The organism is Sphingomonas bacterium, from assembly GCF_903642285.1.
GTDB lineage: Bacteria > Pseudomonadota > Alphaproteobacteria > Sphingomonadales > Sphingomonadaceae > Sphingomonas.
Genome location: NZ_CAHJWJ010000006.1, coordinates 57,672 through 113,469, shown reverse-complemented (window position 1 = coordinate 113,469; position 55,798 = coordinate 57,672). Strand labels below are relative to the sequence as shown.

The window sequence follows — 55,798 nt, the reverse complement described above, 5'->3', positions numbered from 1 at the left end:
GCAACGAAGTAGACGCGACCATCGGTTCGCGGTCGACCTATATCCTGCTCGGCTATCTCCGGCTCAACCGCAATATCGATCCCGTCTACGAGGATCTGGCGGATCACGAGGAGGTCCGCGTCGGCGGTCGTGTCCAATTTTCCCGCTTCTGGTCCGCATTCGGGTCCGCGGTGGTCGATCTGACCAACCGCGTTGAGGATCCGCTGTCCACCGCCGACGGATTCCAGCCGATCCGCCACCGGCTGGGGGTGCAATATGAGGATGATTGCCTGCGGCTGGGCTTTACGTGGCGGCGCGATTACCAGACAACGGGCGATGCGCGCGCCGGCAACGGATATCTGTTGACGCTGGCCTTCACCAATCTCGGTCGCTAAGCCCCGGTTCAGCCGCCGCGCGGCAATGAAACGGGTCGCCGGTGCCGGCGCGTCGATGGGGTATGGAGCGATCGTGAAGCATTTCTACCGTTCGGACGCCGTCGGCCGCAAGGCGATGGGCGCCGTGATGCTGGCACTGATGGCCGGCGGTACGATGGCGCAGACCGTGCCCGACAACAGCGTACCGTCGACCGGGCTCGACATCCCCGCGAACCTCCAGATCTTCGGCAAGCTCGACCCCAATATCCGCAAGCCGACCGCGGTGGTGAACGAAACCGTCATTACCGGGACCGATGTCGATCAGCGCGTCGCGCTGTTGGCGGTGGCGAACGGCACGGCGCTGTCGCCCGAGGATCGCGACAAGCTGAAGCTCCAGATCCTGCGCCAGCTGATCGACGAGACGCTTCAGATCCAGGAAGCCAAGGTCAGCGACATCACCATCACGCCCGAAGAGATCGCGCAGAGTTTCGACCGGGTCGCGAAGAATTTCGGGCGTACGCCGGCGGCGATGCGTACCTTTCTGCGCGAAGCCGGATCGTCCGAACGCTCGCTCACGCGCCAGATCGAGGCCGAGCTGGCATGGCAGCGCTATCTGCGTCGCAAGATCGAGCCGACCACCAACGTGAGCGACGAGGAAGTGAAGGGTATCCTGGCGCGCCTGCAAGAGGCGAAGGGCACCGAAGAATATAACGTGAAGGAGATATTCCTCAGCGCGACCCCCGCGAACGGACAGCAGGTCTACGCCAATGCCCGTCAGTTGGTGCAGGAAGTCCAGAAGGGCCAGCAACCGTTCGAGTATTTCGCGCGCACCTATTCCGAGGCCACGACCAAGGCGGTCAACGGCGACCTGGGCTGGGTGCGGACAGCGCAATTGCCCGATCCGCTCGCCGACGCGCTTCGCACCATGCAGGTAGGCCAGGTGGCCGGACCGATCGAGCTGCCCGGCGGGTTCTCGTTGCTGTACCTGACCGACAAGCGCCAGGTGCTGACCGCGGATCCGCGCGATGCGCGCCTTAGCCTGAAACAGCTGACGATGCGTTTCCCCGCCGGTACGACGCAAGCGGAGGCGACCACGCGCGCCGCCGCATTCGGCAGGGCCACGCAAGCGCTGCAGGGTTGCGGATCGGTCGAGAAGGTCGCGGCGGCGATCGGCGCGGAGGTCGTGGACAACGACACCGTCCGTATCCGCGATCTGCCGGCGCAGTTGCAGGAAATCATGTTGAAGCTGCAGGTCGGCCAGTCGAGCCCGCCCTTCGGATCGCCGCAGGACGGCGTCCGGGCGCTGGTCCTGTGCGGTCGCGACGATCCGAAGTCCGGGACGCTGCCCCGTGCCGATCAGGTCCAGGACCAATTGGAGCAGCAGCGCGTCAACCTGCGTGCGCAACAGAAACTGCGCGATCTTCGCCGCGACGCGATCATCGATTATCGCTGAGGACCGCATCATGGATGTCGCACCGCTTGCCGTATCGATGGGCGACCCGGCCGGGATCGGGCCGGAGATCATCGCCAAGGCTTGGGTGGCGCGGCGCGAACGATCCCTGCCGCCCTTCGTGGCAGTCGGTGATATCCGCGCGGTCGCCGCGGTCTGGGACGGCCCGACCCGGTCGGTGACGGATATGGCGGAGGCGACCCGCGTTTTTTGCGACGCGTTGCCGATCCTGTCGATCGACGAAGGGAGCGACGGCATCCCGGGGTCGCCCGATGTCGAGGGCGCACGCTGCGCGCTGCATGCGCTGGAAATGGCGACGGGGCTTGTCCGGTCCGGCGCGGCGCGGGCGCTTGTGACCGGGCCGGTGGCGAAGGCGCAGCTCTATGCGATCGGATTCACGCATCCCGGCCAGACCGAATTCATCGCCGAACGCTGCGGGATCGCTGGCGAGAATGCGGTCATGATGCTCGCGGGGCCCGGCTTGCGCGTGGTACCGATCACGACTCACGTCGCACTTGCCGAGGTGGCGGGGCTGCTCGATGTCGATCTGATCCTCGCCAAAGCGCGCGCCACCGCCCGCGGGCTTCATCGCAATTTCGGGGTCGAACGCCCACGGCTCGCCTTTGCCGGGTTCAATCCGCACGCCGGCGAACAGGGCGCGATCGGGCGTGAGGAGATCGACCTGCTCGAACCGGCCATCGCGATCCTGCGCGACGAGGGTATCGACGCGATCGGCCCGTTCGCCGCGGACACCATGTTCCACCCGAGAGCACGCGCCAAATATGACGTAGCTCTGTGTTGCTACCATGACCAGGCGCTGATTCCGATCAAGACGCTGTATTTCGACGACGGGGTCAACATCACGCTCGGCCTGCCGATCGTCCGCACCTCGCCGGACCACGGCACGGCGTTCGGGATCGCGGGTCGCGACGTGGCCAATCCGGGCGCGATGATCGCCGCGATCGCGATGGCGGGCGAAGCGGCGGACCGCCGGAGTCGCGACGCCGCGGCGGCGTGAGCGACACGCCGCTATTGCCGCCGCTGCGTGACGTCATCGCGCGGCACGGGTTGGCCGCAAGCAAGGCGCTTGGCCAGAATTTCCTGTTCGACGGGCAATTGCTGGCGCGGATCGCGGCAGTGCCGGGCGATCTGCGCGATGTCCCGGTACTGGAGGTCGGTCCGGGTCCGGGTGGATTGACTCGCGCGCTGCTGGCGGCGGGAGCGCGGGTGACGGCGATCGAGCGCGACCGGCGTTGCATCCCCGCGCTCGCCGAGCTGGCGGCGGCGTATCCCGGCCGGCTGACCGTCATCGAGGGCGATGCGCTGTCGATCGATGCGCCCGGACTGTTCACGCGGGCACCGCATATCGTCTCGAACCTGCCGTATAACATCGGCACCGCGCTGCTGGTGAGCTGGCTGTCGGCGGCGTGGCTGCCATGGTGGCGGTCGCTGACGCTGATGTTCCAGAAGGAGGTCGCGGACCGGATCGTCGCGACGACCGATGGCGATGCCTATGGCCGGCTGGCGGTGCTGGCGCAGTGGCGATCGACCGCGCGGATCGCGATGCCGGTCCACCGATCCGCCTTCACCCCGCCGCCCAAGGTCATGTCCGCGGTCGTCCATATCGTTCCCGCCGATGCGCCGGACGGCGTGGCGCTGGCCGATCTCGAACGGTTGACCGGCGCGGCGTTCGGGCAGCGGCGCAAGATGCTGCGGCAAAGCCTGAAACCCGTGCCCGGCGCGCTCGCCGCCCTGGAGGCGATCGGCATCGACGCGACGCGGCGGGCGGAGACGCTGTCGGTCGCCGACTTCACCGCGCTCGCGCGCGCTATTCGGGCGTAGCGGCCGGCTTCTTGTCGGCCATCGCGGTCGAGACCGGCGGCCCCTTGGCGATCGTCGCCGCCAGCGTCGTGGCGGGGGTGCAGTTCGTCTTGCACAAGGTCCTGATCTTCGCGAGATTCGCCTGCGCCAGCGTCACCGCGCCCTTGGCGACCAGCGCCTCGCCCTGCCCCTCGAGCGCGGCGACGTCATTGGGTTCGAGCAGCAGCGCCTCGCGGTAGAGCCGGATCGCCTTGCCGGACAGCCCGAGCCCCTGCGATATCTGCGCGAGTTCGACAAAGGCCGCGCGGTTCCGCGGATCGACGGCCAGCGCGGTCTCCAGCGTATCGGTCGCGGCATCGACATTCCCGGCCGCCCGTTCCGCCCTGCCCTGTGCCAGCAGCGCCAGCGAACGCTGGTCGATCTGGTCGTCGGGACGCTGCCCGTGAAGCGAGGTCGATACGCAGACGATCGTCAGCGCGACGGCGAGGGCAACGGAGGAATAACGCATGATCGGCTCCGGACGAAACACGAGGGACCGGCTAGCACGGTGCCCGCAGGCGCGCGACAAAAAAGCCGTCGGTGCCGTCGCGCGCCGGATCGAGCCGCCGGCCCGCGCCATGCGATCGACCCGCGGGCAGCGCCGGCGGCTCGGCGATCCAGCGCGGATGCGCGGCGAGGAATGCGTCGACCTGTTCCGCCCCTTCCGCATCCAGCAGCGAACAGACGATATAGGCGAGCGTACCGCCCGGCCGCACCAGCGTGGCGGCGAGCGCCAGCAGCCGGGTCTGCGTCATCGCCAGCCGGTCGATCCGATCGGGCGTCAGCCGCCACCGCGCCTCCGGATTGCGCCGCCAGGTGCCGGTACCCGAACACGGCGCATCGACCAGCACGCCGTCCGCGGTCCCGACCCAGTCGCCCAGCGCCTCGGCTTCGCGGTTCGGATCGAGCAGCAGCGTTTCGACGATCGTCACCCCCGCGCGCACCGATCGTGGTTTGAGCCGCGAAAGCCGCGCCCGGTCGACATCCGCGGCGAGCAACACGCCCTCGTTCGCCATCGCCGCAGCCAGCGCCAGCGTCTTGCCGCCCGCGCCCGCGCACAGATCGACGATGCGGTCGCCCGGCTTCGCGCCCAGCGCCATGCCGACGATCTGGCTACCCTCGTCCTGCACCTCGACCAGCCCGTCGCGATAGACGGGCATGGCCTCGACATTGCCGCCGCGCCATAGCCGCAGGCCGTCCGGTGCGAAGGGGGTCGCCTCGACTTCGGGCAACATCGCCAGCACGTCCTCGCGGCTCGCTTTCAGCCGATTGACGCGCAGATCGAGCGGCGCGCGGCCGACCAGCGCCGCCATCGTCTCCGACGAGACGCCCGAGGCGACTAGGGTCTCCACCAGCCAGTCCGGTGCCGAGCCCGCCACCGCGCGCGGTTCGTCGGCCTCGATCGGTGCGGGGCCGTGCACGCTGCCGTCGAACGTCGCCGCCAGCGCGGGGTCGTCGTCCGCCAGCGCCACCATTGCCGCCCGCCCGCCCGTCGGCCGCTCGCCCGCGCGCCGGATCGCGGCATAGACCAGATCGCGCACCGCCCGGCGGTCCTTCGCGCCGGCATAGCGCCGGGTACCGAAATAGCGCGACACGAGCGTGTCCGCGGCGGCCCCGCCTTCGCTGGCGGCGGCGATCACTTGGTCGAGGATCTCGACCGCGGCTTCCGTTCGTGCGGCCGGGGTCATGCGGCTAAGTTTACAAAGGTTATGGTGGTGCGCGAAATTCCGCCGACCCCTTCACACCTCCCCGGCGCAGGCCGCGGACCAGTTGCCACGGTGGTCGATGAGCGACCATCCCGCCTTCGCAACTGCCTTGAAACTGGGCCCCGGCCTTCGCCGGGGTGGGGATAGATGCTTGGGATCGGCGCAAACATCGTTGCTCGCGTGGCCGTTCGTTCGGACACAGGTCCTCCACCCCGGCGAAGGCCGGGGCCCAGTTGCCATCGTCGTCGAAGAAAGGGCATCGCGCCACCGCAAGTGCCCTGCAACTGGGCCCCGGCGTTCGCCGGGGTGGCCAGGTAGTCAGATGGCAATGGTTCCACACATGGCCGTAGCGAAAACGTACAAGCTGCAGAAAATTGGGTCATTCCCCCGCCCTGACACGTCCTACCCGTGTAGGACATCCCCTCAGCGCGTCGGATAATTCGGGGCCTCGCGCGTGATCGTCACGTCGTGCACATGGCTCTCGGTCAGCCCCGCCCCGGTGATCTGCACGAACCGTGCGCGCTGCTGGAGGTCGGGGATCGTCGCGGCGCCGGTATAGCCCATCGCCGCGCGGACGCCGCCGACCAGCTGGTGGATGACGTCACGCGCCGGGCCCTTGAACGCCACCTGGCCTTCGATCCCTTCGGGCACCAGCTTCATCTGGTCCTTGATATCGCCCTGGAAATAGCGATCCGCCGAGCCGCGACCCATCGCGCCGACCGATCCCATGCCGCGATACGCCTTGTAGCTGCGGCCCTGATACAGGAAGGTTTCCCCCGGTGCTTCCTCGGTGCCCGCGAGCAGCGATCCGATCATGCAGGAGGATGCGCCGGCCGCGAGTGCCTTGGCGAGATCGCCCGAGGTGCGAAGGCCGCCATCCGCGATCACCGGGACGCCCGATTTCTGCGCTTCTTCCGCCGCGTCCATCACCGCGGTCAGTTGCGGCACGCCGACGCCAGCGACGACGCGGGTCGTGCAGATCGAGCCTGGCCCGATCCCGACCTTGATCGCATCGGCACCCGCGCCGATCAGCGCCTTCGTGGCCTCCGCCGTGGCCACGTTGCCGGCCATGACCTGCACCGAATTGCTCAGCCGCTTCACCCGTTCGACCGCGCGCGCGACATCGATATTGTGGCCATGCGCGGTGTCGATGACGATCAGATCGCATTCGGCATCGACCAGCGACTGGGTACGCTCGAACCCGCGGTCGCCGACCGTAGTCGCGGCGGCGACGCGCAGGCGGCCCGCGCCGTCCTTCGTCGCATTGGGATAGGTCACCGCCTTCTCGATGTCCTTGACCGTCACCAGCCCGACGCAGCGATAGGCTTCGTCGACGACCAGCAGTTTCTCGATCCGGTGCTGGTGAAGCAGCCGCCGCGCTTCCTCCTGACCGACGCCCACCGCGACGGTGATGAGGTTGTCATGAGTCATCAGCTCGCTGACCGGCTGACGCGGGTTCTCGGCGAAGCGGACGTCGCGGTTGGTCAGGATGCCTACCAGCCGTCCGCCCGCCTCGACCACCGGGATACCGCTGATCCGGTGCCGGGCCATCAGCCCCTGCGCATCCGCCAGCGTCGCGCTCGGCAGGATCGTGATCGGGTTGACGACCATGCCGCTTTCGAACCGCTTCACCGCGCGGACCGCGTCGCATTGCTCCAGCACTTCAAGGTTCCGGTGAAGGACGCCGATGCCGCCCAGCTGCGCCATGACGATCGCCATGTCCGCCTCGGTCACCGTATCCATCGCAGCGGAAATGACCGGGATGTCGAGCGCGATCCCGCGCGTCAGCATCGTGCGCGTGTCCGCCTGGCTGGGAAGAACGCTCGACTCGCCCGGCACCAGCAGCACGTCGTCGAAGGTGAGGCCGAGGCGGATGTCCATTGGGTGCCGGTTCCTGCGCGTGTGGAAGTGGCGGGCCATGTAACCAAAGCGGGGGGGGTGCGCTAGGGGGCGAAGAGGGCCGGCCCTACCGTGCGCCACCCCGGCGAAGGCCGGGGCCCAGTCGCGCAGGTTGCCGTTGGAAAGCGCTTCCCCCGCCAAGCGGCACCTTGGCAACTGGGCCCCGGCCTTCGCCGGGGTGGCGGTTTGATTGCCGAAGTGACGGTTGGAATACTCGTTCGACGGTGATTGCCGGCGCTGCTAGGATGAGCCGACCAACCAAAGGGATTCGCCAATGGGCCTGATCGCTGTCGCACTGCTGCTGGTGCTCGTGCTGTTCTACCTGATGAATTCGATCAAGATCGTCCGTCAGGGCTATCAATATACGATCGAGCATTTCGGCCGTTTCACCACCGTCGCGCGGCCGGGGTTCAATTTCTACCCGGCGTTCTTCTACCGTGTCGGCCGCAAGGTTAACATGATGGAGCAGGTGATCGACATCCCGGGTCAGGAGATCATCACCAAGGACAATGCGATGATCTCGACCGACGGGGTCGTGTTCTTCCAGGTGCTGGACTCAGCCAAGGCGGCATATGAGGTGTCGGACCTGTATCTCGCGCTCCTACAGCTGACGACGACGAACCTGCGCACCGTCATGGGGTCGATGGACCTGGACGAAACGCTGTCCAAGCGCGACGAGATCAACGCGCGGCTGCTGACCGTCGTCGATCACGCGACGGTGCCCTGGGGCGTCAAGATCACCCGCGTCGAGATCAAGGACATCCGCCCGCCCGCCGATATCGTCAACGCGATGGGCCGGCAGATGAAGGCGGAGCGAGAGAAGCGCGCGAACATCCTCGATGCCGAAGGCACGCGCGCATCGGAGATCCTGCGCGCCGAGGGGCAGAAGCAGGCGCGCATCCTCGAGGCCGAGGGTCGCAAGGAATCCGCGTTCCGCGACGCCGAGGCGCGCGAGCGCGCGGCGCAGGCCGAAGCGACGGCGACGAAGGCGGTGTCGGAGGCGATCGAGGGCGGCAGCACGCAGGCGATCAACTATTTCATCGCGCAGAAATATGTCGAGGCGATCGGCAAGTTCGCGACATCGCCCAACGCGAAGACGATCCTGTTCCCGGTCGAGGCGACCCAGCTTATGGGGACGCTGGGTGGCATCGGCGAACTGGCACGCGACGCGCTGTCGGTGGTGCCGCCAAAGGCGGGCGTGCCGGCCAAGCCCGCGCCTGCACCTGCCAAGCCGGGGCCGTTCGAGCTGCCGGGAGCTTAGGGTCCGCGTCATGGTGCAAGTTTTGCGCCCCACCCCGGCGAAGGCCGGGGCCCGGTTGCGGAACGATCGTGACGGCGCGATGCGCTCAGTTACGAAGACCATCGCAGCTGGGCCCCGGCCTTCGCCGGGGTGGGCTAGAATGTGCGCGTCATGACCCTCGACTCCATCGGCGGCCCGAGCGGTGCGTGGCTGATCGCGGCGGTCGCGCTCGGCGTCGCCGAACTCGCCGCGCCCGGGCTGTTCCTCGTCTTCCTCGCGATCGCCGCCGCGATGACCGGCGTCGCGCTGCTGGCACTCCCCGCGCTGCCGGTCGCGGCCCAGCTCGTGTCGTTCGCGGCGTGGAGCGGGGTCGCGGTGCTGGTCGGGCGGCGCTGGTACCGGGACTATCCGGTCGAGAGCAGCGACATGCTGCTCAACGACCGCTCGGCGCGGCTGGTCGGCACGATCGTGGTCGTCGATACGCCGATCGTCGACGGCGCGGGCCGGGTGAAGGTCGGCGACGGCGGCTGGCCGGCACGCGGCCCCGATGCGGCGGCGGGCGAACGATTGCGCGTCGTCGCGGTCGAGGACGGCGTGGTGCTGGTCGATCGGCCGGACGGCGAATGACGGCACGTCCCTGGTGGCTTGGCGCGGTGATCTACCAGATCTATCCGCGCAGCTTCGCCGACACGAACGGCGACGGGATCGGCGACCTGCCGGGCATCACCGCGCATCTGGATCATGTCGCGAGCCTCGGCGTCGATGCGATCTGGCTGTCGCCCTTCTTCACCTCGCCGATGAAGGATTTCGGCTATGACGTGTCCGATTACCGCGACGTCGATCCGATCTTCGGCACGCTTGCCGATTTCGACGCGCTGATCGGCCGTGCGCATGCGCTGGGCCTGAAGGTCGTGATCGACCAGGTCTATGGCCACACCTCGGACGCGCATCCGTGGTTCGAACGAAGCCGCGTCGATCGCACCAACCCCTTCGCCGACTGGTATGTCTGGGCGGATGCGAAGCCCGAGGGCAGCCCGCCGAACAACTGGCAATCGGTGTTCGGCGGCCCGGCCTGGACCTGGGACGCGCGGCGCGGGCAATATTATCTCCACAATTTCCTGCGCGAACAGCCGCAGCTGAACGGGCACAACCCGGCGGTGCAGGACGAACTGATCGCGACCGCGCGCTTCTGGCTCGATCGCGGCGTCGACGGGTTCCGGCTGGACGCGATCAACTTCGCGATGCACGACCCGGCGCTGACCGACAATCCGCCCGCCCCGGACGACGGCACGCCGCGGACGCGGCCGTTCGATTACCAGCTCCATCAATACAATCAGAGCCACGCCGATATTCCCGCCTTTCTGGAACGGATACGGCGGTTGCTCGATGGCTATCCGGGCGATCGCTTCACGGTGGCGGAGGTCGGCGGTGCGCAGAGCGACCGCGAGATGAAATTGTTCACCCGGGGGCATGATCGGCTGAACAGCGCCTATGGCTTCGATTTTCTCTACGCACCCGCGCTGGTACCTGCCCTGGTCGCGGAAGCGCTGGGTCGATGGCCGGCAACGCCTGGCGAGGGCTGGCCGAGCTGGGCGTTCGAGAACCACGATGCGCCGCGCGCGGTTTCGCGCTGGATCGATCCCGAACACCGCGCCGCCTTCGCACGGATGACGATGCTGCTGCTGCTGTGCCTGCGGGGCAATGTGTTCCTATATTATGGCGAGGAACTGGGCCTGACGCAGGTCGATGTCCCGTTCGCCGATCTGCAGGATCCGGAGGCGATCGCCAACTGGCCGCGGACATTGTCGCGCGACGGTGCGCGAACGCCGATGCCGTGGCGCGGCGATGCGCCCTTTGCCGGCTTCTCCACCACGAAGCCGTGGTTGCCGGTCGGGGCCGATCACCCGGCACTGGCGGTGGACGTGCAGGAAGCCGATGCCGGATCGCTGCTATGGCTGACCCGGCGCCTGGTGGCGTTTCGCCATGCCTCGCCGGCATTGTCGGTGGGAACGCTGTCGGTCGTCGAGGCGGGCGTGCAGCTGCTGGCGTTCGAACGGCAGGCGGCGGGGCAGAACCTGCTGTGCGTCTTCAACCTGGGAGCAGAGCCCGTCGATTGGGCACCGGACGAAGCGGATCGATGGCGGATCGCCGAGCGGGTGGATGACGGCGACGGCTGGCGGCTGACGGGATACGGCGCGCTGGTTGCCGAACGCGCGTCCTAATCCTCCAGGATCCGGCTGGTATCGCGCGTGTCGGGCATCCGCAGATACGTCACCAGCGACACCGCGATCATCGCTGCGACATACCAGTAGAAGCCGCGCTCCAGCCCGGCCTTCTTCAGCCCCAACGCAACATATTCGGCCGTGCCGCCGAACAGCGCGTTGGCCAGCGCATAGGGCAGCGCCACGCCAAGTGTCCGGATATGCGCCGGAAACAGTTCCGCCTTCACCACCGCGTTGATCGCGGTATAGCCGCTGACGATGACGAGCGCCGCCAGGACCAGCGCGAACGCCGCATAGGGCGAGCGGACCTGTTCCAGCGCCAGGAAGATCGGTACCGTCGCCAGCGTCCCCGCGACACCGAACCCGACCATCAGCGGCTTGCGCCCGATCCGGTCGGACAGCGCGCCGAACGCCGGCTGGAGCAGCATGTACAGCGTCAGCGCCGTGGTCATGATCCAGGCCGCGCCGGCGCGCGGGAAACCGGCGGAGTTCACGAGGAATTTCTGCATGTAGATGGTGTAGGCGTAGAAGGCGAGCGTACCCCCCGCGGTCAGGAACAGCACGGTGGCAGCCTCGCGCGGGTGATCGCGGAACAGCGCCAGACCGCTCGATCGCGGCGTGTCCTTCGCGGCCGCGTTCCGGAAGCTTTCGGTCTCGAGCAATCCGCGCCGGATGCGGTAGACCGCGATCGCGAGCAGGCCGCCGATCGCGAACGGGATGCGCCAACCCCATGCGTCCAGTTGCTGGGCACTTAGGATCGATTGCAGCACCAGCAGCACGCACAAGGCGACGAGCTGCCCCGCGATCAGCGTGACATATTGGAAACTCGAAAAGAAACCGCGCCGCTCCCGCCCCGCCATCTCGCTCAGATACACCGCGCTCGCGCCATATTCGCCGCCGACGCTAAGCCCCTGCAGCAGCCGCGCGAATACCAGCAGCGCCGGCGACGTCCAGCCGATCGCCGCATAGCCGGGCGCGACCGCGATCAGGAACGCCCCCGCGCACATCAGCGTGACCGAGATCGTCAAAGCCGCTTTGCGCCCATGGCGATCGGCATAGACCCCCATCGCCCAGGCACCGATCGGGCGCATGACGAAACCGACCGCGAACACCGCCGCGGTATCGAGCAATTGCTGGGTCCGGCCGCCCGCGGGGAAGAACACGCCGGCGAAATACAGTCCGAACGCGGAAGAGGTGTACCAGTCGAACCATTCGACCAGATTGCCCGCCGATCCGCCGACGATCGATCGCAGACGCTCGGTGCGGGTCGGCGATGGCGCGCTCACCTGCCGGTCAACTGTCCTGCCGATCCGTAGAGATAGCCCGGATCGAACTCCGCCACCAAGGCGAGCCCCTTGGCGTCCAGGATCTTGGCGACGCCGTCGCGGAAGTGCAGCAGCCCGGACTCGCGCAATACCCTGAGCGTCCGGTTGACGTGCACCGGCGTCATCCCGCACGCCTCGGCGAGATCGGCCTGGATCATCGGCAGCGCGAAGCTGCCGTCCTTCGCCAGCCCGACCATCGCGAGCCGTTCGTGTAGCTCGCAGAAGAAATGCGCCAGGCGACCCGTCGAATCGAGCCGCCCGAGCCGGAAGATCCATTCGCGGTGCATCGCCGCGTCGAGCAACGTCGAAAACCACAGCATCCGGGTCAGATGCGGTGCCTGTTCGATGATCTTTTCCAGTGTCGTATGTTCGAACGTCGCGATCGTCACCGGGCTGAGCGTCGCCACGTCGTGATCGAGCCAGCGCATCGGGAAGGCGTGAAGATCGACGAAATCCCCCGGCACATGGACCGCGACCAGTTGCCGGTGGCCTTCGCGGTCATCCATGTACCGGCAGATATAGCCGTCGAGCAGCAGCGTGCTGTGCGATACCGGCTTGCCGGCGCGGACCATCAGATAGCGGGCGGGCAATGTCTGAACGCCGTCGACCGCATCCTCCAGCATCGCACGCTCTTCCTCTGTCAGGTCGCTTCGTCCGCGTCCCATCAGAAACCGTTCGGTCAGCATTTATGCCCCTCTCCGCGCATTTATCGCGTCGCGCGCACACCTTGCCGGTGTTGTCGTGCTTGTCCAGCATAGTCGAGCGGTCGTCCCCCGGGGGTGGCCGGAGGAGGTCCTGCGCGCCCGGTATCAGTGTACGGTACCGATGGCACGGGATGCGGTCATCACGACGATCAGCCGTTCGGTCTGACGCCAATGACAGAAACGGATATGGTTGCCGATGTCGCGGCTGCGATCCGCGCGCTCCGCGGCCTCGACGCCGGCCTGCGCCCCGAACGATGCGATCAGATCGGTGGCGTCGCTCACGATCCGTATGTCGGCGATATAGGGCATGTCGGACATCGGCGCTCCTGCGGTCGCCCGAATCGCTACACGCCGCGTGCCAATGTCCGCGCACCGGCGGCAACCGCGACGGGCGAAGGTAAACGCGCCCCATGCCCGCGCACCGTCGCCGTCCCGCCGATCCCGCAACGGGACGCTGGTGTCCCGTCCGGGGACGTGGCAGGGCCCGCCGATGGCCACGTCCTCCCCCTCCGCCGGCGGCATGCCGATCGCGATCGGTGCGATCGTCGGTGCGGCGATCGGCTTCGTGTTCGGCGAGGCGACGCCGGGGTTCCTGATCGGCATCGCGCTCGGGATCGCGGTCGCGCTGCTGATCTGGTGGCGCGGGCGGTAGGCGGTTCGTCGGCCCAATGTAATGATTGGTTGCCCGTTTCTTCATTTACCCCCCCCGGCCTCCGCAGGGGGGAAGTCGTTACCGCGTCGCGCGCATCTGCCACACCACCCGCCCAAGGATTGCGACTTTCCCCATCGGAACGGGCGGTGCTGCCGGATTGTCGCTGGTCAGCACGAAGCCGCCGGGTCCGGGCGTCAGGCGCTTGACCATCACCGCGTCGTCGATCCGGACGACATGCACCCCTGCCCGCGCCGCGGCCGGCACCGCCGTATCGATCAACACCCAGTCGCCGTCGAACAGGCCCGGCTCCATCGATGTACCGCGAACGCGAAGCATCGCAGCCGAGTCGGGCGCGACGCCGAGCTGGCGGAGCAGCCGCCGATCCACCGCATCGGCACCGAGCATGATTTCGCGATCGACCAGCGCCCCCGGGCCGGCGGATGCGGCGATCGACAGCCGCGGCACGGACACGGTCGACGAAGGCACCGCCGCCGCCGCCGGCGCACCGAGCACCGACTCGGCGACCCCCAGATAATCCGCGAGCAACCGCCGTTCCCGTTCGGGCAAACGCTGCGGCGTTCCGCGCGACACATATTGCTGCAGATACGCGACGTTGCGCCCGAGCATCCGCGAAAGCGCCGACAGGCTGGCCCCGCTTGCCGTCGCATACGCCCGCAGCGCCACTCTTGGATCGGTTTCGGACACATCTCGACCGATAACGCAGGAATTTTCCTAGACAAGTTGGAAAATTGGAACATTAAGGGAACGCGTTACACCCGGATGGAGGAAACGCACCATGTCCCTGCTCTTCGAGATCGACCGCTATCTGCGCGGTACCGGCATGCCGCCGACGAAATTCGGGCGGCTGGCGGTCAACGATCCGCGGCTGGTCGGCGATCTGCGCCGCGGTCGTCAGCCCGGGCGCGCAGTCGCCGCGAAGGTCGAGGCGTTCATCGGATCGGAGCGACGCGCATGAGACTGGATTCGTTGCGGGGAGCCGATGCCGGGACGTTGCTCGTCCGCGCGCTGCGCGCACAGGCCATGGCGGCCGGCGTCGTGATCGCGGTCCGGTCGATCGCGACCAGACCCTGGGCCAGCGCGACCTTCGTCGGCACGTGCCACCGGATCGCGATCGAAGCAGAACCGGGCGATACGTTCGACCGGTGGATCGCCACGATGCCCGAAAGCGAATGGATCGTTCGCGGGCATCTCGTCGCCGATCTGATCGTCGATCGAATCATACGCGACGCGGGCATTGCATCGGTGTCGATTTCGATCCTGACGATCGAGGATAACTGAACCGTCTTGACGCGGACGCCGTCCGCTCCGAAGCGCTTGATCGCGAAGGAGAGTATGATGAGCGGCATGGCACGGTTCGACTGGGAGGATCCGTTCCTCCTCGACCAGCAGCTATCGGACGACGAGCGGATGATCCGCGACACCGCCAAGGCCTATGCGCGCGACAAGCTCGCCCCGCGGATCGTCCATGCGTTTCAGCATGAACATACCGACCCGGCGATCTTCCGCGAGATGGGCGAACTGGGGCTGCTCGGCCCGACGATCCCGGAGGAATATGGCGGCGTCGGCGCGTCCTATGTCGCCTATGGCCTCGTCGCGCGCGAGGTCGAAGCGATCGATTCGGGCTACCGATCGATGATGTCGGTGCAATCGAGCCTCGTGATGTATCCGATCAACGCCTATGGCTCCGAAGAGCAGAAGCACAAATTCCTGCCCAGGCTGGCGAGCGGCGAATGGATCGGCTGCTTCGGCCTGACCGAACCCGATGCCGGCTCCGACCCCGGCAGCATGACGACGCGCGCGGTGAAGACGGATACGGGCTACCGGATCTCGGGCGCGAAGACCTGGATCAGCAATTCGCCGATCGCGGACGTGTTCGTGGTGTGGGCGAAGAGCGACGAGCATGGCGGCGCGATCCGCGGCTTCATCCTCGAACGCGGCATGGACGGAATCGAGACGCCCAAGATCGAGGGCAAGCTGTCGCTCCGCGCCTCGGTCACCGGCATGATCCTGATGGACGATGTCGCGATCGGCGAGGACGCGCTGCTGCCCGACGTGTCGGGGCTGAAGGGGCCGTTCGGCTGCCTCAACCGCGCGCGCTACGGCATCAGCTGGGGCGCGATGGGTGCGGCGGAATTCTGCATGGCGGCATCGCGGCAATATGGGCTGGACCGCAAGCAGTTCGGCACCCCGCTCGCCGGACGGCAGCTGTTCCAGAAGAAGCTCGCGGATATGGAGACCGAGATCGCGCTCGGGCTCCAGGCGAGCTTGCGGGTCGGCCGGCTGATGGACGAGGGTCGGTTCGCGCCCGAGATGGTAAGCCTCGTCAAGCGCAACAATGTCGGCAAGGCGCTGGCCATCGCGCGGGATGCGCGCGACATGCATGGCGGCAACGGCATTTCGGGCGAATATCAGGTGATGCGCCACCTGATGAATCTGGAGACGGTCAACACGTACGAGGGCGCGCACGACGTCCACGCGCTGATCCTCGGTCGTGCGATCACCGGGATTGCGGCTTTCTGAGCGCTATCGGTCAGGTATCGGAGGGTGCCGGCCTGCGCGCGTAGATGCCGTATGCTGCGATCACCGCGTAACAGAGGCCCGGCAACAGCAGCGCGAAATGCAGCGAGCCGCTGTGGTCGGCGATCGTGCCGGTCAGGTACGGCACGATCGCCCCGCCGACGATCGCGCTCGCGATGACGCCCGATCCCTCCGCGGCGCGCTTGCCGAGCCCTTCGGATGCCAGCGCGAAGATCGTCGGGAACATGATCGAATTCGCCAGCCCCACCGCCAGCAGCGCCCAGCCCGATACCGCGCCGGTCATGTTCGCCGATACCAGGATCAGCACGATCGCGGCGGTGGCGACCCCGGCGAGCGCCTTGCCCGGCGATACCAATCGCAGCAGTCCCGATCCGACGAACCGCCCGGCGAGCGCCCCGCCCCAGTAATAGGGGACATGGTCGCCGGCGACCTGATCGGTCACCCCCCAGACATCCGCCTGGGTCAGGTACGATACGACCAGCGATCCGATCGAGACTTCCGCACCGACGTACAAGAAAGTGCAAAGCACGCCGATCGTGAAGCGCGGTCGCTTGAGCAGCGTGAACGCATGGAACATCGAACTGCTTTCGACCTGTTCCTCGTGCAACCGGTTGCGCCGGGTCCAGACCACGCCGGCGATGACCAGCAGCGCGGCCGCCAGCCCAAGATAGGTATGGACGATCGCGCGTGACGCCTCGACCCGGTACGCATCGCGCGCGGCCCCCGTCAGCGTCGCTGCGCTGACGCTCACCAAGCCGCCCAATATCAAGGTCGATCCGACGCGCGGGAAGGCCGTGGTGCCGAGCGAATTGAACGCCTGCGCGAAGGTCAGCCGGCTCGATGCGGTTTTCGGCGCGCCGAGCAGCGAGATCAGCGGATTGGCGACGACCTGGATGATCGTGATGCCCGCCCCGAGCACGAACAGCGCGATCAGGAAAACCCCGAACGTCGCGGATGCCGATGCGGGGATGAACAACAGGCACCCGATCATCATCGTCACCAGCCCGATCGCGGCGGTACGCATATAGCCCGCCCGCCGGACGATCGCCGCGGCGGGGATCGAGAACAGCCCGTATGCGAGGAAGAACGCCGACTGGACCAGCATCGCCGATGCGTGGTCGAGCGTGAAAAGCTCCCGCAATTTCGGGATGACGATGTCGTTGAGGCTGGTGATGCCGCCGAAGATGAAGAACAGCGCGAAGACGAAGATGCGCAGGTCGGGCGCGTCATAGCCGTGGTCGGCGTCGCCGCGTGCCGCAACCGCTTGATCGGTATCGCCGTGCATCCCGGTTCCCTCGTTCATTCTCAGGTCCCGGATAGGATGCCGTTCGCCGGACTGGCAAGCGCCGCGGTTCAGCCGAAACGATAACCCGAAACCGTCCAGCCCATTACCGTGTCGCGGAACGCCTGCACCGCCGCGCCGTCGCCCCCCGCCCCGAGCGCGACCATCAAGGGCAGCAGATGTTCTTCCCGGGGATGTGCGAAGCGCGCGTCGGGCAGCGTCGCCCAGTCGGTGAGGCGCGCCGCACGCGCAACGGGATCGGAATCGGTCACCGCCGCGGACAGCGCATCGTCCCAGGCGGCCGAGGACCCGGTCGCAACGCCGCCGAACGCGCGCATATTGTGGAAGCTCATCCCCGATCCGACGATCAGGACGCCCTCGTTCCGCAAAGGGGCGAGCGCCCGCCCGATCGCGATGTGCGCCGCCGGGTCGAGATCGGCGCGCAGCGACAATTGCACGAGCGGGATGTCGGCCGACGGTACCGCGACTTTCATCGGGATGAAGACGCCGTGATCCCACCCGCGCGTCGCATTCTCGGCGACCGGATGACCGGCCGCACGCAGCAGGTCCGCGGCGCGGCGGGCGACGTCCGGCGCGCCCGACGCATCCCATCGCAGCCGATAGGTATGCGGCGGGAAACCGCCGTAATCATAGAGCAGTCCCGGACGCTCGCCGACATGCACCGTCGCGACGGGCTCCTCCCAATGGCCGGAAACCAGCAGGATCGTGCGCGGTCGTTCGGGCAGGCTGTCGATCGACCCCGCCAGATGGGCCTGCATCGGTCGCCACATTCGATCGGGCGGCCCGCCTGCGGGGTCCATGAAGAAACAGGGGCCGCCGCCGTGCGGAATGAAGAGGGTTGGATGGGTCATGATCATGATGTGCGCCCGCCCCGCGCGTCGCACAATCGCATGGATCGAAACGCCGCGTTTCGCCTAAGGATGTCGCCATGACTCGCTTCACGGTCAACAATCAGCCGGTCGAATACCGGCTCGATCCGCAAACGCCGTTGTTGTGGGCGCTGCGCGACGCATCGAACCTGACGGGGGCCAAATATGGCTGCGGCACGGGGATCTGCGGCGCGTGTACGGTCGATGTCGATGGCCATGCGGTCCGATCGTGCCGGGTGTCGATCGCCAGCATCGAGGGCAGCTACGTCACCACGATCGAGGGGCTGTCGCGCGAGCGGACCCACCCGGTGCAGCTCGCCTTCATCGCCGCCAACGTACCGCAATGCGGGTTCTGCATCCCCGGCATCGTGATGGCGGCGGCGGTGCTGCTGAAGACCGTACCCGACCCGAGCGAGGACCAGGTGCGAGCGAGTATTACCAATATCTGCCGGTGCGGCACCTATCCCCGCCTGATCGACGCGATCCAGCGCGCGGGCCGGGCGATGCGCGGCGAAGAGACGATTCCCGCCGGCTTCAGGCCCGGGATCGATCCCGCCGACTCGGCCCGCCTCGTGCCGGCACTGGTCCCGCCCAAGGCACCTTGATCCTGCGCGCACATGACAGGAACCTGTCGGATCGCTGACAGACGAGTTCAGCTTCACGGCAGCCCATAGCGCCTACACCGTGCCATCGTCCGAACCGGTGCGTTCACCGTTCACAACAGCAAGGATAGCATCATGGTCAAACCAGTCATCGGGCTTCTGCTCGCCGCCGCCGCATTCGCGCCGGCGATCGCCGGCGCGCAGCAGGCGAACGTCGAGGCCCGCGGCGACGTACAGGTCGATGGACAGCGCGGCGATCAGGCCCGGCGCGACGCCTATCGCGCGCAGCACCAACAGCAGCAGCCGCGTCCGCAAGCCCAGGGCCAGCAGCCGCAGCAGGGCCGGCAACCGCAGGGTCAGCCGCAACAGGGCCAGCCACAGCAAAACCAATACCGCCAGGGCCAGAACGGACAGGCCCAATATCGGCAAGGCCAATATCAGCAGGGCCAGTACCGGCAGGGCCAGTACCAGCAGGGCCAGTACCAGCAGGGCCAGCGCCCGAACGGCGGACCGGACGGCCAGCGCGGCTATACCGGGCGCGGCGATCAGGGACGACCGAATTTCGGCCCGAACGCGCCGGGCGGACAGGGCGGCTATGCCGGCCGCGGCAATGATGGCCGCGGATACCAGGATGGGCGCGGTGCTCAGAGCCGCGGCGGCTGGAACAATGGCTGGCATGGCGACCGCCGCTACGACTGGAACGGCTACCGTGCGCAGAACCGCGGTGCGTTCCACCTGCCGCGCTATTACGCGCCCGGCGGCGGTTACGGCTATCGCCGCTATTCGGTCGGCATCACGCTCGGCTACGGCTTCTACGGCCAGAATTACTGGATCGGGAACCCGTATACCTACCGCCTGCCACCGGCCTACGGCCCCTATCGCTGGGTCCGCTATTATAACGACGCGCTGCTGGTCGATGTCCGCAGCGGTTATGTCGTCGATGCAGCGTACGGCATCTTCTGGTAAGGCGTGAAGGAGGCCCCGGCGAACGACGCCGGGGCCTCTTGCGTTTCGTCGGGGGCGACGGCAATCGGTCTGGTCATGGCCATCAGGAAACCCGGTTCCCCGTCGAAAATCCGCCGATCCGCCGGACAGACGGTCGCGCAGCGGCTCGACGCCAACCCCGCGGTCACCTGCGCGCAGGTTCCCGCCGCACAGGTCTATTACCATCCGGATTTCCTCTCCGCGGCGCAATGCGAGGCGCTGGTCGCGATGATCGACGCGCATCGCCGGCCATCGACATTGCTGTCCGACAAGGCGGGGACCGGGTTCCGGACCAGCGAAAGCTGCGACATGAACCGTCATTCGCCGGACGTCCGCCCGATCGACGAGGGCATCGCGCTGCTGCTCGGGCTCGATCCCGCCAAGGGCGAGACGATGCAGGGGCAGCGTTACGCCCCCGGCCAGCAATTCCGCGCGCATCACGATTATTTCCACGAGAGCGAAAGCTACTGGCCCGCGATGAAGGCGTCGGGCGGCCAGCGCACGTGGACCGCGATGGTGTATCTGAACGATGTCGAGGAGGGCGGCGCGACCTGGTTCCCGCAGGCAGGCATCCGCGTCGCGCCCAGGCGCGGTCTGTTGCTCGCCTGGAACAACATGAACCCCGACGGCAGCCCCAACGAACTGACGCTCCACGAGGGCATGCCCGTCGTGGAGGGCGTTAAGTACATCGTGACCAAATGGTTTCGCGAGGACGACTGGATACAATAGCCATGCTCGCGTAGAGGCTGGCGATGGACGTCCTCGGCATTTCCCGATCGATCATGGGTCAGCCGTGGCGCTGGCGGGCGACGAGCGCGGACGCGCGCGACCCGGGGTTCACGCCGGACGATCTGGTCACGCAGATCCTGATGGCGCGGGGGTGCCCGCGCGAGGCGCTGGACCTGCACAAGACGCCGTCGATCCGCGGCTTCATGCCCGACCCCTCGATCTTCCGCGACATGGACCGCGCCGCCGACCGCCTGGCCGATGCGGTGATCGCCGGCGAGAACGTCGCGATCTTCGGCGATTACGATGTCGATGGCGCGACGTCGGCGGCGCTGATGGTACTGCTGCTCCGCGATCTCGGGATCGAGGCGCGGCCCTATATCCCCGACCGGCTGATCGAAGGCTATGGGCCGTCCGGTCCCGCGTTGCTGCGGCTCGCGGCGGAGGGCGCGACGCTGATCGTGACCGTCGATTGCGGGGCGCAGGCGTTCGATGCGCTGGCGGCGGCGCACGCGGCCCCCGTCGACGTCATCGTCGTCGACCATCATAAATGCGCCAGCGCCCTGCCCCTCGCGCACGCATTGGTGAACCCCAACCGGCTGGACGAGGGCGACGGTGCGGCGCACGGACACCTCGCCGCGGTCGGTGTCGCGTTTCTGCTCGGCGCGGCCCTGGTACGGACGCTGCGTGCGCGCGGTTTCTTCGCCGGACGGGCGGAGCCGCGGCTGATCGATCTGCTCGACATCGTCGCGCTCGGCACCGTCGCGGACGTGGCGCAGTTGCGCGGGCTCAACCGTGCGTTCGTCGCGCAGGGGCTGAAGGTGATGGCGCAGCGCCGCAACATCGGCATCGCCGCGCTGATCGAGGCTTCGCGCCTGCCCCGCAATCCGACCGCGACCGACCTCGGCTTCGCGCTCGGGCCGCGGATCAACGCAGGGGGCCGGGTCGGCAAATCGGACCTGGGCGTCCGCCTGTTGACGTGCAGCGACCCCGACGAAGCCCGCGCGATCGCCGCCGAACTCGCCCGCCTGAACGAGGAGCGCCGCGGGATCGAGGGCGCGGTGCAGACCGCGGCGGACCTGATGATAGGCGGCGACCGCCGCGTCGTCGTGGTATCCGGGCAAGGCTGGCACCCTGGCGTCATCGGCATCGTCGCCGGTCGGCTGAAGGAAAAGCTCGGTCGGCCCGCGATCGTGATCGCGGTCGATGAAGCGGGCATCGGCAAGGGGTCGGGCCGATCGATCGCGGGCGTCGATCTGGGCGCGGCGGTGCTGGCGGCGAAGGAGCATGGCCTGCTCGTCGCCGGGGGGGGGCATGCGATGGCGGCGGGGCTGACGATCGACGCCGCGCAAGTGGCAGCGTTCGCCGATTTTCTGGAGGACCGCCTCGCCGCCGGGGTCGACCGGGCGATCGGCGACCGCGCCTTGCTGCTCGATGCCGTGATGGCACCCGGCGGGGTCAACCCCGATTTCGTCGGCGCGATGGAGGCCGGGGGCCCTTACGGCATGGGTTGGCCCGCGCCGCGCATCGTCGCCGGTCCGGTCCGCGTGGTCAAGGCGGAGATCGTCGGCAACGGCCATGTCCGCGCGATCGTCGCGGGCGACGACGGCCGCAGCCTGAAAGCGATGGCGTTCCGCAGCGGCGACACCCCGCTCGGTCAGGCCTTGCTCGGTGCGGGCCCGCATCGCCGGCTGTGGATCGCCGGCCGCGCGAAGATCGACGACTGGTCCAGCCGCCCCACCGCCGAACTCCACCTCGAAGACGCCGCCTGGGCCGACCGCCCGGCTTGACGGCTTTCCCGCCGCCCCGTAAGCGCTTCGCTCGCACCGCTAACGGCCCCTTCGTCTAGCGGTTAGGACGACGCCCTCTCACGGCGTAAGCACGGGTTCGATTCCCGTAGGGGTCACCAGCCGGATCGACGCCCGCTTCGGTCGCCATCGCTTGGGATTTCGGTCGATCCCATCGATCCAATGGTGCGGGTAGTCGGAGTCGAACCGACACTCCTTGCGGAACCGGATTTTGAGTCCGGCGCGTCTACCAATTCCACCATACCCGCATTTGCATTGGCTGGTGCGCCGCGTAGCCCAGCCCCAAGCCCCTCGCAAGCCGTCAGGCTTCGGAAATCCGTTGTTGCGGACGGATCGCGGTATCCATAACCCGCGATCAATTGACCGGCGCTCGCCGGCGATAGCTCAGCGCCTCCGCGATGTGGACGCGGCCGATCGACGGGGCGTCCGCCAAGTCGGCGATCGTCCGCGCGACGCGCAGGATGCGCGTGTAGCCGCGCGCGGTCAGCCGCATCGCGCCTGCCGCCTGGGTCAGCAAGGCACGGCCCGGCGCGTCGGGCGTCGCGACGCGGTCGAGCAGCGGGCCGTCCGCCTCCGCATTGGTCCGTACGCCCTCCCCGGCATAGCGACATGTCTGAACGGCGCGCGCGGCGGCGACCCGTGCGGCGACCGCGGCGGAATCCTCGGTCGGCGGCGGCAGGACGAGATCGGCGGCGCTGACCGCGGCGACATCGACATGCAGGTCGATCCGGTCGAGCAGCGGCCCCGACACCTTCGCCTGATAATCCGCCGCGCATTTCGGCGCCCGCGCGCACGCCAGCCCGGCGTCGCCGAGGTGCCCGCACCGGCACGGGTTCATCGCCGCGACCAGCTGCACCCGCGCCGGAAAAGTAACGTGCGCATTGGCGCGCGCCACGCTGACCGAGCCCGTCTCCAGCGGCTGGCGCAGCGAATCGAGCACCGCGCGCTGGAACTCGGGCAGTTCGTCGAGGAACAATACACCCAGATGCGCGAGGCTGACCTCGCCCGGCTTCACCTTCAGCCCGCCCCCCGTCAACGCCGCCATCGAGGCCGAATGATGCGGCGCGCGAAACGGTCGCGTACGGGTCAGCCGCCCCTCGGTCAGCGTTCCCGCGACCGATTGCACCATCGACACCTCGAGCGCTTCGGCGGGATCGAGCGGGGGCAGGATACCGGGCAAGCACGCCGCCATCAGCGACTTTCCCGCGCCGGGCGGTCCGCACATCAACAGGTTGTGACCGCCCGCGGCTGCGATCTCGAGCGCGCGCTTGGCGGTTTCCTGTCCGCGGACCTGCGCGAGGTCCGGCCCCCTGAACGTCGCCTCGGCCTCGCCCGGACGCGGTGCCGAGAGCAGGCCATGACCCTTGAAATGGTTGATGAGCCCGAGCAGATCGGGTGCCGCGACGATTTCGATCGACCCCGCCCAGGCCGCCTCCGACCCTTGCGCGGCGGGGCAGACCAGCCCCTTGCCCTCGCCCGACGCGAACAGCGCGGCGAGCAGTACGCCGGGCGAAGGCGCGATCCGTGCGTCGAGCCCGAGCTCGCCGACCACGACGAACTCCGCCAGCGTTTCGACATCGACCACGCCCATCGCGCCCAGCACCGCAAGTGCGATCGGCAGGTCGAAATGCGACCCTTCCTTCGGCAGGTCGGCGGGGCTGAGATTCACCGCGATCCGCTTCGGCGGCAATGCCAGCCCCATGGCGGCGATCGCGCCCCTCACCCGTTCACGGCTTTCGCCGACCGCCTTGTCGCCGAGCCCGACGACGTTGAACGCAGGCAAGCCCGGGATCAATTGCACCTGCACCTCGACGGCGCGCGCTTCCAGCCCCAGATAGGCCACCGTCGATACGATCGTCGCCACCGCATTCTCCCCGCAAGCCGACGGTCATATCGGGCTTTGCATCGCGCGGCACCGCGAGATGGATCGCATGCCAATCTATCGCCATGGACATTGCGGCGAACGCATATGCAGCGGGCGCAAGGGCGACGCGTCCACGTTGACTTGTCGGGTCCCTGTGGCTATGCGCAGCGCCGAACGAGGCCGTCCCCTGGGCGGCCTTCTTGCATTCGATGCAGGTCGAACCGAATTTGAGGAATGAGCGATGAAGCGGACCTTTCAGCCGAGCAATCTGGTGCGGACCCGCCGTCACGGCTTCCGCGCGCGGATGGCGACGGTCGGTGGCCGGGCGGTGATCCGCGCCCGCCGCGCGCGCGGCCGCAAGAAGCTGTCGGCGTAACCATGCCCGCGGGTGGTACCGTTCCTGCGGTCGCCACCCTCACCAGACGCAGCGATTTCCTGGCCGTGAACGCCGGCAGGCGCGCGCCGATGCCCGGGTTCGTATTATTGATGCGCCCGCGCGGCGATGGCGACGATGCGATGCGCATCGGCTTCACCGTCACCAAGAAGATCGGCAACGCAGTGGTGCGCAACCGGATGAAGCGCCGATTGCGGGCGCTCGCGCGGTCGCTGCTGCCGGTCAAGGGCGTGCCAGGTGCGGACCATGTCCTGATCGGGCGGCAGGGCGGGATCGAGCGGGATTATGCGCTGCTCGAGATCGAACTCGGCAAGGCGTTTGCGAAGATCGCCCGGTGATCGCGCCGCTGCTCGTGCTGATCGTTCGCGGATGGCAATTAGGCCCCTCGCTCGTCCTGCCGCCGAGCTGCCGCTACCAGCCCAGCTGTTCCGCCTATGCAATCACCGCGCTTCGCCGCTATGGCGCGGCCAAGGGGGGGTGGTTGGCGGCGAAGCGCATCGCCCGCTGCCATCCCTGGGGCGGGTACGGACCGGACCCCGTACCTTGACGGCCCATACCGTGAACCGGGAAGATTTTCAGTGAAAGACGCCAAATGAAGGACGATCGCCAGAATTTCGTCCTGTTCGCGGTGATCGCGGCGTTGATCCTGTTCGGCTGGCCGCTGATCCAGGGCAGGTTCTTCCCGACGGCCAATCCGCCCGTCACGAAGATCGAGGGCGGCAAGACCAAGGTCGTCGCCAACCCCGCTGCCGACCCCACCGCGGACGGGCCGACCGCGATCCGCGACCGGACGGTCGTGCTGGCGTCGAGCCCGCGAGTCACGATCGATACGCCCAGACTGCACGGGTCGATCAACCTGAAGGGTGCGCGGATCGACGATCTGGTGCTGAAGACCTACAAGGAAACGATCGCCCGGGATTCGCCGCCGATCCGGCTGCTGTCCCCCGCCGGCGCGCCCGAGGCCTATTTCGCCGGGTTCGGGTGGCGCGACGACGGGCTCAAGCCTCCTGCGCCCGATACGGTGTGGACCGCATCGTCGACACTGCTCGCCCCGGGGCATCCGGTCAACCTCGACGCCGCCAATGCGACCGGTCAGCGGTTCCGGATCACGATGGCGGTCGATGACGGCTATGTGTTCACGGTCCAGCAGACCGTCCTGAACGCCGGCAAGGCACCCGTGCCCGTCGCGGCCTATGGCCTCGTCAACCGGATCGGCGTGTCGAAGGACCCGGCGACCTGGACGATGCACACCGGTCCGGTTTCCGTGCACGGCGGCGGCGCGGACTATTCGCAGAAGTTCAAGGACATCGATGCCGCGCCCGAGAAGTTCGCGTCGACCGGCGGCTGGCTCGGCTTCACCGACAAATATTGGCTGACCGCGCTCGTCCCCGATCAGGCTGCGGCGTTCGACGGGGAATTCCGCGCAGGCGCCAACCAGGCTTATCAGGCCGATTATTCGGTACAGCCGAAAGTCCTGTCCCCCGGCCAGAGCGTGACCCAGTCGAGCCGTTTCTTCGCCGGCGCGAAGGAAGTGCGGCTCCTCCAGCGGTATCAGGACGAAGGCATCGAGAAGCTCGACAAGTCGATCGACTGGGGTTGGTTCGAGATCGTCGTCAGGCCGATCTTCACCTATCTCGACTGGCTGTTCCGCATCGCGGGCAATTTCGGCGTCGCGATCATCCTGCTTACCCTCACGATCCGCGGGTTGATGTTTCCGATCGCACAGCGCCAGTTCGCGTCGATGGCGAAGATGCGCGCGATCCAGCCGAAGATGAAGGCGCTCCAGGAACGCTACAAGGACGACAAGGTGCGTCAGCAGCAGGAGGTCATGGCGCTGTACAAGGCGGAAAAAGCCAATCCGCTTGCCGGCTGCCTGCCGACATTGCTGCAGATCCCGATCTTCTATGCGCTATACAAGACATTGATGCTGACGATCGAGATGCGGCACCAGCCCTTTTTCGGCTGGATCAGGGATTTGTCCGCACCCGACCCACTGACCCCAGTCAATCTCTTCGGACTGCTGCCCTTCGTGCCGCCGCACATGATCGCGATCGGCGTCATCCCGATCCTCTACGGCATATCGATGTATTTCCAGTTCAAGCTGAACCCGCAGGCGATGGACGATGCGCAGAAACAGGTCTTCGCGCTGATGCCGTGGATCCTGATGTTCGTCATGTCGTCGTTCGCCGTCGGGCTGCTGATCTACTGGATCACCTCGAACTGCCTCACGATCCTCCAGCAGCAACTGCTCTATTCGCGGCATCCCGCGCTCAAACAGGCTGCGGCGAAATGAGCGATGAAGGCGGGGAGGACGAAGAGCTGATAGAGACCGCGCGCAAGATATTCGCCGGGCCGATCGGGTTCCTCAAATCCGCGCCCGGCCTCGAGCATCTGCCCGCTCCCGACGTGCCCGAGATCGCGTTCGCGGGGCGGTCCAATGTCGGCAAGTCGTCGCTGCTGAACGCGCTGACCGGGCGCAACGCGCTCGCGCGGACGTCGAACACGCCGGGGCGGACGCAGGAGCTGAACTTCTTCGACGTCGGCGATCCGCTCGAATTCCGGCTGGTCGACATGCCGGGCTATGGTTTCGCGAAGGCTCCCAAGGACGTCGTCAGGAAATGGCGCTTCCTCGTGAACGATTTCCTGCGCGGGCGGCAGGTGCTCAAGCGCGCGCTGGTGCTGATCGACGCGCGCCACGGCGTGAAGGAGGTCGACCGCGAAATCCTCGACATGCTCGACAAGGCGGCGGTCAGCTACCGCATGGTGCTGACCAAGGCGGACAAGGTCAAGGTGACCGACCTGGCCGCGGTCGCCGCGTCGGTCGAGGCGGAGGCGCGCAAGCGGCCCGCGGCACATCCGGGGGTGCTCGCGACATCGAGCGAGGGCGGCATGGGGATCGCCGAACTGCGTGCGGCGGTGCTGGAGGCGGTGCGGGTTTAGCCCTCCCGTCACCGCCGCCTCGTGCCGGGGGTCCAGAGCCACGCAGCGCGACGATCGCGGCACTGGATGTTGGGATGAGCCCGGCATGACGGACGATTACCCGAACACCCGCTTCATCGACCGTTCCAGCATCACCAGCTGCCACAATGTCCGCCCATGCTCCCCCCGCCCCGACCGGTGCGCCGCGGCCATATCGGCGATCGCCGCGCCGTCGAACCAGCCGCTCTCGATCAGCGTCCGCGACGTCGCCAGCGCCGCTGCCTCGCCCGCCAGTGCGCCGCGGAACCACGCGGAGACCGGCGTCACGAACCCCATCTTGCGCCGGTAGAGGATATCGTCGGGCAGATACGGCGTCAGCGCCCGCTTCATCAGCCACTTCCCCTGCCCGCGCCGCAGCCGCATCGACACGGGCAGCGTCGCGGCGAACTCGATCAGCCGGTGGTCGAGCAGCGGCTCGCGCGCTTCCAGCCCGACCGCCATGCTGGTCCGGTCGACCTTGGTCAGGATATCGCCCGGCAGCCAGCGCTTCAGATCGGCATATTGCGCGCGGTCCAACGCGTCGCGCGCCGGCGCAGCACGCATCGCGGCGACATAGGCATCCTCCGCGCGGTAGCCGCCCAGATGCCGCCGCGCCTCGGCCGTGAAAAGCCGCGCGCGCAGCATCGGCGTCGTCACCCCGACCGCTTGCGCATAGGCTTCGTCGCCGTCACCCGCGAGCGCCAGCAGCGTCGATTTCGCCCGCAGCGGCCGCGGTGCCCAGTCGGCCTTTGGATAATGCCGCCCGAGCGCGCCGAATACCGACGTTCGCATCGCCGTCGGCAGAAGGCCTCGCACCCGCTCCTCCGCCGCCTGGAAGCGGTAGCGGCGATACCCCGCCAGCGCCTCGTCCGCACCGTCCCCCGACAATGCGACGGTGACGCTTTCCCGCGCCAAAGCGCAGACCTGATAGGTCGCCAGCGCGGAGGCGTCGGCGAAGGGCTCGTCGAAGCTGGTGACCAGCGTTTCGATCAGCGCATGGTCGTCGGACGAGACGATGCGGGTGGCATGATCGGTCGCGAACCGCTGCGCGACCTGCTCGGCATAGCCGCGCTCGTCGTAGTCGGCTTCCGCGAACCCGATGGTGCAGGTCTTCACCGCCGACCGACTGGTCTCGGCCATCAGTGCGACCACCGCGGAGCTGTCTACCCCGCCCGACAGGAATGCGCCGAGCGGAACGTCGGCAACCATCCGGCTTTGCACCCCGTCGCGCATCTTCGCCAGCAATTCGATACCGAGCGAATCCGCCGAACCGCGCGCACGGTTAGTGAAATCCGCGTCCCACCATTGCCGCGGCTGGGGAACGCCCTTGCCGCGCTCGACGAGCAGGAAATGCCCGGCCGCCAGCTTGCGTACCCCTGCGACGATGCAGGCGTCGTCGGGCACATAGCCCCAGGCCATATAGTCCTCGACCGCGCGCAGATCGGGCGTGCGGCGGACGAGCGGATGCGCCAGCAATCCCTTCAATTCCGACGCGAACGCGAGCGACCCGTCGGACAGCTCGACGTAAAATAGCGGCTTCACCCCCAGCCGGTCGCGCGCGAGGAACAGCGTCCCGCGGTCCGCGTCGTGAAGCGCGAAGGCGAACATCCCGTTCAACCGGTCGAGCACCCCCGGCCCCCATTGCCGCCAGCCGTGGAGCAGGACCTCGGTATCGCCGGCGGTACGGAACACCGCCCCCTTGGCGATCAGATTGGTACGGATTTCCGCGAAATTATAGATCTCGCCATTATAGGTGACGGTGAGGGCACCATCCGACATCGGCTGCGGCGATCCCTCCAGATCGATGACCGACAGCCGCCGATGCCCGAAGCCGACGCCGGGCGCAGTCCAGATCCCCTCTCCGTCGGGCCCGCGATGCGCTATCGCCGCGATCATCTGCGCGAGCCGGCTCGGCTCGACGGGCTTGGGCGTCCCGGGATGGAAGATCCCGGCGATACCGCACATCAGCGCATGCCCGCATCATGGTCCGCGACCGCACCGATATCGCCGAGCGCGGCACGGAAGGCGCGGATCGCGGCGACGGGGTCCTGCCCGGTGCCGGCCTGCGCCGACAGATGGATCGCGACCGCGCGCTGCGGGCCGCCGAACAGCCGCGCCTTCATACCCTCGATCTTGACCAGCGGGGGGGCGTTCGTGGTGACATCGCCAATCCGGTACCATGTCGCGACGATGCGCTCCACCGGATGCTGATCGCGACCCGCGGCGGTGATCCGCATCACCGAGCCGCCATCGATATCGGGCAGGTCGGCGACGCGGACCCAGCGATCCTCCTCGCGCAGCACGCCCTGGCCGAACGCGATCATCTCATGGTCGCGCATCTGGCTGCCATAGACCGCGACCGCCATGTCGACCCGGCGACCCCGACCATCGGCGTAGCGGCCGAACAAGTGGTGGTCCGCACCGGGGTAGTTCGGCTCCCATGGTGCATCGACGCTGACGTCGACGCGGTGCCAGCCCGGCACCACGGGCAAGCCGATATGCGCGGGCAAGGGCTGCGCGCGCCCGGCGATCGCCTGCGACCATGCGGGAAAGAGGCCTGCGGTCGCCAGGACCAGCACGACGGCGACGGGCAATGCGGTGCGATGCTTCACCGGCGGGGGCAATGTCGCCGGATCGAATGCGGGCGCGTCGGGCGCACGGTCGAACCAGCGCCAGCCGATCGCCAGCACCGCCGCCATCACCAGCCCGAAGAATACCCAGCCATAGACGATGTGGTCGAACCCCGTCGCGCGTTCGAGCGAGATCCGGTTCGCCGCCCAGATCGTCGCGAATGCCCGCACGCCGTTCGCCACGACCGGCACGACCACGCACACCGCGAGAAACACGGCGCGTCGCGTCCAGGTGGTAAAGCACACATTCGCGACCAATGCGCCGAACGCGACCATCGCGATCACGAACTTCGCCCCCGAACACGCTTCCGCGACCTCGAAATAATAACGGCCGCCGTGAATCATCACGCCGTCGAGACTTGCCGGAATGCCCGACGCATGCAGCATCGGCACGACCATATGCGCGGTGACGGTCTGGAGCGGCGATTGCAGCCCTTCGCCGGCTGGCACCAGGAACAGCGCATAGCCGAGCGGAAATGCGATCCCCCGCGCGACCGACGGTCCGAGAATCGTCACCACCGCCCCCTGCAACATGACGGCAAGCCCGAGATGCCGCGCGAACGACACCGATCCCGCCTCGCCCGTCAGCCATGCCGTACCACCGGCCGCGACGATCGCCAGCGCTGGCCACCACGCCACCGGTGCCAGCTGCGCGAGTTCGCCGCGCCGCTGCCATACGAGCCAGGCGACCACCGGGCCGATGAACAGGCAATGCCCGAAGGTCGTGCTGGTCCACCAGATATGCGCGAGATCGCCGAGGTCGGCTCGGAACAGCAGCAACAGCAAACCGGTGACGAGGGCAAGCGCGACCAGATGCCGTTGCCACGCGTCGGACATGCGCTTTGCCGCGGCCGCCGGGAGCGCGATCGTCACGCGGCGCTCGGCGCGAGCAACGAGTCGAGCGGTGCCAGCCGTTCGTCCCACGAATAACGGTCGATGACGCGCGCGCGCGCGGCCTGGCCAATCGCGTCGGTGCGTCGGACGTCGTCGATCAGCGCAGACACCGCGTCGGCGAACGCTGCGGCACCATCGGCGACGTGGATCGTGCCGTCATGGTCGATCCCCTCCGCAGCGCACGGTGTCGCGACCACCGCGCGGGCCATCGCCATCGCTTCCAGGATCTTGTTCTGCACCCCGCGCGCCAGCTTGAGCGGCGCGACGCACACGCTCGCCGCCGCCAGCCAGCCGCGCACATCGTCTACCGCTCCCGTCACGAAGACATCGTCCGACGCCAGCTGACGAACCGCTGCGGTGGGCGATCGTCCGACGACCGCAAAGCGGGCCGCCGGGTTGCGGGCGCGGATCATGGGCAAGATGTCGGTCGCGAACCACGTCACCGCCTCGACATTCGGCGGGTAATCCATTTGTCCGGTGAATACGATTAGCGGACCGTCCGTCTCGACCGGCGCGACCGTCGCTGGATCGAATCGCGCGGTATCGATCCCGTTCTCCACGACCAGGACATTGCCCGCGCCGCCGCCCGCGCGGAACAGCGTCGCCTCGGCGGCGCTGACGAACAGGCCGGCCTCGACCCGCGCCGCGACGGCACGCTCATACGCACCGAGCAGCCTCGCCTCGCGCGTCATCAGCCAGCGCATCGGGCCGCGCGCCTTGCCGGCCAGCGCGGCGAACTTGGCCGAATCGACATCGACGAAATCCATGATCGCGCGCGGCGTGGCCGGCAGATACTGCGCCATCTGCCCGGAAAAGGCGTAGATCGCATCGATCGGCCGGCTGGCCAGTATTTGACGTACCGCCGCGGTCATCGCTCCGTCCCTGAACGCCGCGAGCGATACCGACTGACCGCTTGCGAGTGCGCTCATAACGGCCGCGCCACGGCTCCGCTTTCGCGGCACGATCGTCGCGCTGGCCAATTTGCTGCGCAGCATTTCCGGTACGATCCGGTCGCCGGGGTCGTCCGCGAACGCGACCAGATGGACATGCGCGCGGTCGGCGAGCCAGTTCACCACCGCGTTGCTGCGGATCTTGTCGCCGCGGTCGGGCGGATAGGGCGCGCGGTGCGCCAGGAACATGATGTGCTTCACCCAAGCCCCCGCGCGATCCTCGGACCGACCAGCGTCGCCGCCCATAAGGGCAGCCGCTTCCAGGTCGCCACCATCGCCGCATATCTGGGGTCGAGCGGATTGATCGTCCGCGGCGGACCGTCGCTTTTCGTCGCATAACGCCGGACTTCGGGCTCGAACCCCCAGTTCTTCTTGAACGCCGCCGCACCGGTCCCCGCCTTAGACCGCCCGAAATCGAACCGCGTGCAACCGCGCGCGCGCGCATGCGCCATCAGCGCGAAATACATCCGGTCGTTGGCGCGCAGGCCCCGTGCCGTCGCGGTGCCGCCCCCCCAATAGGGATAGACGGTGCCGTTCATATATAGGCTCAGGACGCTCGCGACCGCCCTGCCCCCATGGCGGACGGTCAGGATATCGGCGTCGAGTTCCGCCATCACTGATACGAACAGCCCGGCCGGGAAGACCGGCGTGCCGAGGTTCCGCACGGATTCGGCGTAGACCCGGTAATGCTCGCGCAGCATCGCCCGATCGCGGCCGGTGACGATGTCTAGCGCGAACCCGAGAGCCCGGCGCACTTCGGCGCGCTGCTTGCGCGGAATGGCGAGCAGTTCGGCCTCGTCGTTCGCGGCAATTGGGCGGACGAAGCCGAGGTAGGTAGCGTCGTCGACATGCCAGCCGTCCGGCGCGACGCCGCCGCGCAGTTCGACGCCCGGGCACCCGATCCGCTGCGCCAGATCCAACGCCTCGGCGGCCAGCGGCTCCACCGCTTCCCCCAGCACGCCGCCATCGACGCCGAACCCGACCGACACGAGCGCCCGCCCGGCGATCGGCGATCGCATCGCGGTCAGCGGCAACACGCCGGCGATCGAGCCGTCCGCATGCTCCGCCACCAGATAGCGCGATCGCTGGCCGCAGCTCCGTTGAACCGCACGGCTCCAGCCGGTCAGATGGAAAGGCGTCGCGCCATCGGCCGCGCGAACGAATGTGTCAATGCGCGCCGCCTCACGCACATCCGCGATATCGGCCTCCCGGATACCGACCGGTGCGGCGATCAACGGCATCATAGGGCACGGGCAGCGATAGCGGCGTCGACCCGGCCCCAGTCGTGCCGATCGATCAAGCCGCGCAGCTTTCCCACCATCGCGCCGAGCCGGGAATAGTGCCGCAGCCTGGACCGCATCGGGGCGGCAGCGACGCGGGGCTGTGCGGGATCGATCTCCCACGGGTGGAAATAGAACATCGCGGGTTGTCCCGCGCGGTTGACCTGCCGCACCGCATGATCGGTGATCGCCGCGGGCAGCAGGCGGAAGAACCCGCCTCCGGTCGCCAGCCGCCGGCCGGCGATTTCCGCGACGGTCACCGGCACCTCGACCAGCGGGCTGTCGGCGACAGGCCGGAATGCGTAGCGCGGTGCGTCGCGCCAGCCATAATGATCGTGGCGCACCGGTGCGACGCTGGAGGAATAGGCATAGCCATCCTCCGCCAGCACCGCATGCGCCCAGGGCGTACGCGCATCGATCGAGAAGCTCGGCGCGCGGTAACCGGTGACGGCGACCCCGGCGGCGTCCTCGATCGTGGCGCGCGCGTGGGCGATATCGGCGCGGAAGGTAGCGGGCGTCATCGTGAAGACCCGGACATGGTCCCAGCCATGGCTCGCGATCTCGTGGCCCGCCTCGACGATCCGCCGGATCAGCGCGGGGTGGCGATCGGCGACCCAGCCGAGGGTGAAGAAGGTCGCCTTCACACCGCTTTCCGCGAAGAGCGTCAGGACGGCATCGGTGTTGCGCTCGACCCGCGGATCGAGTGTCGGCCAATCGGCCTTGTCGATCACGCGCTCGAACGCGCCGACCTGGAACCAGTCCTCGACATCGACCGACATGCCGTTGAGCACGGGAGCGCCCGGCACGCGCGTCATGGCATCACGCCGCGGCGTTGCGGATCGGGGTGAACCCCGGCCGTGCGGTATCGCTTTCGACCCAGTCGACCAGCAGCGTCAGAACGCGGCGAAGCGCCGCCTCCTGGTTTTCCACCTGTCCCTCCAGCGCGGCGATACGCTGGAGAATCCGGGAGTCGGGTGTCGGGTCGATGGCGGGCGCAACGACGAATGCGCCGGCCTCGCTCCGTTCGTGCTGGGCCTGTCGAAGCACTTCAGTCTCATGCCCTTCGACAGGCTCCGGGCGAACGGCGGAGGTATCGGCTGCCGTCTCCTCTTCGTGTCCGATGGAGTCCGGCTCAACGGCGGCAAGCGCCGCCTCCGCCGGCGCCGCAATCGGGTCGTGCCCCGGCGCCGCGATCGGCAAGGCGGCGGCGGGCTCCGGGGTGGAGGGCGCGATCGGGACGGGGTGTTCGACCCCGTTGTCGACGCGCGGCTTCAGCCAATCGGTGTCGACCGGCGCAACCCCCACGGCCGTGACCGGCGCAGCAACGGGCTCCGGCACGCCGGGCGCAACGACCGGCGCATGCATCATCGGCAGATCGGCATGCAGATCGCCGATCACCGTATCCACGGTGGGCCCGTCGATCAGATCCAGCCCCTCGATCGCGGCGAACAGCATCACGCGGCCTGCCAGCAGGTTCAGCCGGCGCGGCACACCCGCCGACCCCCGATAAAAGGCCGCGAATGCCTCCGTGGTGAAATTGGGACGCCCCGACCAGCCGACGACCGCGAGCCGGTGGGCGATGTAGTCCGCGACCTCGTTCTCCTCCATCGGATCGAGATGATGGATCGCGATCACGCGCTGGCGCAATTGCTCAAGCCGATCCTCGCCGTGCAGCCGGTCGCGGAATTCGGGCTGACCCAGCAGAACGATCTGCAGCATCGCATGCCCGCCCGCCTGGAAATTGGAGAGCATGCGCAGCTCCTCCAGCGATGCGACCGGCAACGCCTGCGCTTCGTCGACGATCAGCAGCGTCCGTTTGCCGGTGCGCGCGACCGCGTGCAGCCCGCGTTCGATCGCCATCAGCAGCTCGGCCTTTTCCAGACCCGACGGGTTCACGCCGAGCGAATGCGCGACGATCCGAAGCAGGTCCGCCGGTTCGATCGCTGTCGACACGATCCGGATGGCGTTCAACGACTGATGGTCGACCGTGTCCATCAGATGCCCGACCAGCGTGGTCTTCCCCGCGCCGATATCGCCGGTGATGACGATGAAGCCCTCTCCCTGCGCCAGACCATAGCCGAGATACGCCATCGCCTTGCGATGGGTCGCGGTCTCGAACCAGAAACGCGGGTCCGGGGTCAGCTGGAACGGCCGGCCGCTCAATCCGAAATGATCGTCGTACATCGTCGTTCGTCCTAGAACTGGTATCGCGCGCCGAGAAGCGCCTGCAGCGACGGATCGCTCGGCTGACCCTCGGTCTTCGCATTGTACACACCCAGCGAGGCGGTCGTGCCAAGCCGGCCGAAATAATGGTAATAGGCGGCGGTTGCGCCATAGGAGATCGTGCCGGCGGAGCCCGGCAGATCGCTGGTGTAATAGTTCAGGAACGCGTTGGCGTTGATCCCCGACACGCGCGATAGCGCGCGGCCGTAGAACAATTGCCCGTAATAGCTCTGATCCTCCTCGCCATAGACGACGATGCCCGACGGCACGTTCGGCGCGTAAAGCTCGCGATTGGTATAGCCCGCTGCGAAGCCGTACGTCGACAGTCCGCGCTTGGCGGACAGGACCGCGTCGACCCCGCGCGCGCGGAAGCTGGCGGTGCTGATCGACTGGAACGCGCTGTTCAGACAGCCGCCGGGTGCCGCGCCCGACGTGCCGAAGACGCAGCCGTTGAACTGCTGCCCGAACTGGTCGCGGCTGTCGACGAAGCTGGTCGGCAGATTGGCGACGCCCTGGCGCAGCTGCTGGCCGAACGTCTCGACGGTATCATAGACGTTGACCGCGAGCCCGACCGACTTCGACGCCTGATAGGTCGCGGTGCCGGTATAGCTCGTCGAACCATATCGCCGGCCGACATGTGCCTCGACCGACGTGCGGTGATTGGGATGCCAGACGACGCCCGCGTCATAATAGACGCCGTCGGTGCGATACGCGACGCGGCGCGGCGACGTGGGATCGGTGACGAAACGACCGTCGCCGTCCTGCACCGGGACGCCCGCCGCGGTCAGCAGCGCGTCCTTCTGGCTGACGTCGATCTTCTCGTAGCCGACGCCCGCGGTCAGCGCGACGGTAGCGGCGACGGGGGCGAGGACATCGCCGCGCGCATGATATCCTTCGAACCGCTGGTCGAGCTGCGCCCCGTCCTCGCGCTGATACCCCGCGCCGACCGACACGCCGACCGGCAGCATCGCGCCCGGCGCTACACTGGCGCCGACCGATGCGGTCTGACCGAGCGAATGGTCGTAATAATCGAGCCGCTGCCCGGGCGTACCGGTGCCGGTCGTCGGCGTCGTGACCTTCGTGTAGCCGATGCCGTAATCCGCACTGAGCGCCACCGCACCGGCGTGACCGCGGTAGCTCGGTCCGCCATAGACGGTGTAGACCTGGCTGATATTGTCGACGTTGCCGGTCAGTATCCCGGGTGCCGCACCCCGAATGTCGTTGCGACTGCGCGTAGCGAGCCCCCCCGCGTCCAGCGAGAGCCCCGGTGCGACCTTCGCATCGATACGGGCGAGGCCGGTGTTCACGTCCGCATCGCCGATATCGTGTCCCTCGCCGATCCTTCGTTCGTAGCGATAGCTGATCTGCGCCTGCACGCGCGGCGTGTTCGTGGCGGCGTCGATGCCGACCGCGACCTCCGAATAGGTGACGACGTCGCCGCCCTTCAGGTCGGCGTCGAGCACTTGGCTCAGCTCGATATAGGGCGAGATCGTGGTCCGCCGGTCGCTCTGCGCGTCGGCGGTGCCGCCGGCGAGCAGCGCCGCGGCGGTGCCGAGCGCTAGCGTGGTCCGATTCACTTGCTGGTCTCCTGGCCATAGTAACTGCCGAACCGCGCGCCTCCGGGCACGAAGGACACGGCGTTGAGGACGAGTTGAATGTGATCGCACCCGTCGAGCAGCGACACCGCGGCGCGAAGCTCGTTCTCCGGCGTGCGATCGGCGCGGACCACCAGCATCACCTGCCCGACCATCAGCGCCAGCACCGATGCGGGCGATGCGGCGAGCGCCGGCGGCGAATCGAAGATCACGATGCGGCGCGGGTCGGCCGATAACAGCCGGGCGAGGACGACCCGGGTGCGCGCGCTCGCCAGCAATTCGGTATCGCTCGACGTCTTGGTACCGGCAGACAGCAGCGAGAGATTGGGCACATCGGTGCGCACGACGAGCGTCTCGACGTCGATGCTCGAATCGCCGAGCGCGTCGAGCAGCCCGAGTCCGTCGTCCAGCCCGAGCCGCGCCATGACATCGGGCTTGGCGAAATCGGCATCGACCAGCAGGACCTCGACATCACGCTCGGCGGCGATCGACAGTGCGAGGTTGACTGCGGTGAAGGTCTTGCCGTCGCGCGGGCGCGCCGAACATACCAGGATGGTGCGCGCCTTGTCGGGCGTATCGCTCTCCGCGATGCGCTGGCTGGCGATCAGCAGCTGCCGCTTCACCAGTCGGAATTCCTCCGCGAGCGGACCGATCGGCGCGCCGGGGACGATCATCCCCGCCTCGGCCAGCATCATCCGGTCGATCGGCTGGCGATCGTGCGACATCGGGGTCGAGTCGTGTCCGAAGACGGGTTCGTCGAATATCGGCGCATCGTCGAGGACGAACGGCGCGGCGGGCACCGACGGTGCGACGCCGCGTGCGCGCGCATGCTGGCCGAAGTCGTAGACCTTCGCCGCGCGTTCCAGGAGCGACGGTTCGCGCTTCGGCGTCGGGTTGGTGTTCGTCATGCCGTTTCCCTCACGCTGCCAGGCCGCGCTGAAGGACTTCGACGCCCAGCAGCAGGACATAGGCGACGGCCAGACCCGCGGCGCCCCCGGCGAACAGTTTCAATCCTTTGGCACGGTGTTCGGACTGGCTGCGCGTCAGCACTTCACCGATCGATCCGATCACCGGCATCCCCGTCGCTTTCTCCAGCCGCGGCACGGTCGCGAAGGTCGCGCGCAGCTGGCCCAGCGCGAACGCGCCGCCGATGCCCGCTGCGATGCCCACGAACAGCACGCCCGACAGCAGCAGCATCCGGTTGGGCGCGGTCGGCGTGTGGGGCAGCGTCGGCGGATCGATGACGTTGAACTTCATCGCCGCCGACTGCGTCTGCGCCTGGCCGCGGACCGCGATCTGCTGTCGCTGCGTGAACAGCTGGTCATACTGCGTCTTCAGCACATCGTGACGGCGGTCGATGTCGCTTTGCTGCGCGGCAACCGCGGGATCGGCCGAAAGCTTGGAATTCAGCAGGTCGAGATCGCCCTGCAACTGGCTCTTGCGCATGCGAAGCGAAGCGACGCCCGCCTGCTTCTCCGCCGCCATCGACTGTAGCGAGGCATAGACCGGGTTGGGCTGCGCGCCGCCGGCTGCGCCACCAACCAGCGGCTCGCTGCGCGCGGCGGCGGTAGCGGCGGCGAGCTGGCTTTTCAGCGCGATCACGTCCGGATGGTTTTCCGTATCGCCGCGGGCACGAGCGTCGGCGAGCTGCCCCTGGATGGCGGACAGCCGCGCGCGCGCCGGCCCGGCCGATCCGGCACTTCCCGCCATCCCGGGCAGCGATTGCGGAATGCCGGCCATCTGGCTCTGCACCGTCGCATAGCCCGACTGCGCAGCCGCCAGATCGCCATCGACCTGCGCCATCTGGCTGCGCGCCGCGGAAATGCGATCGGCGATCGAGCCGGTCCCCGGCAACGCGCCGAGGTACCGGTTCTGGAAATCCGCGCGCTTCGCCTCGGCGTCCTGCAATTGTGCCTGGAGATCGGCGAGCTGGTGATCGAGGAAGCCCAGACTCTGCGTGTTCGCGCTGCGATCGCCCGCCAGGTTCGCCTCGACGAAGATATCGATCAGCTTCTGCGTGATCTGCCGCGCCAGTTTTGGGCTGGATGCGGTCGTGACGATCTCGAACAGATTGTCCTGCTGCGCGGTCACCTTGATGTTTTGCGACAGGCTCGACACGCGATCGGCCACGTCGCGGTCGTTCGAAACGGTGTTGGCCAGATCGGTCCCGCGCACCACCTTCGACAGGTTCGTCGCGGAGGTCATCGTCTGGCGGATCGTGTCGAGGTCCTTCTGCGCGTCCTGCGGTGATCCGTCGACCGACGTGGGCAGCACCGATTGCATCTGGAACAGGATGCGCGCGCGCGACTCGTACTTGCTCGGCATCTGCGCGACGACCAGCCAGCCGAGCACGCAAACGCCCCACGCAACGCCGAGCGCGATCCATCGCCGCGTCCAGATGGCGTGCAGCGCCAGCCGCGCCTCGTCATAGATGCCGTTCATTCGGCTGTGCCTCAGAACATCGATTCGGGGATGATGATGACGTCGCCCGGTTCGAGCCGGACGTTCGCGGACGAATCGCCATGCTTCAGCAGATTGGCGATCTGCAGCTGATATTCGTGGCTCTTGCCGTTCGCGCGGTCGTAGCGGACGAGCCGCGCCTTGTTGCCCGCGGCATATTGGCCGAGCCCGCCGACCGCGATCATCGCGTCCAGCAACGTCATGTTCGCGCGGTAGGGCAGCGCGGCGGGTTTCTCGGTCGCGCCGACGATCCGGATCTGCTGACTGTAGGTGCCGGAGAAATTATCGACGATCACCGATACGATCGGATGGCTGACATATTCGCTGAGCGCACCCTTGAGGTCGTCCGCGAGCTGCGCGGGCGTCTTGCCGACCGCGGTCATGTCGTTCACCAGCGGCGTGGTGATCCGGCCGTCGGGCCGCACCTGTACCTTGGCGGACAGGTCGGCGTTGCGCCAAACGAAGATGCTCAGCTGATCGAGCGGCCCGATGACATATTCCTCGCCCGGCTGTTCGCGCGACTGAACATAGGCGGCGGGGGGCAGTTGCGGGCGACCGGTGCCGACACAGGCGGTCAGCGTGGTGGCGGCGAGCCCCAGCGCGATCGAGGTGCGGGAAAGGCGGGCGAAACGCATGGCCGTCGGTCTCCTGTCGACGCCGCCAGCGCGATAGGCGCGGGACGGCACGGGTCTTCAGGACCGGCTATGCTCGGGAGAGGTGAAGATAGCGTTAGTGACGTACGCAAAGCCGTCCGGCGGGCTAGCCGGAAACCCGTTCCGCGGCAGGGGGATGGCCGAGGAATCCGGTGGGGCTGGCGCTGGCACCGTAAGCCCCGGCGAGGAAGATGGCGATCAGGTCGCCGGCCCTGGCCTGCGGCAATGCGATGCGATCACCAAGCCGGTCGAGCGGGGTGCAGAGCGGACCGACGACGGACACGGTCTCCTCCGGCTCCGCACCCATCGCCGACGCCACCGCGAGAGGATAGTTGCGTCGGACGACGGTGCCGAAATTGCCGCTCGCCGCCAATTGGTGGTTCAGGCCGCCGTCGACGACCAGGAAAATCTCGCCGTGGCTGAGCTTCCGGTCGACGATACGAGTCAGATACACGCCCGCCTCCGCCACCAGCCAGCGACCGAGTTCGATCGCGAAGCGGCTGTCCGCCAGGATCGCCGCGCGCGCGCCCAGCGCGTCGGTCAGTCGAGCGCCGACCGTCTCGACGTCGAGCGCGCGGTCGTTCGCGAAATAAGGCACGCCGAACCCGCCGCCCAGATTGACGAGCGGTGGCGCGGCCCCGACCGCCTCCGCCAGCCGGGCGGCCAGCGCCAGCGTCGCGTCCTGCGTGTCCGCGATCGCCGCGGCATCGAGCGCCTGCGACCCGGCGTAGAAATGCAAACCCCGCCAGTCCGCACCGCCGCCGATCAGTTTCCGGACCAACGCCGCTGCCTGATCGGCATCGACCCCGAACGGCGATGCGCGACCGCCCATCTTCATTCCCGAGCCGCGCAGTTCGACGTCCGGATTGACCCGAACCGCCAGCCGCGGCGCGATGCCGAGCCGATCGCCGATCGCCAGCGCCCGCGCGCCTTCGCTTTCGGACTCGACGTTCAGCGTCGCGCCCGCGCCGATCGCGATCGCCAGTTCATCGTCACGCTTGCCCGGCCCCGCAAAGCTGATCGCGGCGGCGGGCTTGGCCGCCAGCGCGAGACGCAATTCCCCCGCCGATGCGACGTCCAGTCCGTCAACCAGCGGCGCGATCACCGCGATCAGCGGGGGGTGGGGATTGGCCTTGATCGCGTAATGCAGGTCGACCGCGGGCATCGCGGCGCGAAACCGCGCGACCCGCGCGGCAACGATCGCGGCGTCGTAGACGAACAGCGGCGTGTCGCCCGCCTCCGCCACCCAATCCTCGGCACGGCGTCCGCCGATCGTCAGCGCGCCGTCCAGTCCCGCGAATTCGGGTGGCAAGGGGCCCATCGGCTTCATGACGTCACTGCCGCCCGAACGCCCGCGCGATCGAGCTTCCCGTTCGCGTTGCGCGGCAGTCCGGCACGCCATTCATAGCGCGCGGGTTGCATGAAACTGGGCAGCAGCGCCTTCAGCCGGGTACGCAGCGCCGGTTCGTTCGCCGCATCGCCGGCCGCGACGACGACGATCGCCTGTCCCAGCCGATCGTCGGGAACACCGACCGCCACCGCCTCGCGGGCCTCGCCGCCCGCCATCACCGCCTCTTCGATCTCGCCCGGGCTGATCCGATTGCCCGCGGATTTGATCATCTCGTCATCGCGCCCTACAAATCGCAGCAGCCCGTCCGTGCCCTCGATCACGGTATCGCCCGACCATACCGCCAAACCGGTCGAGACGGCGAAATCGGGCGCGGCGCGGAAACGCAGCGCGGTCCGTTCGGCATCGCGCCAATAGCCCTGCGCGACGAGCGGCCCGGCGTGGACGAGCTCCCCCGCCACGCCGGGCGCGGCGCGCGTACCGTCCGGGGCGACGACCATCACCTCGGCGAAGGGGATCGCTCTGCCCATCGCATCGGGATGCGCGTCGATCAGCGCGGGGTCCAGCCATGTCGACCGGAACGCCTCGGTCAGCCCGTACATCGCGACGATGTCCGCACCCGGGAATTGCGCCCCCAACCCGCGCACCAGTCGCGGAGTCAGCGCACCGCCAGAATTGGTCAGCCGCCGTAGCCGCGCCGCGGTTTGCGCCGGCCAATCGACCTCCAGCAGCTGCATCCACAGCGGCGGCACCCCGGCGAGCGTCGTCGCCTCGAACCGCTCGACCGCCTTCACCACGTCGCGCGGCACCAGATAGTCGATCGGCGCGACCGACGCCCCCGCCGCCCAGGCCGAGAACAACTGGTTCTGGCCATAGTCGAAGCTGAGCGGGAGGACGCCGAGGACCCGGTCGGCCGGTGCCAGCCGAAGATAGTGCGCGACCGATATGGCACCAAGCCAGAGGTTCGCGTGGCTGAGCATCACGCCCTTGGGCCGGCCGGTGGAACCGGAGGTGTAGAGGATCGCGGCGAGGGTGTCGGGGTGGGCGTCGGAAGGGGAGAGGTATTCGTCAGTTCTCCTCCCCGGCGCAGGCCGGGGCCCAATTGGGTCGAAGGGTATTGGCAGCAGCGCATCGTCATCAACGCGCCCCCAATTGGGCCCCGGCCTTCGCCGGGGAGGAGATAACTCGGACTCGTCGACCAGCTGACACTCGATCGGAAGATCGCCGGCCTCCAGCGTGCCCGCGCGCGCACCCTGCGTCACCAGCAACCGCGCGCCGCTGTCGCCGAGGATATGCGTGACTTGCGCGCGGCGGAGCAGCGGGTTGATCGGGACATGCACCAGCCCCGCGCGCGCCGCCGCCAGCGGCATGATGCACGCCATCCGCGTCTTGGGCAGCCACGTCGCCACCCGGTCGCCCGCCGCCAGCCCCTGCCGCGACAGCCAGTATGCCACCGCGCCGACCGCCTCTTCCAGCGCCGCGAAGGTCATCGTCCCCGCCCGGTCGACCAGCGCGACGTCGTCCGCGCACCCGCACGTCGGCAGGTGGTCGAGCGGCCGGGGCAAGGGATCGAGCGCGATCATCGCGCCCCTCATAGCGCCAAGCCGTTGCCGAATTCACCCCCGCGCTCTAACGGGCGGCGTTTGGCTACGAAGGCGAGGCGGCGTGATCCCCGAAGGCAAGACACTGGTCGACGAAACGGTGCGCGCGGTGCTCGCGGATATTCTCGGCTTGTCGTCCGAGCGAGTCGCCGCCTTTGATCCGGAAACGCCGTTGTTCGGCGCGCTGCCCGAACTCGACTCGATGGCGGTGGCCGGCGTGCTGACCGAGCTGGAGGACCGGCTCGGCATCGTCATTGACGACGACGAGGTGGACGGCGAGATGCTGGAGACGTTCGGTGCGCTGACCGCCTTCGCCGCGTCCAAGGCGCTGGCCTGACGACCGCCGGCATGACCGGCGATCCACGCATCGACGGCTATGACTCGGCGTGCGGGCGCGAGGCGATGCTTCGGTTCGGGCCGGATGAGGGGCCGGTCGTCATCGCAGCGCTACCGCTGTTCGAGGAGGCGAACCGGACACGGGCGTTCGTCGTCGCGATTTTGCGGGCGCTGGCGGTGCGGGGCATCGGCGGTGCCCTACCCGATCTGCCCGGACAGGGGGAGAGCATGGTCGCGCTGGAGACGACAACGCTCGCGGACATGCGGGCAGCGTTCACCGCCGCCGCTCGGCACGCGTGCGGCGGCGGCGGTCGGCGCGGCTACGCCGTCACGATCCGAAGCGGCGCGATATTGGATGGGGATGCTGGGCTCGCGGGCTGCTGGCAACTCGCCCCCCAGGACGGCCCCGCAATGTTGCGCGAACTGTCGCGAATGAGGCAGTCGGACAGCAGATCAAGCCAGCTTGGCGACGACGCGACGCCCGTCGCGGTCGCCGGCAATCTCCTCGGCCCCCGGCTGCTCGCCGAACTGACGATCGCCGTGCCCAGCGGCCCGAGCCGCATCGTCCGCCTGTCGACCGACCCCGCACCCGCCGATCGAAAGGTCGACGGTGCCCCACTATGGCGCCGCAGCGAGCCGGGCACCGACGCCGCGCTATCGCAGATACTTGCAGACGATATCGCAGACTGGATCGCAGCATGCGAAGGCTGATCGCCTTTCCCTGCAACGGCGACAGGCTGCTCGGGTCGATCGACGCGGCGGATGGCGCGACCGGGTTGCTGATCGTGTCCGGCGGCAACGAAGTCCGCAGTGGGGCGCACCGCGGCATGGCGTTGCTCGCCGCGTCGCTCGCCGCACGCGGCATACCCGTATTCCGCTACGACCGCCGCGGGATCGGCGACTCGAGCGGGACGAACACCGGCTATACCGGCACGAAGGACGATCTGATCGCCGCCGTCGCCGCGTTCCGCGCGCACGCGCCGCAGGTCGCGCGCATCGTCGGCTTCGGCAATTGCGATGCGGCGACCACGCTCGCGCTGTTCGGCCGGACGGCGGGGATCGATGCGATCGTCCTCGCCAATCCATGGGTCGTGCAGCATGACGATACCCTCCCCCCCGCCGCGGCGATCAGGGCGCGCTATACGCAGCAACTGCGCGACCCCGCGACGTGGTGGCGCGCGCTCAAGGGCGGGATCGATATCGGGAAGGCGCTTCGCGGAATGCGCAAGATCGCTGCGACGCCGTCGCAACCCCAGACGCTGGCGGACGACGTGATCGCCGCGATCCGCGACTGGGATACCGAAGCGCATATCGTGCTCGCGAAAGGTGATGCGACCGCCATCACCTTCGCCGATGCCGCACGCCACCGGCGGCTTGGAACGCGCACCACGATCGTCCCGACCGACTCGCACAGTTTCGCACGCGCAGGGGACGGGGCGGCGCTGGAGGCGGCGATCGTGGCGGCGCTATAGGTCACACCGTTCTTCTGCGAACGCAGGAGCCCAGGGTCACGGAATGCACCGCCCGTGGCCCCCGGGCCCCCGCCTTCGCGGGGGAACAATCGCCCTACTCCGCCGCTTCCCGCATCTCCGCGAACTCCGCCGCCGCGAGGAAACGCTCGGCATCCAGCGCCGCCATGCACCCCGTCCCCGCCGCAGTCACCGCCTGGCGATAGATCTTGTCCGCCACGTCGCCGCACGCGAACACGCCAGGTACGCTGGTCTTGGTCGACCCCGTCTCGACCGCGACATAGCCGTCGGCGTCGAGATCGAGATGCCCGCGAAACAGCTCGGTCGCCGGATGGTGCCCGATCGCGACGAAGCCGCCGTCGACGGCCAGCCGGCTATGTTCGCCCGTAACCGTGTCCTCCAAGTCCAGCGCAACCAGCCCGGCGGTGCCGCCGCCATCGACGAAGCCGCGGACTTCCTTGTTCCACAGCACTCGCACGCCTTTGTGCGCGAACAGCCGGTCCTGAAGGATCCGCTCCGCGCGCAGCGTGTCGCGACGGTGGATCAGCGTCACGTCGGGGGAATGGTTGGTGAGGTACAACGCCTCCTCGACCGCGGTATTGCCGCCGCCGATCACCGCGACCTTCTTGCCGCGGTAGAAGAAGCCGTCGCAGGTCGCGCAGGCGCTGACGCCCTTGCCCTTCATCGGCTCCTCGCTGTCGAGGCCGAGCCATTTCGCCTGCGCGCCCGTCGCGATGACCAGGACGTCGCCTTCGTATATATCGCCGCCGTCGCCGGTCAGGCGGAACGGGCGGCGGGTCAAATCGACCGAGACGATCGTGTCCCACATCATCCGCGTGCCGACATGCTCCGCCTGTTTCTGCATTTGCGCCATCAGCCACGGCCCCTGGATGACGTCGGCGAAGCCGGGGTAGTTCTCGACATCGGTGGTGGTCGTCAACTGCCCGCCGGGCTGGATCCCCTGCACGACGATCGGTGCCATGCCGGCCCGCGCGCCGTAGATCGCGGCGGACAGCCCCGCCGGTCCTGAGCCGAGGACGAGCATGCGGGTGGTGTGGGTGGTCATCGATCGTTTCCTGTTCGTCTTGGTACTTGATCTAGGCGCTTGGCAGGCGGATTTGAATGGCGTGCCGACGGAGAGGGTAAATGACGAGAACGATGGGCGCGGTGTTGGCTGGCGGGCGATCGTCGCGCTTCGGGTCCGACAAGGGTGCGGCGCTGTTCGACGGGATGACGCTGGCAAACCACGCGACCGCTGCGATCGCGCCGTTCGTTGAAGCGGTGATCCGGGTCGGTGGCGCTGGCGGGATTGCGGATGTGCCTGCGTCGGGGCTGGGGCCGCTCGGTGGGATCGCGGCGGCGCTGGATCATGCCGCGCGGTCGGGGTTCGATAGCGTGCTGACAATTGCTTGCGACATGCCGCGCTTGCCGGGCGGCTTGATCGAAGCGCTGCTGGTACGGGCACCGGCGTACTGCGCGGGGGCACCGGTGCTGGGGCATTGGCCGGTATCGGCACTGGACCGACTGTTCGCGCTGCTCACCGAAACGATGATCCTGACACCGTTCGTTCCCAGCGACGTCGAGAAACCTTGCTCGGCGGAAATCGGGCGTATCTCGACATCGCTCGATACGAACGGCGGGAAAGGCGCGCCCGTCAACTTCAAGGTCGGCCCTTCCATTCGGTCATGGGCCCGCACGATCGGGGCGATCCCGATCGAGTCGCCTCAGCCGATCGCCAACGTCAACACCCCCGCGGACTTGCTCGCGCTGTGACCCGGCGCGACGAACCGGTACGGATCATCCACCATGATCGAGCCGATAAGGCAATCCGCGCGGTCGCGGTCGAAGCGCCAGTCGCAATCGAAGTCGACGGCGTCGGCTATGCCGTCATGATGGCGACGCCTTCAGACCTCGAAGCTTTCGCGACCGGCTTCGCGCTGACCGAGCGGCTGGCCGACACGATCGACGACGTCGTCGATGTCGATCCGTTCGAAGCCGAGGCGGGGTGGATCGTCCGCGTGACGCTGCACGATCGGTGCAAGGGGCGGATCCACGACCGAGTCCGCCACCGGACCAGCGATACCGCCTGCGGGCTATGCGGGATCGCCGGCCTCGAGCAGGTCCAGCGTCCGGTTGCCGCCCCCGCGCCGCCGCCGGTCGCCGGCAAAGGCGCGATCTTCGCCGCGCTCGACCACCTTCGCGCGCGTCAACCGCTGAACGCCGCCACCGGCGCGGTCCATGGTGCCGCCGCATGCGATCCGACCGGCACCATCGTCGCGACCTTCGAGGATGTCGGCCGACACAACGCGCTCGACAAGCTGATCGGCTGGCTGGCGATCGATCGCCGCGCGGTCGACGGGTTCGTCCTCGTAACCTCGCGGCTGAGCTTCGAGATGGTGGACAAGGCGCTGGTCGCGCGCGCGCCGATGCTGGTCGGCATCTCCGCGCCGACCACGATGGCGATCGATCATGCACGCGCGCACGGGCTTACCCTGATCGCGCTGGCGCGACCGGATGCGGCACTTGCAGTGGTCGATCCGTACGCGATATTCGCGCGTGGTAGCGAAGGAGGGACTTGAACCCCCGACCCCAGGATTATGATTCCCGTGCTCTAACCAGCTGAGCTACTTCGCCCCGACACGGGCCCGCACTCGCGAGGCGCGGGCTATAGGAACGGTGCCGTAACCGGTCAAGCGAACATGTGGTGCGACAGCGGCTCCCACGGCCCGCCGCGATACCACCACGCGCCCAGCCCCGCGATCTCGACGTCGCGCACCACGAACCCCTGCGACAGCGTGGCGAGCAGGACCTTGGCGACCGGCGGCGCGACCTTGTTCTGGATGGTGACGTGCGGCCGCCAGCCGCCCGCATCCTGCGGCGTCAGCATACCCGTGAAAGCGTCCGCCAACCGCGCGCGGAGGGCCAGGAGGTCCGGCGAGTCGATCCGGTAGGCGACCCCGCGACCAAGCGACATCAGCCCGCTCACCCGCGCCACCGGCGCGTGCACGCCCCGCGTCTCGCCGGTCAGCCGGTGCTTCAGTTCCTGCACCATCGACGGCGGCAGATGATGAAACAGCGTCAGATGCGCGTCGAGCCGGTTGCGCTCGGGCGGAAAATGCGTCCGCCGCATCGTGTCGAAAAAGGCGGTGTCCGCGCGACCGAACAGCGCGGTGACGATGATCGGGGCCGGAACCAGGTCGCTCAAATCTCGACCTGGCTACCAAGTTCGACGACCCGGTTGGTCGGCAGGCGGAAGAACTCCATCGCGCTTTCCGCGTTGCGCAGCATCCACGCGAACAGCTTCTCGCGCCAGATCATCATGCCCGGCCGGTCGGCCGCGAGCAGCGTCTGGCGCGACAGGAAGAAGCTCGTGTCCATCATCTTGAACGCCGCGCCGCATCCGCTGACCAGGCGCAGCGCGGCGGGCACGTCGGGCTCCTCCATGAACCCGTAGCGAAGGACCATACGGTGGAAGCCCTCGCCCAGGCTTTCCAGCGTCGACCGGTCGTCCTCGGGCCAATAGGGCCGGTCGACGATCTTTACCGTCAGCAGGATGACTCGTTCGTGCAGGATCTTGTTGTGCTTCAGGTTATGCAGCAGCGCGTGCGGTACGCCGTCCGCGCTCGACGTCATGAATACAGCGGTGCCGGGCACGCGCGATGCGGAGCCGGCGGCGGAACCGATGAAGACCCTCATCGGCATTGCCGCTTCGCGCATCCGGTCGACCATCAGCTCGCGCCCCTTCGACCAGGTCGTCAGGATCGTGAACATGACCAAGCCGACGAGCAACGGGAACCAGCCGCCAGACGGCACCTTGGTCAGGTTCGCAGTGAAATACGCGCCGTCGACCACGAAGAACAGCGCGAGCAGCGGCAGCGCGGCGATCTTCGGCCAATGCCACAGCCGCGTCAGCACGATGCCGAGCATGCAGGTGTCGATCAACATCGCGCCTGTCACCGCGATCCCATAGGCATTGGTCAGGTTCGACGACGTCCGGAAGAAGATGACGAGCAGGATCACCATGGTCACGAGCAGCCAGTTGACGACCGGGATGTAGATCTGCCCGACCGTCACCGCACTGGTATGTTCGATCCGAAGTCGCGGCATGAAGCCGAGCTGGATCGCCTGCTGCGTGACGGAGAACACGCCCGAGATCACCGCTTGGCTGGCGATCACCGCTGCGGCGGTGGCGAGCAGAACGAGCGGCAGCTGCAGCCTGTCCGGTGCCAGTTCGTAGAAGGGGTTATGCAGCACCGACATGCCTTCGCGCAGCAGCAGCGCGCCCTGCCCCATATAATTCAGCATCAGCGCCGGCAGGACGAAGAACAGCCAGGAAATTCCGATCGGCCGCCGTCCGAAATGCCCCATGTCCGAATACAGCGCCTCCGCCCCCGCGACCGCCAGCACCACCGATCCCAATGCCAGGAACGCGCGCACCGGATCGCGAACGAAGAACGCGACGGCATAATGCGGCGACAGCGCCAGGAGAACGAACGGCGTCTTCACGATGCTGAACACGCCGAGCACCGCGATCGTCGCGAAATAGAGGAGCATGACCGGCCCGAAATAATAACCGACCCGCGCGGTCCCGTTCCGCTGGATCGAGAACAGGCACAGCAGGACGACGACCGCGGCCGGCAGCACGAGCGCGCCGAACGTCGGCGAGACGACGCTCAGCCCCTCGACCGCCGATACCACCGACACCGCCGGCGTGATCATGCTGTCGCCGAAGAACAACGCCGTCGCGAAGACGGCGAGCATCGCGATACCCTGGCTCCAGCGGCGAGTCTTCGTGCGTCCCGACACCAGCGCCAGCAGCGCCAGGCTGCCGCCCTCACCACGATTGTCCGCACGCATGATGATGGCGACATATTTGAAGGTCACCACGATCATCATCGACCAGAAGATCAGGCTGATGACGCCCATGATGTGCAGCGGATCGACCGCGAGCGCATGGTGCCCGGAAAAGGTTTCGCGGAATGCGTATAACGGGCTGGTGCCGATATCACCGAACACGACGCCGACCGCGCCGACCGCCAGCTTCGTCAGCCCGCTGCGACCCTCCGACGGGCCCGCGGGCAGGTCCGGCACGGCCGGGGATGGCGAGTCGGTCACCGGCGGTGCGGCTGGCCGCGAAGTTTGGCGTGCGATATCATGGCGTTGGCTGACTAGCCCCCTAGCCCGGTTTCACCCTCCATAACAGGCCCTCGAGGCACTGCAACGGGGACACGCCGGTGCGGCGTCGTTATAGGCGGCGGCGACAGATCATTCGGAGCGAAGCGATGCGAGTCGGCGTACCCAAGGAAATCAAGAACCACGAATATCGCGTCGGGCTGACGCCGCCGTCGGTGGCCGAACTGGTCGCCGCGGGACATGAGGTCGTCGTCGAGACGATGGCCGGCACGGGGATCGATTTCGAGGACGCGGACTATGTCGCGTCGGGCGCGACGATCCTGTCCGATCCGCAAGCGGTGTTCGCCGCCGCCGACATGATCGTGAAGGTCAAGGAACCGCAAGCCGGCGAGATCGCGCTGCTCGAGCCGCGGCATTTGTTGTTCACCTATCTCCATCTCGCCGCCGACAAGCCGCAGGCGGAGGGGCTGATGGCGTCGGGCGCGACGTGCATCGCCTATGAAACCGTCACCGACGGCCGCCGCGGACTGCCGCTGCTGAAGCCGATGTCCGAGGTCGCGGGGCGAATGTCGGTGCAGGTCGGCGCGCATTATCTGGAGAAGGAACAGGGCGGTCGCGGCGTCCTGCTGGGCGGCGTGCCCGGCGTCGCGCCCGCCAAGGTCGCGATCCTCGGCGGCGGCGTCTCGGGCGTCAACGCCGCGCAGATGGCGGTCGGGATGCGCGCGGATGTCACGATCTACGATATTTCGAACGACCGGCTGGCCGAACTCGACATGTTCTTCTCCAGCCAGATCAAGACCGCCTACGCTTCGAAGGCGGCGATCGCGGCGGCGGTCCGCCAAGCGCATCTCGTCATCGGTGCGGTGCTGGTGCCGGGGGCCGCGGCGCCGAAATTGGTGACACGCGAGATGCTGAAGACGATGAAGCGCGGCTCCGTGCTGGTCGACATCGCGATCGACCAGGGCGGCTGTTTCGAGACCAGCCACGCGACGACGCATGAGAATCCGGTGTTCGAGGTCGACGGCGTGATCCATTATTGCGTCGCCAACATGCCCGGCGCGGTCGCCCGCACCTCGGCGTTCGCGCTCAACAACGCGACGCTGCCATTCGCGCTGAAACTCGCCAATCTGGGCGCGGAAGCCGCAATGCAGGCCGACCCGCACCTCGCCGACGGGTTGAACGTCTACAAGGGCAAGATCGCGTACAAGGCGGTCGCGGATGATCTGGGTTTACCGTTCGAGGCTTGGGCCGCCTGACACGGAACGAACGCGGAACACCGGGGTTGGTACGGGCGAAAGGAATCACCGATGACCGACAGCCACGCCAATCCCAAGGATCACCCGACCGGCAATGCCGAAAAGAACCCCGACGACTGGACGACCGGCGCCGAAGCGATGACCGGCGCGCAGGCCAGTTATCTCAAGACGCTATCGGAGGAAGCGGGCGAGGCGTTCGACGACAGCCTGACCAAGGCCGAGGCGTCGAAGCGGATCGACGCGCTACAGGCGAAGACCGGGCGGGGGGTTTAAGGCGACAGCCTGACCAAGGCCGAGGCGTCGAAGCGGATCGACGCGCTACAGGCGAAGACCGGGCGGGGGGTTTAAGGCGACAGCCCCTCTCCCGTCGGGAGAGGGGCGTTCACCGCTCCCCGCGCCGCTGGAACGACAGGAACCGATCCAGCAACATCAGTCGCACCGCGATATCGCGGCGATACGAAGTTCCAGCGGGCGACAGGCGCAGCGCACGCGTCCAATAACGGTCCGCCTCCGCAAAATCGCCTGTCCGGATATAGGCCAGTCCCGCGAAGAAGGGCGGACCCGGATGAAGCGGTGCCAGACGCATCGCCTGCTGGAATGCGAACAACGCCGGGGGCGAGACGCGGCCGCCGTCATGCGCGGCATAAGTGGTGCCCAATTGCGTCCATAATGCCGCGCTTTGCGGATAATGGCGAATCCCACCGAGCACCGCCTGCACCGCCGCACGTCTTTCGCCCGCCCGCTCCATCGCGTCCGCGGCGATCATGTACGCGCCGTCGCCCGTGAAGCGTCCGAACAGCCGGTCGCGCAAATCGGCGATCATCGGGTCGTCCGGGATCGCGACGGCATCGGGCGTGGCACCGCGGGCCGGCATCGTCGGTCGGCCTTGCAACGCATAACCGGCCGCGCCGAGCATCAGCGCGGCACCGACCATCGTCCACAACAGCCGCGGCACCCGGAGCAGCAGCATCGCGCCAAGCGTCCCCGCCCCGATCACCGCGAGACAGACCCAACCCATCAGCGCCGCCGCCGAAAGCTGCCGCGTGCGATCAGCGCGCCCGCCGCCAGCAGCGCGATCGGTGCGAGCCACAACGGCCATGACGCCGCGAACGGCGGATCATAGCTCACATAATTACCGTAACGCGCGACCAGCCATCCGCGGATCGACTCCGCGCTTTCCCCCGCGGCGATCCGCGTACGCACCAGCGAGCGCATGTCCCCCGCCATCGACGCGTCGCTGTCGACGATCGACTGGCCCTGGCAGACGACGCAGCGAAGCGACAGCATGAGCGCCTTCGCCCGCGCCTCCGCGGCCGGATCGCGGAGCTGCACATTGGCAAAGGGGGCGTTGCTCGGCGGCTCCGCGGCGAGCGTAGCGGGGATCAACGCCAGCAGCATCGGCACCAACGGGCTGGACGCGTGCTTCATGCGCCGCGGACCGCGGCGGCGATTTCGGCGATATCGTCGTCGCGGATGCCGCCGACATGCTGCAGGACGATCCGCCCCTTGCCGTCGATCACGAAGCTTTCCGGTACGCCGGACGACCCGAGCGACAGCTGCACCCGACCCATCCTATCGTCGCCGATCCGTGCATAGGGATTGCCGCCCGCCGCCAGAAAGTCCGCGATATCGGCAGGCTTGTCATGGACGGCGACGCCGTCGATCTCGATCCCCATCGCCTTCAGTCGCAACAGCTGCGGTGCCTCGGCGATGCAGGGCACGCACCAGCTGGCGAAGATGTTCACCAACCGTGGATGACCGTCCGCGAACATCGCGGTGGCAATGCCGGGCCGGTCCGGGGCGATCGGCTTCAGCGCGAAATCGGGCATCGCCTTGCCGACCAGCGCGGAACGGACCGTCCGGTCGGCGGGCCGATAGAGCTGGATCGCGACGACCGCGACGACCGCCAGGAACGCCGCCAGCGGTAGCCACCGTAGCCAATGTCTCACGCCCACACCGCCCGCGCCGCCGCCCGCCGCTCGCGCCGCAACCGGCCGAGCAACGACAGCGACCCGCCTGCCGCGACCAACGCGCCGCCGGCCCAGATCAGCGTTACGAACGGCTTCCACCACAGCCGCAACTGCCAGCGCCCCTGCCCGTCCGGTGCACCGAGCACGGTATAAAGCTGCCCGTCCCAGACCGTCGCGATGGCGCTTTCGCTGGTACCCGTCGGCGGATCGGCAAAATAGCGCGCCTGGGGCTGCAGCCGGATGACGTCGTCGCCGCGGCTGGCGGTCAGTTCGGCCTGGAGCGCCGACCAGTTCTGGCCGATCACCGGGGTGATACCCGTGAGCACGACGCTGTACGGCCCGACGCGGTGCGGCTCGCCGATGCGGACCGCCACCAGAGTCTCCTGCGTGAACGCGCTGTCGCTCGCCATCCCGGCAAGGCTGACCGCGATGCCCAGATGCGCCAGCACCATGCCGTAGGTGAACAGCGGCGTACGGGCGAGGTTGCGCTTCCACAGCGGCGAGATGCTCGCCACCGCCACCCCCGCCGCGATCGCCAGACCGGCGAGCGGCAGGATGCCGATCCCGCCGCCGAACAACGCGAACGCAACCGCGACGACGCACGCCGCCACGATCGGCCAGATCGTCCGCCCCAGCACGACCTGCGCGTCGTCACGCCGCCAGCGAAGCATCGGCCCGACTGCCATGACGCACAGCAGGATCAGCGCGATCGGCCCCACCGTCTTGTCGAAAAAGGGCGCCCCGACCGACAGCTGCACCCCGTACGCCGCGGCGACGAGCGGGTAGAGCGTGCCGATCAGCACGATCCCTAATATCACCGTCAGCAGCAGGTTGTTCGCAACCAGCGCGCCTTCCCGGCTCACCGGTTCGAAGACATTGCCCTGCCGGACCGTCCCCACGCGAAGCGCGAACAGCAGCAGCGCCCCGCCGATATAGATCGCCAGCAGCGCGAGGATGAACGCGCCGCGCCGCGGATCGACCGCAAAAGCATGGACGCTGGTCAGGATGCCGGATCGGACGAGGAACGTCCCGATCATCGACATCGAAAACGCGACGACGGCGAGCATCACGGTCCAGGCGCGGAGGCCGTCGCGCGTCGCCAATACCGTCACCGAATGGAGGAGCGCGGTCGCTGCCAGCCACGGCATCAGCGACGCGTTCTCGACCGGGTCCCAGAACCACCATCCGCCCCAACCGAGATCGTAATAGGCCCAGTAGCTGCCCGCGGTGATCCCGAGCGTCAGGAATATCCACGCCCCCAGCACCCAGGGCCGCATCGCCCGCGCGAACGCCGGACCGACGTCGCGCGTCACCAGCGCACCGACGGCGAAGGAGAACGCCACCGACAACCCGACATAGCCGACATACAGCGTCGGCGGGTGGAACGCCAAGCCGGGGTCCTGCAACAGCGGGTTAAGCCCCTGCCCATCGGCCGGCCCCGGCCACACCCGCGCGAACGGGTTGGAGGCGAAGAGCAGGAAGGCATAAAATCCCAGGGCGATCGCCGCCTGCGCGCCAAGCGTCGCGACCAATGTCCGCGGCGGTAATCGACGTTCGAGGATGGCGACCGCCCCGCCCGCGATGCCCAGGATCGTGACCCAAAGCAGCATCGATCCCTCGTGATTGCCCCAGACGCCGGCGAATTTGTAGATCCAGGGTTTTGCCGAATGACTGTTCTCGACGACCAGCTGAACCGTCATGTCTGAATCCAGAAACACCGCGATCAGGCACGCCATCGCAACCAGCACCAGCACCCCTTGCAGGATCGCGACCGGCCGTACCGACGCGATAAGGTCGTCCTCGGTCGCTCCGTTCGGGCGCGCGAGGGCAAGGATCGCAAGCACCAGCTGCAAGGTCGCCAGCGCGCCGGCGAACCAGAGCGAACTGAGGCCTGCTTCGGCGGTCATGAATGCATCCCGACAACCGCCAGTTGCCCCACCCCGGCGAAGGCCGGGCCCCAGTTGCCACGCACGCGCAACGGCGCGAACCGCCAGCCAACCGAAACCTGCGCAACTGGGCCCCGGCCTCCGCCGGGGTGGGAGAAGGATAAAGCCATCACTGCACCAGCGACTTCGTCTCGTGCATCGCGCCCGCCACCTGCGGCGGCATGTATTTCTCGTCGTGCTTGGCGAGCAGGTTCGACGCGACGAACAGGCCGCTCGGCTGGAACGCGCCTTCCGCGACCACGCCGGATCGTTCGCGAAACAGGTCCGGCACGATACCGGCAAACACCACCGGCGTCGTCGCGCGGCCGTCGGTCACGATGAAATGTACCGTCACGCCGTCGGCGGCGCGCTTGACCGATCCGCCCGCGACCATCCCGCCAAGCCGCACCGCACGGCCGAGCGGTAGTCCGGCCTTCGCCACGTCGGATGGCGCGTAGAAGAACGACGCCTGGTCTTTCAGCGCCGACAGCGCCAACGCCCCAGCCCCCGCCACCGCGCCGACCGCCAGTAACGCCAGCGTCAGCCGCTGATGCTTCGCCTTCACTTCTCCGCCCTCGCCATCGCCAGATAGCTGAC

General features: G+C 67.9%; 57 protein-coding genes, 3 tRNA genes and 1 pseudogene (1 of these 61 running past the window's edge). 29 read left to right on the top strand and 32 right to left on the bottom strand.

Features of this window, described 5'->3' with window-relative positions; translation table 11 throughout:
- The 4 genes from HUU99_RS04945 to rsmA form a co-directional block, all read left to right on the top strand.
- Positions 1-374, top strand: the 3' end of a protein-coding gene (locus HUU99_RS04945) for an LPS-assembly protein LptD (RefSeq protein WP_254602937.1). It extends 1,900 nt beyond the left edge of the window; 374 of the gene's 2,274 nt are visible here — the last part of the coding sequence; its start codon lies off the left edge, out of view; its stop codon occupies positions 372-374.
- A gap of 73 nt (positions 375-447) precedes the next feature.
- A complete protein-coding gene (locus HUU99_RS04940) occupies positions 448-1,806 on the top strand; it encodes a peptidylprolyl isomerase (RefSeq protein WP_254602931.1) in 1,359 nt (452 codons plus the stop codon).
- Between the two features lie 10 nt (positions 1,807-1,816).
- Positions 1,817-2,821 carry a 4-hydroxythreonine-4-phosphate dehydrogenase PdxA gene (gene pdxA / locus HUU99_RS04935; protein WP_174285459.1) on the top strand — a complete coding sequence of 335 codons (1,005 nt, stop codon included), beginning with the start codon at positions 1,817-1,819 and terminating at the stop codon, positions 2,819-2,821.
- A complete protein-coding gene (gene rsmA, locus HUU99_RS04930; protein ID WP_254602930.1) occupies positions 2,818-3,645 on the top strand; it encodes a 16S rRNA (adenine(1518)-N(6)/adenine(1519)-N(6))-dimethyltransferase RsmA in 828 nt (275 codons plus the stop codon). The genes pdxA and rsmA overlap by 4 nt, the downstream gene beginning before the upstream one ends.
- Here rsmA and HUU99_RS04925 read toward each other — a convergent pair.
- The 3 genes from HUU99_RS04925 to guaB form a co-directional block, all read right to left on the bottom strand.
- Positions 3,632-4,132 carry a tetratricopeptide repeat protein gene (locus HUU99_RS04925; protein ID WP_174285458.1) on the bottom strand — a complete coding sequence of 167 codons (501 nt, stop codon included), beginning with the start codon at positions 4,130-4,132 and terminating at the stop codon, positions 3,632-3,634. The genes rsmA and HUU99_RS04925 overlap by 14 nt on opposite strands.
- Before the next feature lie 31 nt (positions 4,133-4,163).
- Positions 4,164-5,351: an RsmB/NOP family class I SAM-dependent RNA methyltransferase gene (locus HUU99_RS04920; RefSeq protein ID WP_174285457.1), complete on the bottom strand. Its 1,188-nt coding sequence runs from the start codon at positions 5,349-5,351 to the stop codon at positions 4,164-4,166.
- Between the two features lie 441 nt (positions 5,352-5,792).
- On the bottom strand, positions 5,793-7,250 hold the full coding sequence (gene guaB, locus HUU99_RS04915) for an IMP dehydrogenase (protein ID WP_174285456.1): 1,458 nt from the start codon (positions 7,248-7,250) through the stop codon (positions 5,793-5,795).
- A gap of 292 nt (positions 7,251-7,542) precedes the next feature.
- On the opposite strand from guaB, the gene HUU99_RS04910 reads away from it, so the two are divergent.
- The 3 genes from HUU99_RS04910 (at position 7,543) to HUU99_RS04900 (ending at position 10,730) form a co-directional block, all read left to right on the top strand.
- Entirely contained in the window at positions 7,543-8,529 is a 987-nt protein-coding gene (locus HUU99_RS04910) for an SPFH domain-containing protein (protein WP_174285455.1), read from the top strand.
- Positions 8,530-8,679: 150 nt separating this feature from the next.
- Complete coding sequence (locus tag HUU99_RS04905; protein ID WP_174285454.1) at positions 8,680-9,135, top strand: NfeD family protein; 456 nt, start codon at positions 8,680-8,682, stop codon at positions 9,133-9,135.
- On the top strand, positions 9,132-10,730 hold the full coding sequence (locus HUU99_RS04900; protein ID WP_174285453.1) for an alpha-glucosidase: 1,599 nt from the start codon (positions 9,132-9,134) through the stop codon (positions 10,728-10,730). The genes HUU99_RS04905 and HUU99_RS04900 overlap by 4 nt, the downstream gene beginning before the upstream one ends.
- Here the strand turns inward: HUU99_RS04900 and HUU99_RS04895 are convergent.
- The 3 genes from HUU99_RS04895 to HUU99_RS04890 form a co-directional block, all read right to left on the bottom strand.
- Positions 10,727-12,016 carry an MFS transporter gene (locus tag HUU99_RS04895; RefSeq protein WP_254602929.1) on the bottom strand — a complete coding sequence of 430 codons (1,290 nt, stop codon included), beginning with the start codon at positions 12,014-12,016 and terminating at the stop codon, positions 10,727-10,729. The genes HUU99_RS04900 and HUU99_RS04895 overlap by 4 nt on opposite strands.
- Positions 12,013-12,741: a Crp/Fnr family transcriptional regulator gene (locus tag HUU99_RS15490; RefSeq protein ID WP_254602928.1), complete on the bottom strand. Its 729-nt coding sequence runs from the start codon at positions 12,739-12,741 to the stop codon at positions 12,013-12,015. The genes HUU99_RS04895 and HUU99_RS15490 overlap by 4 nt, the downstream gene beginning before the upstream one ends.
- Before the next feature lie 123 nt (positions 12,742-12,864).
- Positions 12,865-13,068 (bottom strand): hypothetical protein, encoded by a 204-nt coding sequence (locus HUU99_RS04890; protein WP_174285488.1) that lies wholly within the window; start codon positions 13,066-13,068, stop codon positions 12,865-12,867.
- 181 nt (positions 13,069-13,249) lie between these two features.
- Here HUU99_RS04890 and HUU99_RS04885 point away from each other — a divergent pair, with 181 nt between their 5' ends.
- Positions 13,250-13,411, top strand: a complete 162-nt coding sequence (locus tag HUU99_RS04885; RefSeq protein WP_174285451.1) for a hypothetical protein — start codon at positions 13,250-13,252, stop codon at positions 13,409-13,411.
- 78 nt (positions 13,412-13,489) lie between these two features.
- Here HUU99_RS04885 and HUU99_RS04880 read toward each other — a convergent pair whose 3' ends face one another.
- Entirely contained in the window at positions 13,490-14,095 is a 606-nt protein-coding gene (locus HUU99_RS04880) for a S24 family peptidase (RefSeq protein WP_254602927.1), read from the bottom strand.
- A gap of 112 nt (positions 14,096-14,207) precedes the next feature.
- Between HUU99_RS04880 and HUU99_RS04875 the strand changes: the two genes are divergently transcribed.
- The 3 genes from HUU99_RS04875 to HUU99_RS04865 are packed head-to-tail and all read left to right on the top strand — an operon-like array spanning position 14,208 to position 15,952.
- A complete protein-coding gene (locus HUU99_RS04875; protein WP_174285449.1) occupies positions 14,208-14,387 on the top strand; it encodes a hypothetical protein in 180 nt (59 codons plus the stop codon).
- The gene (locus HUU99_RS04870) at positions 14,384-14,710 is read left to right on the top strand and encodes a hypothetical protein (protein WP_174285448.1); all 327 of its coding nucleotides are present in this window, start codon (positions 14,384-14,386) and stop codon (positions 14,708-14,710) included. Before HUU99_RS04875 ends, HUU99_RS04870 begins: the two co-directional genes overlap by 4 nt.
- Positions 14,711-14,767: 57 nt before the next feature.
- A complete protein-coding gene (locus tag HUU99_RS04865; protein ID WP_174285447.1) occupies positions 14,768-15,952 on the top strand; it encodes an acyl-CoA dehydrogenase in 1,185 nt (394 codons plus the stop codon).
- Between the two features lie 10 nt (positions 15,953-15,962).
- Here HUU99_RS04865 and HUU99_RS04860 read toward each other — a convergent pair whose 3' ends face one another.
- On the bottom strand, positions 15,963-17,273 hold the full coding sequence (locus HUU99_RS04860) for a sugar MFS transporter (RefSeq protein WP_375380075.1): 1,311 nt from the start codon (positions 17,271-17,273) through the stop codon (positions 15,963-15,965).
- 50 nt (positions 17,274-17,323) lie between these two features.
- Positions 17,324-18,124 carry a DODA-type extradiol aromatic ring-opening family dioxygenase gene (locus HUU99_RS04855; RefSeq protein WP_174285446.1) on the bottom strand — a complete coding sequence of 267 codons (801 nt, stop codon included), beginning with the start codon at positions 18,122-18,124 and terminating at the stop codon, positions 17,324-17,326.
- Positions 18,125-18,201: 77 nt separating this feature from the next.
- Between HUU99_RS04855 and HUU99_RS04850 the strand changes: the two genes are divergently transcribed.
- From HUU99_RS04850 to HUU99_RS04830, 5 genes are all read left to right on the top strand, one after another.
- Positions 18,202-18,747, top strand: a complete 546-nt coding sequence (locus HUU99_RS04850) for a (2Fe-2S)-binding protein (protein WP_174285445.1) — start codon at positions 18,202-18,204, stop codon at positions 18,745-18,747.
- A gap of 132 nt (positions 18,748-18,879) precedes the next feature.
- Positions 18,880-19,710 (top strand): RcnB family protein, encoded by an 831-nt coding sequence (locus tag HUU99_RS04845; protein ID WP_174285444.1) that lies wholly within the window; start codon positions 18,880-18,882, stop codon positions 19,708-19,710.
- A 75-nt stretch (positions 19,711-19,785) separates the two neighbouring features.
- Positions 19,786-20,457 carry a prolyl hydroxylase family protein gene (locus HUU99_RS04840; RefSeq protein ID WP_174285443.1) on the top strand — a complete coding sequence of 224 codons (672 nt, stop codon included), beginning with the start codon at positions 19,786-19,788 and terminating at the stop codon, positions 20,455-20,457.
- Positions 20,458-20,480: 23 nt separating this feature from the next.
- Complete coding sequence (gene recJ, locus HUU99_RS04835) at positions 20,481-22,244, top strand: single-stranded-DNA-specific exonuclease RecJ (protein ID WP_174285442.1); 1,764 nt, start codon at positions 20,481-20,483, stop codon at positions 22,242-22,244.
- Positions 22,245-22,288: 44 nt separating this feature from the next.
- Positions 22,289-22,363: transfer RNA gene (locus HUU99_RS04830), tRNA-Glu, on the top strand.
- A 62-nt stretch (positions 22,364-22,425) separates the two neighbouring features.
- Here HUU99_RS04830 and HUU99_RS04825 read toward each other — a convergent pair.
- Both HUU99_RS04825 and HUU99_RS04820 read right to left on the bottom strand, forming a co-directional pair.
- Positions 22,426-22,510: transfer RNA gene (locus HUU99_RS04825), tRNA-Leu, on the bottom strand.
- Between the two features lie 107 nt (positions 22,511-22,617).
- The gene (locus HUU99_RS04820) at positions 22,618-24,126 is read right to left on the bottom strand and encodes a YifB family Mg chelatase-like AAA ATPase (RefSeq protein WP_174285441.1); all 1,509 of its coding nucleotides are present in this window, start codon (positions 24,124-24,126) and stop codon (positions 22,618-22,620) included.
- A gap of 241 nt (positions 24,127-24,367) precedes the next feature.
- Here HUU99_RS04820 and rpmH point away from each other — a divergent pair, with 241 nt between their 5' ends.
- From rpmH to yihA, 5 genes are read left to right on the top strand one after another with little or no spacing between them, the layout of a single operon-like run.
- The gene (gene rpmH / locus HUU99_RS04815; protein WP_174285440.1) at positions 24,368-24,502 is read left to right on the top strand and encodes a 50S ribosomal protein L34; all 135 of its coding nucleotides are present in this window, start codon (positions 24,368-24,370) and stop codon (positions 24,500-24,502) included.
- A 2-nt stretch (positions 24,503-24,504) separates the two neighbouring features.
- A complete protein-coding gene (gene rnpA, locus HUU99_RS04810) occupies positions 24,505-24,858 on the top strand; it encodes a ribonuclease P protein component (RefSeq protein WP_174285439.1) in 354 nt (117 codons plus the stop codon).
- Positions 24,855-25,067 carry a membrane protein insertion efficiency factor YidD gene (gene yidD / locus HUU99_RS04805; RefSeq protein ID WP_174285438.1) on the top strand — a complete coding sequence of 71 codons (213 nt, stop codon included), beginning with the start codon at positions 24,855-24,857 and terminating at the stop codon, positions 25,065-25,067. Before rnpA ends, yidD begins: the two co-directional genes overlap by 4 nt.
- Before the next feature lie 45 nt (positions 25,068-25,112).
- Positions 25,113-26,813, top strand: a complete 1,701-nt coding sequence (yidC, locus tag HUU99_RS04800) for a membrane protein insertase YidC (RefSeq protein WP_174285437.1) — start codon at positions 25,113-25,115, stop codon at positions 26,811-26,813.
- Complete coding sequence (yihA, locus tag HUU99_RS04795) at positions 26,810-27,460, top strand: ribosome biogenesis GTP-binding protein YihA/YsxC (RefSeq protein ID WP_174285436.1); 651 nt, start codon at positions 26,810-26,812, stop codon at positions 27,458-27,460. Before yidC ends, yihA begins: the two co-directional genes overlap by 4 nt.
- A gap of 96 nt (positions 27,461-27,556) precedes the next feature.
- On the opposite strand, the gene HUU99_RS04790 is transcribed toward yihA, so the two are convergent.
- From HUU99_RS04790 to HUU99_RS04735, 12 genes are all read right to left on the bottom strand, one after another.
- Positions 27,557-29,443, bottom strand: a complete 1,887-nt coding sequence (locus HUU99_RS04790) for an XrtA/PEP-CTERM system amidotransferase (RefSeq protein WP_174285435.1) — start codon at positions 29,441-29,443, stop codon at positions 27,557-27,559.
- Positions 29,443-30,981 carry an exosortase A gene (gene xrtA, locus HUU99_RS04785; protein WP_368039916.1) on the bottom strand — a complete coding sequence of 513 codons (1,539 nt, stop codon included), beginning with the start codon at positions 30,979-30,981 and terminating at the stop codon, positions 29,443-29,445. Before xrtA ends, HUU99_RS04790 begins: the two co-directional genes overlap by 1 nt.
- Positions 30,978-32,153: a TIGR03087 family PEP-CTERM/XrtA system glycosyltransferase gene (locus HUU99_RS04780; protein WP_174285434.1), complete on the bottom strand. Its 1,176-nt coding sequence runs from the start codon at positions 32,151-32,153 to the stop codon at positions 30,978-30,980. The genes xrtA and HUU99_RS04780 overlap by 4 nt, the downstream gene beginning before the upstream one ends.
- Positions 32,150-33,196, bottom strand: a complete 1,047-nt coding sequence (locus HUU99_RS04775) for a FemAB family XrtA/PEP-CTERM system-associated protein (RefSeq protein WP_174285433.1) — start codon at positions 33,194-33,196, stop codon at positions 32,150-32,152. The genes HUU99_RS04780 and HUU99_RS04775 overlap by 4 nt, the downstream gene beginning before the upstream one ends.
- A complete protein-coding gene (locus HUU99_RS04770) occupies positions 33,193-34,047 on the bottom strand; it encodes an XrtA system polysaccharide deacetylase (protein WP_254602925.1) in 855 nt (284 codons plus the stop codon). The genes HUU99_RS04775 and HUU99_RS04770 overlap by 4 nt, the downstream gene beginning before the upstream one ends.
- A 4-nt stretch (positions 34,048-34,051) precedes the next feature.
- Positions 34,052-35,416: an ExeA family protein gene (locus HUU99_RS04765; RefSeq protein WP_174285432.1), complete on the bottom strand. Its 1,365-nt coding sequence runs from the start codon at positions 35,414-35,416 to the stop codon at positions 34,052-34,054.
- Between the two features lie 11 nt (positions 35,417-35,427).
- Positions 35,428-37,032: a hypothetical protein gene (locus HUU99_RS04760; RefSeq protein WP_174285431.1), complete on the bottom strand. Its 1,605-nt coding sequence runs from the start codon at positions 37,030-37,032 to the stop codon at positions 35,428-35,430.
- Complete coding sequence (locus HUU99_RS04755; protein WP_174285430.1) at positions 37,029-37,958, bottom strand: AAA family ATPase; 930 nt, start codon at positions 37,956-37,958, stop codon at positions 37,029-37,031. The genes HUU99_RS04760 and HUU99_RS04755 overlap by 4 nt, the downstream gene beginning before the upstream one ends.
- A 10-nt stretch (positions 37,959-37,968) precedes the next feature.
- A complete protein-coding gene (locus tag HUU99_RS04750; RefSeq protein WP_174285429.1) occupies positions 37,969-39,492 on the bottom strand; it encodes an XrtA system polysaccharide chain length determinant in 1,524 nt (507 codons plus the stop codon).
- An 11-nt stretch (positions 39,493-39,503) separates the two neighbouring features.
- The gene (locus HUU99_RS04745) at positions 39,504-40,145 is read right to left on the bottom strand and encodes an XrtA/PEP-CTERM system exopolysaccharide export protein (protein WP_174285428.1); all 642 of its coding nucleotides are present in this window, start codon (positions 40,143-40,145) and stop codon (positions 39,504-39,506) included.
- Positions 40,146-40,269: 124 nt separating this feature from the next.
- Positions 40,270-41,493: a pyridoxal-dependent decarboxylase, exosortase A system-associated gene (locus tag HUU99_RS04740; RefSeq protein WP_174285427.1), complete on the bottom strand. Its 1,224-nt coding sequence runs from the start codon at positions 41,491-41,493 to the stop codon at positions 40,270-40,272.
- The gene (locus HUU99_RS04735; RefSeq protein ID WP_174285426.1) at positions 41,490-43,094 is read right to left on the bottom strand and encodes an AMP-binding protein; all 1,605 of its coding nucleotides are present in this window, start codon (positions 43,092-43,094) and stop codon (positions 41,490-41,492) included. Before HUU99_RS04735 ends, HUU99_RS04740 begins: the two co-directional genes overlap by 4 nt.
- A gap of 82 nt (positions 43,095-43,176) precedes the next feature.
- On the opposite strand from HUU99_RS04735, the gene HUU99_RS04730 reads away from it, so the two are divergent.
- From HUU99_RS04730 to HUU99_RS04720, 3 genes are read left to right on the top strand one after another with little or no spacing between them, the layout of a single operon-like run.
- Complete coding sequence (locus tag HUU99_RS04730; RefSeq protein ID WP_174285425.1) at positions 43,177-43,449, top strand: acyl carrier protein; 273 nt, start codon at positions 43,177-43,179, stop codon at positions 43,447-43,449.
- A gap of 11 nt (positions 43,450-43,460) precedes the next feature.
- Positions 43,461-44,159, top strand: a complete 699-nt coding sequence (locus tag HUU99_RS04725) for a hypothetical protein (protein WP_254602924.1) — start codon at positions 43,461-43,463, stop codon at positions 44,157-44,159.
- A complete protein-coding gene (locus HUU99_RS04720) occupies positions 44,147-44,920 on the top strand; it encodes a hydrolase 1, exosortase A system-associated (RefSeq protein ID WP_174285424.1) in 774 nt (257 codons plus the stop codon). Before HUU99_RS04725 ends, HUU99_RS04720 begins: the two co-directional genes overlap by 13 nt.
- Before the next feature lie 94 nt (positions 44,921-45,014).
- Here the strand turns inward: HUU99_RS04720 and trxB are convergent, their stop codons facing one another.
- Positions 45,015-45,983 carry a thioredoxin-disulfide reductase gene (trxB, locus tag HUU99_RS04715; RefSeq protein WP_174285423.1) on the bottom strand — a complete coding sequence of 323 codons (969 nt, stop codon included), beginning with the start codon at positions 45,981-45,983 and terminating at the stop codon, positions 45,015-45,017.
- Positions 45,984-46,063: 80 nt separating this feature from the next.
- Here trxB and mobA point away from each other — a divergent pair, with 80 nt between their 5' ends.
- Both mobA and fdhD read left to right on the top strand, forming a co-directional pair.
- Complete coding sequence (gene mobA, locus HUU99_RS15485) at positions 46,064-46,690, top strand: molybdenum cofactor guanylyltransferase (RefSeq protein ID WP_254602923.1); 627 nt, start codon at positions 46,064-46,066, stop codon at positions 46,688-46,690.
- Complete coding sequence (gene fdhD, locus HUU99_RS04705; protein ID WP_302479970.1) at positions 46,687-47,496, top strand: formate dehydrogenase accessory sulfurtransferase FdhD; 810 nt, start codon at positions 46,687-46,689, stop codon at positions 47,494-47,496. The genes mobA and fdhD overlap by 4 nt, the downstream gene beginning before the upstream one ends.
- Here fdhD and HUU99_RS04700 read toward each other — a convergent pair.
- From HUU99_RS04700 to HUU99_RS04690, 3 genes are all read right to left on the bottom strand, one after another.
- Positions 47,475-47,551 (bottom strand) — tRNA-Met (locus HUU99_RS04700). The two genes, fdhD and HUU99_RS04700, sit on opposite strands and share 22 nt — an antisense overlap.
- A 55-nt stretch (positions 47,552-47,606) precedes the next feature.
- A complete protein-coding gene (locus HUU99_RS04695; RefSeq protein ID WP_254602921.1) occupies positions 47,607-48,122 on the bottom strand; it encodes a 2'-5' RNA ligase family protein in 516 nt (171 codons plus the stop codon).
- Positions 48,119-50,008 (bottom strand): potassium transporter Kup, encoded by a 1,890-nt coding sequence (locus HUU99_RS04690; protein WP_254602936.1) that lies wholly within the window; start codon positions 50,006-50,008, stop codon positions 48,119-48,121. Before HUU99_RS04690 ends, HUU99_RS04695 begins: the two co-directional genes overlap by 4 nt.
- A gap of 191 nt (positions 50,009-50,199) precedes the next feature.
- On the opposite strand from HUU99_RS04690, the gene ald reads away from it, so the two are divergent.
- From ald to HUU99_RS15775, 3 genes and pseudogenes are all read left to right on the top strand, one after another.
- Positions 50,200-51,306, top strand: coding sequence for an alanine dehydrogenase (ald, locus tag HUU99_RS04685; RefSeq protein WP_174285420.1), 1,107 nt, complete (start codon positions 50,200-50,202; stop codon positions 51,304-51,306).
- A 51-nt stretch (positions 51,307-51,357) separates the two neighbouring features.
- Complete coding sequence (locus tag HUU99_RS04680; RefSeq protein WP_174285419.1) at positions 51,358-51,579, top strand: DUF3072 domain-containing protein; 222 nt, start codon at positions 51,358-51,360, stop codon at positions 51,577-51,579.
- 6 nt (positions 51,580-51,585) lie between these two features.
- A pseudogene (locus HUU99_RS15775) lies at positions 51,586-51,654 on the top strand (DUF3072 domain-containing protein); the annotation flags it as partial.
- Between the two features lie 34 nt (positions 51,655-51,688).
- On the opposite strand, the gene HUU99_RS04670 reads toward HUU99_RS15775, so the two are convergent.
- From HUU99_RS04670 to ccmE, 5 genes are all read right to left on the bottom strand, one after another.
- On the bottom strand, positions 51,689-52,324 hold the full coding sequence (locus HUU99_RS04670) for a tetratricopeptide repeat protein (protein ID WP_174285418.1): 636 nt from the start codon (positions 52,322-52,324) through the stop codon (positions 51,689-51,691).
- Complete coding sequence (locus HUU99_RS04665; protein ID WP_254602935.1) at positions 52,324-52,704, bottom strand: cytochrome c-type biogenesis protein; 381 nt, start codon at positions 52,702-52,704, stop codon at positions 52,324-52,326. The genes HUU99_RS04670 and HUU99_RS04665 overlap by 1 nt, the downstream gene beginning before the upstream one ends.
- Positions 52,705-52,730: 26 nt before the next feature.
- Entirely contained in the window at positions 52,731-53,255 is a 525-nt protein-coding gene (locus HUU99_RS04660; RefSeq protein ID WP_174285416.1) for a redoxin family protein, read from the bottom strand.
- Complete coding sequence (locus HUU99_RS04655) at positions 53,252-55,183, bottom strand: heme lyase CcmF/NrfE family subunit (RefSeq protein WP_174285415.1); 1,932 nt, start codon at positions 55,181-55,183, stop codon at positions 53,252-53,254. The genes HUU99_RS04660 and HUU99_RS04655 overlap by 4 nt, the downstream gene beginning before the upstream one ends.
- Before the next feature lie 148 nt (positions 55,184-55,331).
- The gene (gene ccmE, locus HUU99_RS04650; protein WP_174285414.1) at positions 55,332-55,766 is read right to left on the bottom strand and encodes a cytochrome c maturation protein CcmE; all 435 of its coding nucleotides are present in this window, start codon (positions 55,764-55,766) and stop codon (positions 55,332-55,334) included.
- Positions 55,767-55,798 lie beyond the last annotated feature (32 nt).

Coding starts and splice junctions, on each gene's coding strand:
- HUU99_RS04750 (WP_174285429.1), bottom strand. CDS start 39,492: ATGAACGGCATCTATGACGAGGCGCGGCTGGCGCTGCACGCCATCTGG.
- yihA (WP_174285436.1), top strand. CDS start 26,810: ATGAGCGATGAAGGCGGGGAGGACGAAGAGCTGATAGAGACCGCGCGC.
- HUU99_RS04775 (WP_174285433.1), bottom strand. CDS start 33,196: ATGATGCCGTTGATCGCCGCACCGGTCGGTATCCGGGAGGCCGATATC.
- HUU99_RS04755 (WP_174285430.1), bottom strand. CDS start 37,958: ATGACGAACACCAACCCGACGCCGAAGCGCGAACCGTCGCTCCTGGAA.
- HUU99_RS04745 (WP_174285428.1), bottom strand. CDS start 40,145: ATGCGTTTCGCCCGCCTTTCCCGCACCTCGATCGCGCTGGGGCTCGCC.
- pdxA (WP_174285459.1), top strand. CDS start 1,817: ATGGATGTCGCACCGCTTGCCGTATCGATGGGCGACCCGGCCGGGATC.
- HUU99_RS04860 (WP_375380075.1), bottom strand. CDS start 17,273: ATGAACGAGGGAACCGGGATGCACGGCGATACCGATCAAGCGGTTGCG.
- HUU99_RS04920 (WP_174285457.1), bottom strand. CDS start 5,351: ATGACCCCGGCCGCACGAACGGAAGCCGCGGTCGAGATCCTCGACCAA.
- HUU99_RS04740 (WP_174285427.1), bottom strand. CDS start 41,493: ATGAAGCCGATGGGCCCCTTGCCACCCGAATTCGCGGGACTGGACGGC.
- trxB (WP_174285423.1), bottom strand. CDS start 45,983: ATGACCACCCACACCACCCGCATGCTCGTCCTCGGCTCAGGACCGGCG.
- ald (WP_174285420.1), top strand. CDS start 50,200: ATGCGAGTCGGCGTACCCAAGGAAATCAAGAACCACGAATATCGCGTC.
- HUU99_RS04850 (WP_174285445.1), top strand. CDS start 18,202: ATGACTCGCTTCACGGTCAACAATCAGCCGGTCGAATACCGGCTCGAT.
- HUU99_RS04900 (WP_174285453.1), top strand. CDS start 9,132: ATGACGGCACGTCCCTGGTGGCTTGGCGCGGTGATCTACCAGATCTAT.
- HUU99_RS04765 (WP_174285432.1), bottom strand. CDS start 35,416: ATGTACGACGATCATTTCGGATTGAGCGGCCGGCCGTTCCAGCTGACC.
- HUU99_RS04870 (WP_174285448.1), top strand. CDS start 14,384: ATGAGACTGGATTCGTTGCGGGGAGCCGATGCCGGGACGTTGCTCGTC.
- HUU99_RS04910 (WP_174285455.1), top strand. CDS start 7,543: ATGGGCCTGATCGCTGTCGCACTGCTGCTGGTGCTCGTGCTGTTCTAC.
- HUU99_RS04905 (WP_174285454.1), top strand. CDS start 8,680: ATGACCCTCGACTCCATCGGCGGCCCGAGCGGTGCGTGGCTGATCGCG.
- HUU99_RS04885 (WP_174285451.1), top strand. CDS start 13,250: ATGGCCACGTCCTCCCCCTCCGCCGGCGGCATGCCGATCGCGATCGGT.
- HUU99_RS04680 (WP_174285419.1), top strand. CDS start 51,358: ATGACCGACAGCCACGCCAATCCCAAGGATCACCCGACCGGCAATGCC.
- HUU99_RS04790 (WP_174285435.1), bottom strand. CDS start 29,443: ATGTGCGGTATCGCCGGGATCTTCCATCCCGGGACGCCCAAGCCCGTC.
- HUU99_RS04890 (WP_174285488.1), bottom strand. CDS start 13,068: ATGCCCTATATCGCCGACATACGGATCGTGAGCGACGCCACCGATCTG.
- recJ (WP_174285442.1), top strand. CDS start 20,481: ATGGACGTCCTCGGCATTTCCCGATCGATCATGGGTCAGCCGTGGCGC.
- yidC (WP_174285437.1), top strand. CDS start 25,113: ATGAAGGACGATCGCCAGAATTTCGTCCTGTTCGCGGTGATCGCGGCG.
- HUU99_RS04875 (WP_174285449.1), top strand. CDS start 14,208: ATGTCCCTGCTCTTCGAGATCGACCGCTATCTGCGCGGTACCGGCATG.
- HUU99_RS04865 (WP_174285447.1), top strand. CDS start 14,768: ATGAGCGGCATGGCACGGTTCGACTGGGAGGATCCGTTCCTCCTCGAC.
- HUU99_RS04855 (WP_174285446.1), bottom strand. CDS start 18,124: ATGACCCATCCAACCCTCTTCATTCCGCACGGCGGCGGCCCCTGTTTC.
- guaB (WP_174285456.1), bottom strand. CDS start 7,250: ATGGACATCCGCCTCGGCCTCACCTTCGACGACGTGCTGCTGGTGCCG.
- HUU99_RS04840 (WP_174285443.1), top strand. CDS start 19,786: ATGGCCATCAGGAAACCCGGTTCCCCGTCGAAAATCCGCCGATCCGCC.
- HUU99_RS04720 (WP_174285424.1), top strand. CDS start 44,147: ATGCGAAGGCTGATCGCCTTTCCCTGCAACGGCGACAGGCTGCTCGGG.
- HUU99_RS04770 (WP_254602925.1), bottom strand. CDS start 34,047: ATGACGCGCGTGCCGGGCGCTCCCGTGCTCAACGGCATGTCGGTCGAT.
- HUU99_RS04655 (WP_174285415.1), bottom strand. CDS start 55,183: ATGACCGCCGAAGCAGGCCTCAGTTCGCTCTGGTTCGCCGGCGCGCTG.
- mobA (WP_254602923.1), top strand. CDS start 46,064: ATGACGAGAACGATGGGCGCGGTGTTGGCTGGCGGGCGATCGTCGCGC.
- rpmH (WP_174285440.1), top strand. CDS start 24,368: ATGAAGCGGACCTTTCAGCCGAGCAATCTGGTGCGGACCCGCCGTCAC.
- HUU99_RS04845 (WP_174285444.1), top strand. CDS start 18,880: ATGGTCAAACCAGTCATCGGGCTTCTGCTCGCCGCCGCCGCATTCGCG.
- rnpA (WP_174285439.1), top strand. CDS start 24,505: ATGCCCGCGGGTGGTACCGTTCCTGCGGTCGCCACCCTCACCAGACGC.
- HUU99_RS04925 (WP_174285458.1), bottom strand. CDS start 4,132: ATGCGTTATTCCTCCGTTGCCCTCGCCGTCGCGCTGACGATCGTCTGC.
- HUU99_RS15490 (WP_254602928.1), bottom strand. CDS start 12,741: ATGCTGACCGAACGGTTTCTGATGGGACGCGGACGAAGCGACCTGACA.
- HUU99_RS04665 (WP_254602935.1), bottom strand. CDS start 52,704: ATGCTGCTGGCGTTGATCCCCGCTACGCTCGCCGCGGAGCCGCCGAGC.
- HUU99_RS04725 (WP_254602924.1), top strand. CDS start 43,461: ATGACCGGCGATCCACGCATCGACGGCTATGACTCGGCGTGCGGGCGC.
- HUU99_RS04670 (WP_174285418.1), bottom strand. CDS start 52,324: ATGGGTTGGGTCTGTCTCGCGGTGATCGGGGCGGGGACGCTTGGCGCG.
- HUU99_RS04735 (WP_174285426.1), bottom strand. CDS start 43,094: ATGATCGCGCTCGATCCCTTGCCCCGGCCGCTCGACCACCTGCCGACG.